At 69.2% G+C, this 46,394-nt stretch carries 37 protein-coding genes and 4 pseudogenes; 19 read left to right on the top strand and 22 right to left on the bottom strand.

All coding sequences use genetic code 11. The features are described 5' to 3' along the window. Nucleotides 1–135: 135 nt before the first annotated feature. The 6 genes and pseudogenes from AQJ64_RS52520 to AQJ64_RS41745 form a co-directional block, all read right to left on the bottom strand. A pseudogene (locus AQJ64_RS52520) lies at nt 136–429 on the bottom strand (transposase); the annotation flags it as partial. Between the two features lie 10 nt (nt 430–439). Next, a pseudogene (locus AQJ64_RS52515) lies at nt 440–556 on the bottom strand (IS701 family transposase); the annotation flags it as partial. Between the two features lie 298 nt (nt 557–854). After that, on the bottom strand, nt 855–1,643 hold the full coding sequence (locus tag AQJ64_RS41760; RefSeq protein WP_055635646.1) for an ATP-binding cassette domain-containing protein: 789 nt from the start codon (nt 1,641–1,643) through the stop codon (nt 855–857). Between the two features lie 28 nt (nt 1,644–1,671). Next, a complete protein-coding gene (locus tag AQJ64_RS41755; protein WP_055635645.1) occupies nt 1,672–2,577 on the bottom strand; it encodes a sugar ABC transporter substrate-binding protein in 906 nt (301 codons plus the stop codon). A gap of 113 nt (nt 2,578–2,690) precedes the next feature. Continuing rightward, nucleotides 2,691–3,692, bottom strand: coding sequence for an ABC transporter permease (locus AQJ64_RS41750; protein WP_244902726.1), 1,002 nt, complete (start codon nt 3,690–3,692; stop codon nt 2,691–2,693). A gap of 47 nt (nt 3,693–3,739) precedes the next feature. Beyond that, nucleotides 3,740–4,759, bottom strand: a complete 1,020-nt coding sequence (locus AQJ64_RS41745) for a Gfo/Idh/MocA family protein (protein ID WP_079062259.1) — start codon at nt 4,757–4,759, stop codon at nt 3,740–3,742. 304 nt (nt 4,760–5,063) lie between these two features. Between AQJ64_RS41745 and AQJ64_RS41740 the strand changes: the two genes are divergently transcribed. After that, nucleotides 5,064–6,305: an ROK family protein gene (locus AQJ64_RS41740; RefSeq protein WP_079062258.1), complete on the top strand. Its 1,242-nt coding sequence runs from the start codon at nt 5,064–5,066 to the stop codon at nt 6,303–6,305. A 276-nt stretch (nt 6,306–6,581) separates the two neighbouring features. Here the strand turns inward: AQJ64_RS41740 and AQJ64_RS41735 are convergent, their stop codons facing one another. After that, nucleotides 6,582–8,408: a serine hydrolase domain-containing protein gene (locus AQJ64_RS41735; protein ID WP_157881006.1), complete on the bottom strand. Its 1,827-nt coding sequence runs from the start codon at nt 8,406–8,408 to the stop codon at nt 6,582–6,584. A 207-nt stretch (nt 8,409–8,615) separates the two neighbouring features. After that, complete coding sequence (locus AQJ64_RS41730) at nt 8,616–9,500, bottom strand: LysR family transcriptional regulator (RefSeq protein WP_244902725.1); 885 nt, start codon at nt 9,498–9,500, stop codon at nt 8,616–8,618. Nucleotides 9,501–9,708: 208 nt separating this feature from the next. Here AQJ64_RS41730 and AQJ64_RS41725 point away from each other — a divergent pair, with 208 nt between their 5' ends. From AQJ64_RS41725 to AQJ64_RS41705, 5 genes are all read left to right on the top strand, one after another. After that, nucleotides 9,709–10,587, top strand: a complete 879-nt coding sequence (locus AQJ64_RS41725; RefSeq protein WP_055638694.1) for a carbon-nitrogen hydrolase family protein — start codon at nt 9,709–9,711, stop codon at nt 10,585–10,587. Next, nucleotides 10,584–11,954: an APC family permease gene (locus AQJ64_RS41720; RefSeq protein ID WP_055638695.1), complete on the top strand. Its 1,371-nt coding sequence runs from the start codon at nt 10,584–10,586 to the stop codon at nt 11,952–11,954. Before AQJ64_RS41725 ends, AQJ64_RS41720 begins: the two co-directional genes overlap by 4 nt. 536 nt (nt 11,955–12,490) lie before the next feature. Continuing rightward, entirely contained in the window at nt 12,491–12,898 is a 408-nt protein-coding gene (locus AQJ64_RS41715; RefSeq protein ID WP_055638696.1) for a hypothetical protein, read from the top strand. After that, a complete protein-coding gene (locus AQJ64_RS41710) occupies nt 12,895–14,646 on the top strand; it encodes a hypothetical protein (RefSeq protein ID WP_055638697.1) in 1,752 nt (583 codons plus the stop codon). Before AQJ64_RS41715 ends, AQJ64_RS41710 begins: the two co-directional genes overlap by 4 nt. Nucleotides 14,647–14,732: 86 nt before the next feature. Continuing rightward, complete coding sequence (locus AQJ64_RS41705; protein ID WP_059203485.1) at nt 14,733–16,676, top strand: type VII secretion system-associated protein; 1,944 nt, start codon at nt 14,733–14,735, stop codon at nt 16,674–16,676. A gap of 928 nt (nt 16,677–17,604) precedes the next feature. Here the strand turns inward: AQJ64_RS41705 and AQJ64_RS41700 are convergent. The 3 genes and pseudogenes from AQJ64_RS41700 to AQJ64_RS41690 all read right to left on the bottom strand — a co-directional run. Beyond that, nucleotides 17,605–17,889: pseudogene (locus AQJ64_RS41700) on the bottom strand (lamin tail domain-containing protein); the annotation flags it as partial. A gap of 225 nt (nt 17,890–18,114) precedes the next feature. Beyond that, on the bottom strand, nt 18,115–19,047 hold the full coding sequence (locus AQJ64_RS41695; protein ID WP_055631367.1) for an SMI1/KNR4 family protein: 933 nt from the start codon (nt 19,045–19,047) through the stop codon (nt 18,115–18,117). Between the two features lie 254 nt (nt 19,048–19,301). Beyond that, a complete protein-coding gene (locus tag AQJ64_RS41690; RefSeq protein ID WP_055631368.1) occupies nt 19,302–20,645 on the bottom strand; it encodes a tetratricopeptide repeat protein in 1,344 nt (447 codons plus the stop codon). An 868-nt stretch (nt 20,646–21,513) separates the two neighbouring features. Between AQJ64_RS41690 and AQJ64_RS49415 the strand changes: the two genes are divergently transcribed. The 3 genes from AQJ64_RS49415 (at nt 21,514) to AQJ64_RS41675 (ending at nt 23,728) form a co-directional block, all read left to right on the top strand. Then, nucleotides 21,514–21,696, top strand: a complete 183-nt coding sequence (locus AQJ64_RS49415) for a hypothetical protein (protein ID WP_157880792.1) — start codon at nt 21,514–21,516, stop codon at nt 21,694–21,696. Nucleotides 21,697–22,234: 538 nt separating this feature from the next. Then, nucleotides 22,235–22,444, top strand: coding sequence for a hypothetical protein (locus tag AQJ64_RS41680; RefSeq protein ID WP_055631365.1), 210 nt, complete (start codon nt 22,235–22,237; stop codon nt 22,442–22,444). A 756-nt stretch (nt 22,445–23,200) separates the two neighbouring features. Beyond that, on the top strand, nt 23,201–23,728 hold the full coding sequence (locus AQJ64_RS41675; protein WP_055631364.1) for a hypothetical protein: 528 nt from the start codon (nt 23,201–23,203) through the stop codon (nt 23,726–23,728). 15 nt (nt 23,729–23,743) lie between these two features. Here AQJ64_RS41675 and AQJ64_RS41670 read toward each other — a convergent pair whose 3' ends face one another. Continuing rightward, a complete protein-coding gene (locus tag AQJ64_RS41670; protein WP_055631363.1) occupies nt 23,744–24,085 on the bottom strand; it encodes a hypothetical protein in 342 nt (113 codons plus the stop codon). 557 nt (nt 24,086–24,642) lie between these two features. Between AQJ64_RS41670 and AQJ64_RS51495 the strand changes: the two genes are divergently transcribed. After that, nucleotides 24,643–25,107 (top strand): helix-turn-helix domain-containing protein, encoded by a 465-nt coding sequence (locus tag AQJ64_RS51495; RefSeq protein ID WP_063788631.1) that lies wholly within the window; start codon nt 24,643–24,645, stop codon nt 25,105–25,107. A gap of 187 nt (nt 25,108–25,294) precedes the next feature. Here the strand turns inward: AQJ64_RS51495 and AQJ64_RS51490 are convergent. Together AQJ64_RS51490 and AQJ64_RS51485 are read right to left on the bottom strand one after the other, a co-directional pair. Further along, nucleotides 25,295–25,789 (bottom strand): annotated as a pseudogene (locus AQJ64_RS51490) (helix-turn-helix domain-containing protein); the annotation flags it as partial. Then, a complete protein-coding gene (locus AQJ64_RS51485; protein ID WP_063788630.1) occupies nt 25,725–26,132 on the bottom strand; it encodes a helix-turn-helix domain-containing protein in 408 nt (135 codons plus the stop codon). The gene AQJ64_RS51485 and the pseudogene AQJ64_RS51490, both read right to left, overlap by 65 nt. A 230-nt stretch (nt 26,133–26,362) precedes the next feature. On the opposite strand from AQJ64_RS51485, the gene AQJ64_RS41660 reads away from it, so the two are divergent. The 3 genes from AQJ64_RS41660 (at nt 26,363) to AQJ64_RS41650 (ending at nt 29,975) form a co-directional block, all read left to right on the top strand. After that, on the top strand, nt 26,363–27,103 hold the full coding sequence (locus AQJ64_RS41660; protein WP_055631362.1) for a DJ-1/PfpI family protein: 741 nt from the start codon (nt 26,363–26,365) through the stop codon (nt 27,101–27,103). A gap of 53 nt (nt 27,104–27,156) precedes the next feature. Beyond that, nucleotides 27,157–28,131 carry a hypothetical protein gene (locus tag AQJ64_RS49410; RefSeq protein ID WP_157880791.1) on the top strand — a complete coding sequence of 325 codons (975 nt, stop codon included), beginning with the start codon at nt 27,157–27,159 and terminating at the stop codon, nt 28,129–28,131. Between the two features lie 1,220 nt (nt 28,132–29,351). Next, nucleotides 29,352–29,975 (top strand): hypothetical protein, encoded by a 624-nt coding sequence (locus AQJ64_RS41650; RefSeq protein WP_059203491.1) that lies wholly within the window; start codon nt 29,352–29,354, stop codon nt 29,973–29,975. 310 nt (nt 29,976–30,285) lie between these two features. Here AQJ64_RS41650 and AQJ64_RS41645 read toward each other — a convergent pair whose 3' ends face one another. Further along, the gene (locus AQJ64_RS41645; protein ID WP_240512817.1) at nt 30,286–30,765 is read right to left on the bottom strand and encodes a MarR family winged helix-turn-helix transcriptional regulator; all 480 of its coding nucleotides are present in this window, start codon (nt 30,763–30,765) and stop codon (nt 30,286–30,288) included. A gap of 11 nt (nt 30,766–30,776) precedes the next feature. After that, entirely contained in the window at nt 30,777–31,550 is a 774-nt protein-coding gene (locus tag AQJ64_RS41640) for an oxidoreductase (RefSeq protein ID WP_276206702.1), read from the bottom strand. Nucleotides 31,551–31,788: 238 nt separating this feature from the next. Here AQJ64_RS41640 and AQJ64_RS51920 point away from each other — a divergent pair, with 238 nt between their 5' ends. Genes AQJ64_RS51920 through AQJ64_RS41625 form a run of 3 tightly spaced genes read left to right on the top strand, consistent with a single transcriptional unit; the run spans nt 31,789 to nt 36,352 of the window. Continuing rightward, the gene (locus AQJ64_RS51920; protein ID WP_055636736.1) at nt 31,789–35,088 is read left to right on the top strand and encodes a CHAT domain-containing protein; all 3,300 of its coding nucleotides are present in this window, start codon (nt 31,789–31,791) and stop codon (nt 35,086–35,088) included. Between the two features lie 5 nt (nt 35,089–35,093). Continuing rightward, a complete protein-coding gene (locus AQJ64_RS49405) occupies nt 35,094–35,462 on the top strand; it encodes a hypothetical protein (RefSeq protein WP_157881075.1) in 369 nt (122 codons plus the stop codon). Continuing rightward, on the top strand, nt 35,459–36,352 hold the full coding sequence (locus AQJ64_RS41625; protein WP_055636738.1) for a hypothetical protein: 894 nt from the start codon (nt 35,459–35,461) through the stop codon (nt 36,350–36,352). Before AQJ64_RS49405 ends, AQJ64_RS41625 begins: the two co-directional genes overlap by 4 nt. A 121-nt stretch (nt 36,353–36,473) precedes the next feature. Here AQJ64_RS41625 and AQJ64_RS41620 read toward each other — a convergent pair whose 3' ends face one another. Both AQJ64_RS41620 and AQJ64_RS41615 read right to left on the bottom strand, forming a co-directional pair. After that, nucleotides 36,474–36,740, bottom strand: coding sequence for a hypothetical protein (locus AQJ64_RS41620; protein WP_157881076.1), 267 nt, complete (start codon nt 36,738–36,740; stop codon nt 36,474–36,476). Nucleotides 36,741–37,108: 368 nt separating this feature from the next. After that, nucleotides 37,109–37,564, bottom strand: a complete 456-nt coding sequence (locus AQJ64_RS41615; protein ID WP_157881077.1) for an RICIN domain-containing protein — start codon at nt 37,562–37,564, stop codon at nt 37,109–37,111. Here AQJ64_RS41615 and AQJ64_RS41610 point away from each other — a divergent pair, their 5' ends adjacent. Together AQJ64_RS41610 and AQJ64_RS41605 are read left to right on the top strand one after the other, a co-directional pair. Next, entirely contained in the window at nt 37,565–37,846 is a 282-nt protein-coding gene (locus AQJ64_RS41610; protein WP_240512818.1) for an RNA polymerase sigma factor, read from the top strand. Nucleotides 37,847–37,991: 145 nt separating this feature from the next. Further along, a complete protein-coding gene (locus AQJ64_RS41605) occupies nt 37,992–38,333 on the top strand; it encodes a YybH family protein (protein WP_055636741.1) in 342 nt (113 codons plus the stop codon). A gap of 14 nt (nt 38,334–38,347) precedes the next feature. Here the strand turns inward: AQJ64_RS41605 and istB are convergent, their stop codons facing one another. Further along, nucleotides 38,348–39,136, bottom strand: coding sequence for an IS21-like element helper ATPase IstB (istB, locus tag AQJ64_RS41600; protein ID WP_055636742.1), 789 nt, complete (start codon nt 39,134–39,136; stop codon nt 38,348–38,350). Continuing rightward, nucleotides 39,133–40,779, bottom strand: coding sequence for an IS21 family transposase (istA, locus tag AQJ64_RS41595; RefSeq protein WP_055636745.1), 1,647 nt, complete (start codon nt 40,777–40,779; stop codon nt 39,133–39,135). Before istA ends, istB begins: the two co-directional genes overlap by 4 nt. 487 nt (nt 40,780–41,266) lie before the next feature. On the opposite strand from istA, the gene AQJ64_RS41590 reads away from it, so the two are divergent. After that, nucleotides 41,267–41,782, top strand: a complete 516-nt coding sequence (locus tag AQJ64_RS41590) for a GNAT family N-acetyltransferase (protein WP_055636743.1) — start codon at nt 41,267–41,269, stop codon at nt 41,780–41,782. Between the two features lie 636 nt (nt 41,783–42,418). Here AQJ64_RS41590 and AQJ64_RS41585 read toward each other — a convergent pair. Further along, on the bottom strand, nt 42,419–45,205 hold the full coding sequence (locus AQJ64_RS41585) for a helix-turn-helix transcriptional regulator (protein ID WP_055636744.1): 2,787 nt from the start codon (nt 45,203–45,205) through the stop codon (nt 42,419–42,421). 922 nt (nt 45,206–46,127) lie between these two features. After that, a partial coding sequence (locus AQJ64_RS50335; protein WP_211286532.1) for a hypothetical protein occupies nt 46,128–46,394 on the bottom strand: 267 nt, incomplete at its 5' end.

Genomic DNA, 46,394 nt, shown 5'->3' with positions numbered 1-46,394 from the left:
CCGCGGCACTAGCGACCGTCTCTACCCCAGCGGCTCGGCTATCCGCCAGACCCGATCACCGACCCGCGCGCGCCGACGACCTTCCTGATCAGCGGGACTCGTCAATACCCGGGGTTTGCGCCGCTCAGCCATGCCATCGGGCGGCTCCGCAGCGGGCCGACCACGAGACGTGGGCAGATACAGCCGACGGTCGATCAGCGTGCGTCCGCGGCCCGTGGCGTAGGCGAGGAACACACCGATCTGGCAGTTCTCGGTACAGCCGGCGGTGCCGGAGTACTGCCTTTGCACCCCGGCCGACCGGACGCCCTTCTTCAGGAAGCCGGTGTCGTCGACAATCAGGACGGCATCGCGGTCACCGAGGTGTTCCACGACGTAGGCACGGACGTCGTCCAGGACCTCGTCGGCGTCCCACTCGATCCGGTTCAGCATCCAGCTCCCGCATATAGGCAAGAGCTGATTCACGCGGCTCCGACATGTTGAAACGCTGCACGAACCGCTCATGCAGAGCGGCCAGTTCACCCGCCCACACCCTGCCATCAGCAAGGTCCCCACCCATGACCACATCAACGACCGACCTGGCCAGTAGACGAGGGCATCGACGACTTCGGCATCGGCACCTTGCGGCGTCGGTCTCGGCCCGGCCCGCCCCACGACGGCTCGACCATGCTGAGGAGTCTCTTCTCACGCCTGCTCAGGGGGCGCGGGTTGCGTCGCCGACGGTCACGTAGTCAGAGTCAATGAGACGGGACAGTCGGCGCGCCTGACTGTCGCGCCCCTGACTGTGTTCTTCTGGTATTGCCCGTACTCGTGCGATGGCGGTCCGGCGTCGGCCGGGGAGCTTGGCTCCCCGGCTGTCATGCGCCGAGACCTACGCCAGTGGTGATGTAGTGAACCACTTCCTGGGTGTTTGTGTTCTCGGCCCGCAGATCGGCGATCATGTGCCCGCCTCGCAGCACCCACACGAAGTCCGACACCTGCATGACCTGCTCGATGTTGTGGCTGATCAACACGACCGCCAGACCGCGATCGGCGAGGGACCTGACAACTTCCAGCACGCGCCCGGTCTCCTTCACGCCCAGTGCGGCGGTGGGCTCGTCCATCAGCACGACCTCACTGCCCCAGCCGACTGCCCTGGCGATGGCGATGCCTTGGCGCTGGCCGCCCGACATGGCGCCCACCTTCGCCTTGATGTTGGGCATGCGGATCCCGTACTCGTCGATCAGTTCGGCCGCCTTGGCTTCCATGGGCTTCTTCCGCAGACGGAACAGTGAGCGGGGGCCGCCGGACAGTTCCCGGCCGAGGAAGAGGTTCGCCGCGACGTCCAGGTTGTCGGCCAGGGCCAGGTTCTGGTGCACCGTCTCGATGCCCGCAAGCCGTGCGTCGTTGGGGCCGGAGAAGGTCACCGGCGCCCCGTTCATGAACAGTCCCCCTTCGTCGGGTGAGTGCACACCGGACAGGCACCGGATCAAGGTGGACTTGCCTGCGCCGTTGTCTCCGACCAGGGCGGTCACCTCTCCCGCCCGGGCTGAGAAGGTCACGTTGTCCAGTGCCACCACGCCGCCGAAGCGCTTGGTGACGCCTTGTGCCAAGACCGCGGGCGCCGGCCCCGTCACGCCGCCAGGACGCTGTTCAAGTTCCTGCATGGCCGCTCTCCTTTGCGGTTGTCGTTCGTCACTTGGCGGCAGGACAGGACGTGATCGGGTATCCGGCGGTCTTCACCGCCGCCTTGATGTTGTCCGCGTTGACAGGCACGGCCGGGAAGAGGACCTCCTTCTGCACGGACTTGCCCGTGTGGATCTTGGCGGCGGTGTCCATGACGATCTCGGCCTCCTTGACGGGGAACGTCGCGAGGGACTGCGTGTAGGTGCCGTTGCACACGGCCTGGAGCCCGGCCTGCGTTCCGTCGATGCCGATCACGACCTTGGTCTTGGGGTCGATGCCGGCAGAGGTGAACGCGCGGATGGCGCCGAGGGCGATGTCGTCGTTGCCGCCGAAGACTGCGTCGACGTCATGGTGCACCTGCAGGACGTCGGTCATCTTCTGCTCGGCGTCCCGCTGGGTGAAGTCCGTCTGCGGGCTGGCGACGATCTCGATGCCGGGATACTTCTTCAGCTCGTTCGTGCAGCCGGTGGACCGCTCCTTCGCGGCGAGGATGTCCAGCGGTCCGGTCAGGTTGACGACCTTGCCCTTGCCGCCCAGGCGCTTGGCGACCTCGGAGCAGGCGGTGGCCCCGTCCTTGATGCTGTCGAGGTAGACCAGACTCCTGTAGTCGCCGCCCGCGGGTTTGCGGATCAGCATGACCACCGGGATTCCGGCGCTGTTCGCGCTCTTGATCCCGGGCACCACCGCGTTCGGGTCGATCGCGTCGATCACCAGAAGGTTGACCTTGCGGGAGATGAGGTTCTCGATGTCGGTGAGCTGGGTGGCCGGATTGTTCGACGCCTGGGTGGCGACGTAGCTGTAGCCGTTCTTCGCAGCCAGCGCCTTCTCCACCTTGCGCTCGTCGGCGAAGTACGGGCTGGAGAGGTCCTGGTAGCTGTGACCGATGACGAGTTGCCTGTCGGAGGTGTCCTTCACCGACGAGCCTCCCGGGCCCGTTGCGCTGCAGGCCACGACGGCCACGGACAACGAAGCGGTCAGTCCTGCGAAAGTCAGCCGCGTGGTACGGCGCTGGAACATCGAATTCATGGTCATGCCTCTTTCTTGCGCATTTTGGCCAGGACGTCCCCCGAGAGGAGAACGGCGAGCAGCACCGCGACGCCGGTGGCGAAGTTCTGCCAGAAGCCGGACACGCCCACGAGGGTGAGCCCGTTTTGGAGCATGGTCAGGACAAGCACGCCGAGCAGGGTGTCTCGCAGGTTGCCCTTGCCTCCGAAGAGGCTGCATCCGCCGACGATCACGGCGGCGATGACCTGCAGTTCCAGGCCGGTGCCGGTGAGCGGGCTGGCGGTGGCCAGCCTGCCGACGAAGAGCAGTGCCGCCAGCCCGGCGAGGGCTCCGCTGAGTGCGTAGACGGTAAGCGTCACCCGCCGGACCGGGATGCCGGCCAGACGTGCCGCCTCGGGATTGCCACCGATCGCGTAGACATGCCGGCCGAAGACGCTTTGAGACAGGACCCAGTGGCCGCACAGGAGAATCACTGCGAAGACCACCACCGGGACCGGCACCGGGCCGATGTAGCCGGACCCCAGCATGAGGACGGCGGAGTTGGTTACCGACAGGGGTCCGCCGTCGTTCCACAGCTGCGCGCCGGCGAGGTAGACCTGCATCAGGCTGAGCGTGGCGATGAAGGCCGGTACGTGGAGCCGTGAGACCAGGTAGCCGCTGAACAGTCCCGATACGGCGCCGAAGCCGAGTGCCACGGCGAGGGCGGCGATGATGCTGTCGATCCCGATCAGTGTCGAGGCGATCAGCATGCCCGTGAAGCTGACCAGGCTGCCGACCGAGAGGTCGATCCCGGCTATGAGGATCACGTAGGTCATACCGACCGCCATGATCCCGATGGTTGACGCCTGTCTGGCGATGTTGAGGAGGTTGTTGAGGGTCAGGAAGGCGGGGCTCTGCAGGGTCCAGAAGAGGACCTCGGTCGCGAAGACGGCCACGAGGGCGTAGTCGCGGTAACGGTTACCCTGCTTGGCCACGGCGCCGCGCAAGCTTGGGCGCTCTGCCACAGCAGTCATATTCGGTGTCATGTCAATCCTTGTTCTCGCAGCATGTCCCCTTGAGGACCGGCCGACGGTCAGCCGGCCGGCCTCCGGTTGATCGGTGTGACCTCGCCGGTGCGCAGGGACTCCAGGACGGCCAGGACAATGTCGGTGACCAGAACTCCCTGGTCGAGGCCGGGGCCGACGGGCTCACCGGCATTGAGCCTGGAGACGAAGGACTGCACCATCCAGGTGGGCGGCCCTTGCAGGCGTCCGTCGATCTCGCCGCCGAGCAGGCCGGGCCACTTGTATGCCTCGCCCGCATGGCGAATGCCGTGGTCCTGCAGATCCACGTCGACGGCGGACTTGGTGCCCACGGCCTTGTACTGGAAATCCACGACCGACGGCGACGAATCCGGCAGCACCCAGGTTGAGGTCAGATTGGCCGTGGTGCCGTCGTCGAAGGCCAGCAGCGCATGGACGACATCCCAGGTGTCCACGCCCAGCTCCGCCAGACGACCGCGCGAGCCGCTCGCGAACACCGATGTCACGCGCTTGTCCGCCACCCAGACCGCGGCATCGACGGTGTGGCTCATCAAGAACCATGCCGGCGAGGACTTCGCCGCCCACGGAATCATCGTGGTCGGCACATAGTAGGTGTTGCTGAGCAGGATGTTCTGCGTCAGCACATCTCCCAGCTCGCCGGAGGCCGACAAGTCGTGGATCCGGCGGATAGCCGGATTCCACCGGTTCTCGAATCCGACCATGCACTGCACCCCGGCCCGCTGCACCGCATCGCTGATCGCGGCGCAGTCCTCGGCGGTCGTGGCCAGTGGCTTCTCGATCAGCAGGTGCGCGCCACTGGCTGCCGCGTCCACGGCGGCTTCGCGGTGGGCGAAATCGGGTGTCGCCACGATCACCGCGTCGAGTTCGGTCTGCTCGAGCATCGTGCGGTGATCGGTGAAGGGTGCGAGGCCGAACTCGTCTGCCACCTTCTGCGCGGCCTGATGGTTCAGGTCGCAGACGGCACGGACACGCACGTCCGGGAAGCCGTCCAGCGACTGCGCGTACATGTGCCCGCGAATCCCCCCGCCAACAATGCCGACGTTCAACATGAAGACCTCCTGTGCAACAGCTGGGGTTGAGGACTGCGGCGGGGGTTCAGCTGCGAGATGTGACCTGCGTCATCCCTACCGAGGTTTGTACGTTCTCAATGCGAACCTGAGGTTGTCAAGAGTCGACCTCGCCGATCACTGGAGTGTGCTTAGCCTGATAAAGGCTGATTATTCGGCGCCAACCCGGGGTGCTCTGAGTTGAGCTGGCCACCTCTGGGCACCCACGCGGGACAAGAGGTTTGTATGCGATCTATACTGGCATTGCCAGAAACGGCCCTACCGGAATCGAACCGATGGAGCAGCCTTGACGTCCGTCCACGATCGCCAGGACTCACGCGCTCGCGCGGTGTCACCACGGCGCGAGCGCGCGGCCACCCCGCTGATCTCCCCGAGCCTGGCCCACCAGGTCAACCGCTCCCGGGTGCTGCAGTCCCTCTACGACATCGGCCCGCTGTCCCGCTCGGATCTGGCCCGGCTCACCAGCACCACCCGGGCCGCAATCGGCACGATCGTCCAGCCGATGATCGACAGCGGCATCCTCGTCGAGGGGGACCCACGGTCCAGCGGTGCGACCGGCGGCAAGCCCGCCCGACCCCTGTGGTTCTCCCCATCCGGCCCTCCCATCGCAGCCGTCCACCTCATGCCCGGACAGGTCGATGCCGCCCTGGTCAGCACGGCGGGAGACGTACTGTCGACGTCGACCGGCACGTTCCTTCCGGACACCCGCGACGCCGACACGGTCATCGACTGCGTCGTGGACTGCCTGAACCGCGTGCTACCGGCAGAGGGCGCACCGCCTCTAGGCGTGGGCGTCGCGGTCGGCGGCATGGTCAACACCGACACCGGCACGATCATCAAAGCCAACCTTGCCCCCGTGCTCAGTGGACTGCCCCTGGGACCGTTGGTGTCCGAAAGAGTCGGCCTGCCGGTCTATCTCGATCACCACCCCCGCGCTCAGGCACTGGGCGACCGCTGGTTCGGGCAGGCCCGTGGCGTCCACTCGTTCGCCTCGCTCTACCTCGCCGACGTGCTGGGCGTGGGACTCGTGATCGACGACACCGTGCAGCGCGGCCAAGCCGGAGCCGGCGGCGAGATCGGGCACACCGTCGTCCAACTGGATGGCCGCAACTGCCCCTGCGGCCAGCGAGGATGCTGGGAGACCATCGCCACCGACGAATGGCTGCGCGACGAAGCCGCAACCCTGGGCCTGCCCGCCGCCCAGACCATGACCACCGGATCACTCGCCCGCCTGGCCGCCCGCCAGCACCCCGGCGCCGACGAGCTGCTCGACCGATTCGCCCACAACATCTCGCTGGGAATCGTCAACCTCCAGCAGATCCTGGCGCCTGGCCTGTTCATCCTGCATGGCCACGCCATCGCCGGAGGCGACACCTTCCGCCGCAAGATCGAAGACCACGTGCAATCACGAGTCCTGCAACACGCGGCCGGTCCCCCCCGGATCGTCCTCGCCGAGGCCAACGATCACGCCACGGTGCTCGGCGCCGCCGGACTCGTCATCTCTCACAACCTCAAGCTCATCGCGTGACCCGAACGAGACCAAGCAGTCTCAGTAGAGCCTGTGCGTCATCGCTTGATCACGATCCCGCCCCGGTGACGCACTCAGGCACGCTCCTGCCCGTCGGTTGCAGTACCCGACGGGCAGGAGCGTGACCACACGAAGGAGCCTGAACTGTCCACCCCTCAGCGACTGTCGGCTGGCCGGAGTCTCCTATCGAACCTGGAAGGGTTCGGGTGGGACACCCCGGCAACGGCCATAGTCAGGCGAAGCATCCCAGGCCGACAAGGGTGCGTCTTATGGGGTCTACCTCGCAGTAACTGCCGCGCCGGGCATGGGCGCTAGCTTGTCGGCTTCGGCGACGGCGGCGTTCCAGCTGAACTCGTTGTTGTCGCTGAAGTAGTAGTAGGTGGCGCCGTTCGGCATCATCGCGACGGTGATGCCGCCGTATCCCGACATAAATGGTACGTAGAAAGGGCTGGTGTAGGCGGGGTTGTCGGCGGAAGTGAACTCGGCGCCCCAAAAGCCGTTCTGGTACTTCATGGGCTTGGTGCCGGTGGTGGTCATGCCCCGGTCCTGCGGTGTGCGTTGCATGGTGGCCGCGAGCAGTGTCGGGTCGAGTATCTGCGTTCCGTTGACGGCGCCGTGGTCGTTGTTGAGGAATTTCGCGAACCGGGCGACGGAGTCCTGCGTCCAGAACATGCCGTAGCCGCCGAAGGGTGCCCCGCCGGGGCTGTTGTCGGTACGGGAGGAGACGAGGGACTCGGGCCCGACGCCGATGGGTTCGAGCACGTCGTCACGGAGCATGTCGAAGATGTCGGCGTCCGAACCGGCCTTGTCCTGCAGGTAGTTGTTCATCGCGCGGCTGGCGAGGAAGGTGTCCGAGGTGTGGTAGACCCACTTGCTGCCGGGGCTGGCCTTTCGCGGGAAGGACAGGGCGAGTCGCATCTTGTCGGCGTAGGGCTCGGCCGCGAAGAAGTCCGCCATGCGGCCCGATTCGTCGGTCTCGTAGCCGGGCGAGGTGTAGTTCCCGGTGGCCATGTCGAGGGTGCGGTCGAGGGTGACGTCGCTCCAGGCAGTGTTGTCGGCGGTCTCGGGGATTCGGTCGGAGAGCTTCTCCTGGGCCACGGCCGGGCCGTATCGCTGCGCCAGACGCAGCATGGCGGTTCCCGCGAACGCCGACTTCGCGGTCGAGTACGAAGGCAGCAGCATCTGGCCGCAGAACGGGTACTCCCCATGCCGGGTCCGGCAGTTGCCCACGTAGTGGACTCCGCCGAAGTAGAAGCCGAAGGTGCTCAGCGCGGACGGCGTGATGCCGGAGCCGAACTTCGCCACGTCCACCCCACGGTCCGGGTAGTCGGTGGCCAGCGCCGAGATGGGCTTGGTCGGGAGCCGGTCCCCGACCTCGGAGGCGTACGCGTCGCGCAGGTTCTCGGCGCCGTCGACGGGGCCGGGCCGGTAGTCGGCCGGTACCTGGCCCCACATGTCGAACTGGAAGTACTCGCAGGTCTCCGCGGTGATCTGGTAGCGGACTTCGGAGATCGATGTGTGGTCGAAGAGGAACGTCAGGGCGCCGTTGTGCACGCAATTGGCGTTGCGCTCGACGAGCGCGAACGGCAGGGAGGCGCGGGTGCGTTGGCCGTCGCCGTCCTCGTTCCACGCGCGGCCGGGTCCCACCGCCAGATTCCACGCCTGGTTCCCCGTGTACTGCAGCCCGCGCTTCGCAGGGACGAGATGGCTGCCGTTCTGCACGAGCGCGATGTCGACCGGCGGTAGGTGCCGGGTGGCTGCTGCGTCTCCGTATCCGTTCGGGTCCCTCAGTGCGCGGAATCCGCCGGCGGTGGAGAGGCTGTCGAGGGTGAGGGTGCCTTCGAAACTGTGGGTGGGTGGCGCTGCTTGCGCCGGCAGGGCGAAGGCACTGTCGGGCACGGTGTCGTCGGCAGTACCCCGGGCGAGTTGGCCGGCGGTGAGTTCGGTCCGGTTCACCGCACCGCTTCCGGTGAGCGGATCACCCGGTACGGGTGCGGTTGCGGCAGGCGCCGCCATCGTCGGCAGCGGGACGGCGAACAGCCCCGCGAGCACGGCGGCAGCGGCGGCACGGCGTAGCCGTCGGGCATGGAACGGTCTCGGCATGGTCCGAGGTCCTCTCGGGCTGGCAGCTGATGCGGGATATCGCCGCATGGTGGGGCGCGCCGGGGCCGCCGTCCAATGCCTGCCCGATCTGGTCAGGCTGCCTGCCGGGCATACCTCCAGCTCTCCTTGGACTGTCGGCCGTCGGGTCGGCGTGCGGTCACGCCTCGTGTCGTGGTGAGGGCCGTGGTATGTAGTCGTCGCTGCAGTTCACAGGCGGGCGGCGACCTGTGGCCCGTACCGCTCGACACAAAAACGTGACAACCCGGCCGCGAATGCCTCGATGCTGCGCAGCGCATAGTGGTCGGCGCCCCACGCCGCGTGCAGGTGGATCTGCAGCGGTTCGCCCGTGCTGTCGAGGATCAGCAGCGGGTGCAGGTCGAAGCGGGGATCGTCGGAGACCACCGCGACACCATGGCCCGAAGCCGCCATGGCCTGTGCGACGTGCGGGGTGTCGCATTCGAGCACGATGTCGTACGAGGCGTCCGCATCCTGCACGGCATGGTCCAGGATGCGGCGGGTGCCGTGCGCCGGGGTGAGGACGATGAGGGGCTCCGCGGCAAGTTCCCTGATGGTGACGCGGTCCCGGTCCGCCCAGGCATGGTCGGCACGGACGTAGGCCCACAGCGGCAGGCGGGCCACCGGGAGCCCGGCGAAACGGCTCCTCGGAGGTGCCGAGGAGATGGCTACATCGGCGCCCCTCGCAAGGGCCTGGTACGCATGTGCCGGACTCTCCGCCTGCACGGTGACGAGCGGATCCTCCGGCCCCCAGGTGGCCAGGAACGGCGCGATCACGTCGGTGATGGTGGTGGGCGGCGCCGCCACGGTGATCCGCATGGCACGACCGGCAGCCAGCGCACCGACTGCGGCCTCGGCGGCGTCCGCGCGGGCGACCAGGTCGCGGGCCAGGGGAAGGAAGCGCCGGCCAGCCGCCGTCAGGACCATCTGCTTGCCGCCGCGGTCGAAGAGTGTCATCCCCAAGGTCGCTTCCAGACCGCGCAGTTGGCGCGACAGCGAGGGCTGGGCGACGCGGACCACCTCGGCAGCCTTGGTGACGGAACCGGTCTCCACGATGGTCAGGAAGTAGCGCAGCACTCGGATTTCCATGGCGGTGGTCCCTCGGGAGACGGAGGATGCATGACGCCTTCATGCCTCAAAGGCATGATAATCAATCCTCTCAAGTATTTGAGGCTATGGCTGACTGGCCGCATTCTTATTTCACCGAAATTTCTGGTTACCGGTGCCCGAATCTCCGTCGACTTCTCCTCGTAGAACCCTCCCTTCGATTGGCTGGTGTTCCCGCATGGCCCGCCCCCTGCCCCTGATCCTCGCCCAGGCGCCCGACCGCCCGGCCGACGACCTCGCAGGCTTTGCCGCCGACGTGGAGCGGCGCGTGAAACTGCGCGCACCCGGCGCCCTCGTCGTCTACCCCGAACTGCACCTCGGCGAGAGCGCCCCCGGCGTCCCCGCCGCCCCGAAGGAGGCCGCCGAGCCGCTCGACGGCAAACGCGATGCGGCCTTCGCCGCGCTCGCGGGGGATCTGGGCATCTGGCTGGTACCCGGCAGCGTCTACGAGCGAGGCACCGACGACCGCGTCCACAACACGACACCGGTCTATTCACCACAGGGTGAGCGCCTCGCCGCGTACCGCAAGATCTGCCCGTGGCGTCCGTACGAGACGACCACACCCGGCAACCGGTTCGAGGTCGTCGACCTCGCCGGGGTCGGCCGCATCGGACTGTCCATCTGCTACGACACCTGGTTCCCGGAGATCTCCCGCCATCTGGCCTGGATGGGCGCAGAGTTGATCGTCAACGTGGTCCGCACGCCGACGAGCGACCGCGCGCAGGAAGTCGTCCTCAGCCGCGCCAACGCCATCACCAATCAGGTCTTCGTCGCCAGCGTCAACTCCGCGGCCCCATCCGGGATCGGCCGCAGCCTCGTCATCGATCCACAGGGCACGGTGCGCGCCGAAACCGTCGATGCCGGCGACTCCACCCTCACCGACGTGATCGACCTCGACGAGGTCAGCAACGTCCGCCGCTACGGCACCGCCGGTCTCAACCGGATCTGGGACCAATTCCGCCCCGGCGACCCGGCCCTCGCCCTCCCGCTGTACGGCGGCCGCATCGACCCCGCCACCTGGAACCCCGCCAACACCACCGAGGAACCACCACGATGAACAGCGAGACCACAGAGAACAGCATGAGACTGAGGGGCGACCTGAGCCTCCTCTCCGTCGTCCTGTTCGGCCTGGCCTACATCTCCCCCGGCATCGTCGTCACGATGTTCGGAGTGGTCGCCGCCACCAGCGACGGCGTGGCCCCGACCGCGTTCGCCGTCGCCACCCTCGCGATGCTGCTCACCGGGCTGAGTTACGCGAAGATGGCGCGCGCCGTGCCCGGCGCGGGGTCGGTCTACACCTACGCCCGCAGGATGCTCGACAGCCGCATCGGTTTCCTGTCCGGCTGGGCGATGCTGCTCGACTACTTCTTCATCCCGATGGTCGGCTGGCTGATCACGGCGATCTACTTCAACGCCCAGTTCCCTGACATACCCAAGTGGGTCTGGCTGATCGTCTCGGTGGGCATCACCACCGCCATCAACGTCTTCGGCATGAAGCTCGCGGACCGCGTCAACAAGGTCCTGATGTTCATCGCTCTGGGCTCGCTGGTCCTCTTCGCCACCCTGTGTGTCGTCTTCCTCGGAAAGCACGGCTCCTCCGCCCCCGCCACGGACGCCCTGTGGAACTCCGGCACTTCGATCGGCGCGGTCACCGCGGCCGCCGCCATCGCCGCATACTCCTTCCTCGGCTTCGACGCCGTCTCCACGCTGGGCGAGGAGGCCAGGGGCGGGGCGAGGACGATCGGCCGCGGCATCATCGGCTGCGTCATCGCCGCCGGAGCGATCTTCATCGTGCTGTCCTTCGTGATGCAACTGGTCCACCCCGGCGCGAAGTTCGCCGACGTCGACGCGGCCGCCTATCACCTGAAGGTCCAGGTCGGCGGCGAGACGTACGCCGAGATCATCAACTTCGTCACCATCGCCGGATCCATCGCCTCCTGTATCGCCCTGCAAGCCTCCGCCGCCCGCCTCATGTACGTCATGGGACGCGACGGCGCACTGCCCAAGGCCGTCTTCGGCAACCTGTCACAGAAGACCGGCACGCCCGTCTTGAACCTGCTGCTGACCGCGGCCGCCGGCGTCATCGCCATGAAACTCGACCTGACCACAGCCACGTCATTCATCAACTTCGGCGCCTTCCTCGGCTTCACCCTGGTGAACGTCTGCGTGATCGCCCACCTGGTCCGAGAGCGCAGACACGGCCGCACCCCCAATCTCTTCTCGTACCTGGTTATGCCGGCCATCGGCGCCGGCGTTTCCCTCTACCTGCTCACGAAGCTCGGTGACGTCGCACTCCAGATCGGCGGCGTCTGGCTGGCGATCGGCGTCGTCTACCTGGCCGTCCTGACCAAGGGCTTCCGCCGGCCCGCACCGGAGATGACCTTCGACGACGACACCGAGGCCACGGACAGAGTCACCGCATAGCTCCAGCGTGGACCCGTCGTCCTGGTGGAGCGGGGGGCAAGGCGGTTTGTGTGCCATGGACGACCACGCGGCCAGCTCCCTGGCTGCCGCGATCATTGGCACCACGAGGACTTTCGCCATGGGCGGCGAGGCTCCGCGTCGGCGGGCCGACTGAGTCGTACCGAGGCCGCCATCGGCTTTCAAAATCAGGAAATGGGGCGGCCTGGCCAGCGCGCGTATTGATGGTGCAGAGGATGGCGGCCGCCTTGGGCGGTGGAAGCGTACGCCCTTCGGATCGTGCATGTGGTGGTCGCCGAACAGGGACTCGCTTTCAGCCATCGCGGGACCCTCGTGCCGGACCGCTCGCCGGTCTCTGTCATGCCGCCTCCCTACGTGCAATTTGCGGTCGTCGTCGTCCGCGGCGGGGCAGGGACTCTCACGCTCTCCGGCCGCAGTGGCGCGGTGGAGGGTGCCGTCTTTCGCCGCTACCGTGGAACCACGAGGGCCACGCGCGCCCACTCGAGGTCGCGCCAGCCGAGTGGAGCGGGTGATCGCTCATGGATGCCAGTCTGACCGCAGCGGAGATCACGCCCTACATCGTCACAGCGATCAGTGCCTACGGAACCGCCGTGCTCACCCGCGTCAGAGATCAGGCAACGGACGCCACCGTGTCGCTCGGTCGGGAAATCCTGCAGAGGTTCACACGGCGCAACAGGCACCGGCAGGAGCTCGAATCCGCCGTCCGCGACGTGGCGGACGACCCTGAGGACCCCGACTTTCAGGCAGCTCTGCGTGGCCAGTTGCGCCGCATCCTCGAAGGCGACGCCGAGCTGGCCGCCGAGCTCGCCGCGTTGCTCGCCCAGTCGGGCGCCCGTGTCACGACGCTCGGCGAGCGTGCCGTGAATGTCCATCACATGACCGGCGGCGCCGTCGTCACCGGCGACAACAACCGGATAGACGGGTGAGCTCCGAGTCCACGCCCGTCGGCGGCCGCTGGGTCGCCGCCGAGCACATCATCGACTCCGTCGTGGTAACCGGGGACGGAAACGTCGTCATCTACTACGCCGACGGCGGCCACGTCGAACCCCCCGCGCCCGCCTCCCGCACCGACGCCGAACGCCTGCTGTTCGGCCCTGAGCCGGTCGCCCCGACGTCCCGGCCGTGGACCTGGCTCACCCCCGAAGCCGGACTGCACCCCTTGGTCAGTCGGCCCGAGGAGGCGGACTTGGTCGGGTGGGCACGCGACGGCCCGGGCACCGCATTGCGGCTCGTCTGCGCCCCCTCCGGACAGGGCAAGACCACCCTCGCCCGGCAGGTCTGCGCCCGGCTCAGAGCCCAGGGCTGGACGGCCGGTGTACTCGACCTCGAACGCTCCTTTGCGCCGCACACCGGCGGCGCGGAGGCGATGGCCAGCTCGCTCGCCCGGTCGGCCCGCCGCTGGGACCGGCAACTCGCCGCCGTCGCCGCGCTGCCGCGGCTGTCCGGACGGGCCCTCCTCGTGGTCGACTCCGCCGAAGTACACCGGTCGCGGGTCGAGGAACTGCTCCGCACCGTCACCGAACTCCCCACCCTGCACGACGTACCCGTCGTCAAGCTGCTCCTGCTCGCCCGAGACACCGGAGAATGGTGGGAGGAACTGTCCGTCGGCAGCCACCGACATCACTGGATCGAACGGCGGGTGACACGACTGCCGCCGGTCACGGAAGGGATGGGTGCCGCCGAGCTGGACGCGGTGTGGCGGGACGCGACCGGCGGGTTCCTGCGAGCCGCGGAGCAGGCGGGCATGAGCCTGGCTGCCGGATCGGCGCACTGGATCAGCGGGGACCTCCCCAGCGTCGTCCACAGCACGCTGCATCTGTACGCCGCGGCACTGCTGCGTGTCCTCGACACCGTGGAAGGCCGTACCGCCTCGCTGGATCACCGGGACCATCCGATCACCGGGCTGATCGAACACGAACAGCGTTACATGGCAGGCGCGTTCACTGCCGCCGGTGTTCCCATCGGCCATGAGCGCGCACGTCTGCTCCTCTCACTGGTCTGCCTGCACGACCCGCCTGACGAAGCGGCCGCACTGCGGACCCTGCGGCGCGTCGAGACAGGGGCGGCGGACAGCGATCTCGCCACGAAGGCGAGACAACTGCAGGTCCTCTACCCCGGCGATGACGGCTCGCTGTGGTGGGCCCCCGGGCCGGACCGCCTGGCCGACTCGGTGCTGCACACTTTGGCGGCCGACAGCCGCTCGGACGGCGAAGCCGAGCATCTGTTCCGCACCCTGTGCGAGACGGACGACTGGTTCGAGGGCAGGCACTGCGCCCGCGTCCTCATCAGAGCACTGGCGACGGCGGACGAGGAACCGACGGCCTTGGCGACGGCCTCGCGGCGCCTCGGAGGCGCCGCGAGCACTCTGATCCTCGAACACACCCGGGGCTTTGTGGCCGCCGCACTGGATATGGCCCCGGACCGGTTCGAGCAACAGATCCTGGCAGCGGTCACCGAACGTGACACGACCGCTGCCGCGCCCCGGCTGGCTGTCTCGGAACTAGAGGCGCTCAATCTCCTCCTCGGCTCTGCGCCGGCAGTGACAGCCGGGCCAGGATCGCCGTCGCGATCTCTGGCACGCTCCTCCGCACGGAGCAGGACGCCGAGCTGGGCACCGGGCCCTGGCAGACCAGTGGCCGGCTGGCGAGACTCGCCCAGTACGCCCGCGACCTGAGGCGGACCGAAGACCTCCAGGGTGCCTCCCGCGCAGCGGACGAAGCGGTGTCACTGTCAGGCCATATGCGCGAGTCAGGTGAAGCGATGGCCAATGGACGCATCGCCCAACGACTGTCCCGGGCAAGCAGCGATCTGGCCACAGCCGGCAGGGACGACGCCGCACTCGAAGTCAGCACCGCAGCGGTGGAGAGCACATGGTCGACGCTGTCCTCTCCGGATCCTCTGGACATCGCAGAGCGTGCGGCCATCCTGAACCGGCACTCCCTGCGGCTGTTCGCCATCGGGCAGGCCCGCTCCGCCGCCAGTTGCTCCGGGGAGGCGCTGCAGCTGTACCACGAGGCCGCGCTGCAGAACCCCGGCCGCTACGAACTTGAGCTGACCGCCGCAATGACCGACTACGGCAGGATGCTGCGGGAGGCAGGCCGTCCGCAGCAGGCGGCTCCTCATCTCGCCGAGGCGCTCGCCGCCTACCGGCGGCACCTCGCGAGCGACGACCGGCCGGGCACCCGGTACGGCTTGGTACAGGTACTCCGCGCCTACGGAGCGGTACTGCACGATCTCGGGCAGACGGACCAGGCGATTCGCCACTCGGAGGAGGCGGTGGAAGTGCAGCGCGGCCTGGCCGCGCACGACCCCGACGCCGTCTTGGACCTCGCGGCCGCGCTCGGCCAACTGGGGGCGGCTCTCGCCGAGGCCGGCTCCGCGGAAGCGGCCTGCCACCACTTGGAGGAGGCCGTCGCCACGCTGCGCGGCTTGGGCGGCGAACCTCGCGCGACGGGGGAGCTGGCGAGCGTGCTCGCCACTCTCGGGACGGCATATAGCGAGTTCAGCGATGCAGCGCGGGCGGTGAGCCTTCTCGAAGAGGCGCTGGCCCTCAAGGAGGCCCAGGGGCCGCGTCCCGAAGGGGCGATCGACGACGTCAAGGCCACCGCGCACAGCCTGTCACTGGCCCTGCGCACGATGGGAGACGACGCACGGGCACGGGAAGTCCGCGCCCGGTACCTGGACCCTACTGAGGAAGAGCCGTGCCTGCCCGCCGTACGGACGGCCGCGGAGGTCAGGGCCGAAATCCCACCAGTGACCGAGGAAATGAGGGCTGCTGCGCGGCGCACGCCCGGAGGGTATCTGTACGCCATCGATCCCGCTTTCGACCCGCAGGGCGAGGTGCCGGGGCACGGCGTCCAGGGCGCGTTCCACATCGACACAGACGGCGAGATCTCCGGGTACACCGCCAACGATAACTATCGTCCCTCGCCCGTCGCGCTGCGGTTCCCGCCGGCCACGGATCCCGTGGACGAGGCCGCCCAGCTGGCCCTGACCGGCTATGGGCCCGAAACCGCGGTGGTGCGGGCGCTCGAGTCGGCCACCGTCGCGGTGGCCGGTCCTGCCCTTTCCGCAACAGCGCCCCACACCACACCCCGCGAGACGGCGGTCTTCACCTCACCAAGCCACGTGCCCGACGGCCTCACGACCACCCGGATGTCTGGCGCGGAACTGCTGGCGGCGCTCCCGCCACAGGCCGTGATCCACATCAACCCCACCGACCCGGTCACCTACCGGCTCGACAAAGTCGACAGGGCCGACACTGCCACAGCATCCCCTGCCCCGCCGCCCCCACCCACCCCTGCCCCGCCGCCCCCACCCATGTCCACATCCCCTGCCCTGCCCTCCGTCATCGCGGAAGACGAGATCGCCCGGCTGTGCGCCCGATACGCTGCTGGCGAGCCGGTCCTCGATCAGCTCATAGCAGCCCTGTGCAGGAGCCGTGTCTGGTACATCACTGCAGATGGCGATGGCCGTCACCCCGCTCTCGCGAAGGTGTACGACGGGCGCCACGCCGTCCATGTCTACAGCTCACGCGCGTACGCCTCGACCGGGGTGCTGGACTTCGCCGAAGGGGCTGAGTTGTCCGAGGCGATGATGACCGACCTCCTAGACGGCCTCCCCCCTTCGACCTATGTGGTAATCAACAACGAAGGGCCCCATCCGGTGCAGATCTCCGCGTCAGCGCTGCTGGCCTACGGCTAGTGCCGCGGCAGGCAACGTTTGCCCGTCAAGGAGCGGCGTCCGGTGCGTGCTCTCGGCGTGCCGGCCGGAAGTCCTCGTACTGGACGTACTTGGGCTTTCGGCCGGTGCGGCGAGAGTGCGTGCCGGGCGTCGCGACGGGGCGAACGTTGCCTGCCGCGGCACTAGAACCTTCAAGGTCGGCCGAGCCCTCACGGTCACCTTCGCCGCCGCGGTCCTGGCCGCGGGCGGCGTCTTCTACAGCCTGGTCGTCCTGCTGGACATCCAGGGCATCGACCGCACCACCGAGCTCGACGCGAAGACACTGTTCGACCTGGTGAAACTCTCCTTCGGAGTGGTCGCCGGGGCAGGCGCGCTCGTCGCCCTGGTCGTCGCCTACCGCCGCCAGCGCGTCGACGAGGCCGGCGCCCACCGCGACGCCACCCGACTGCACACCGAACGCTTCTCCCAGGCCGTCGACAAACTCGGCTCCGACTCCCCCGCCGTCCGGCTCGGCGGCGTCCACGCCCTGGTCGGCCTCGCCGACGACGCCCCCGACGACAGCCTCCGCCAGACCTGCATCGACGTCCTGTGCGCCTACCTCCAACTCCCCCACACCCCCGACCCCGGCCCCGCCCGGATCGACACCACCCTCGACCTCACCGGCGCAGTATTCCCCAGCGGCACAGTCCTTCGACGGCGCGACGTCCACCAGCGGCACAGTCACCTTCACCCGCGCGACGTTCTCCGGCAGCACGGTGAACCTCGGCAGCACGGCGTTCACCGGGAGTGGTCCAGCTCCCAATGGGCTGCTCGCTGCCGCGTACGGCGCAGGCCTGCCCTGCCCGGGCGGGCCTGCGAACAGAGGGCGCGGCGCCTCTCCCCGGAGCGGAGAGATCCGCGCCGCCGGTGCCCTCCCCCGGCGGTCAGCCGCGGCCCGGTGGGCGGGGCAGTGGTGGCCGCCGTGGCGGCGGGGTCCCCAGGACTCTTCGTCGATGACGCGGCCACGGGCGTTGCTGAGGGTGGCGGTGTCGCGGTCGTTGTTCCACACGTAGGCACGGCGGCCCTGGTAGAGGTCGGTGCGCGTGTCGTAGCCCTGGCCGGTGTGGATGCGGACCGTGGCCCGGCCTGCCAGGCGGTAGCCGTCGAAGGTGTAGGCGTGGCCGGAGGCGTCCTCGAGGGTCCAGCCGTCGAGGTTGACCGCCTGGCGGGTGGTGTTGGTCAGCTCCACCCACTCCCCGGCGCCACCGCCGAGACCAGCGCCCCGGCCGCGAGCGCGGCGGCGGCCAGACGGCGGGCGGAGAGCGGAGCAGAAACGGACAAGGAAAATCCCCCTTGACGCTGCCGGCGCCCTCCCGGCCGGCCGCGACCCTGGGGGCCGCCGCAAGCGGGGGGTGCGGTGTGCGGATTGCGGCCGACCGGCCGCACACACAGCTTCACCACCGCAGACCTGGGCAGGGCGTCACGTCAGGTTGAGTGCTCTCTGAATGGAGTCGCGCACCGAGTCGTCCGTCTCGTTCACCAGGTGCTGGCTGAGGGCCTCGCGTCGCTGGGCGGGTAGCCGCCAGCCTTCCGGAGCGCGCGTCGTCATCAGGATGGCCGCGAGGGAACGGATGCCGGGGACCGGATCGGTGAGTGCCGTGGCGAGTAGATCTCTGCCGTGTTCCCCCTGGGCAGCCAGGGCGCGGAGGATCGCTTCTCGGACGGCTGGGTGAGTCTCGGTGGTCAGTGCCCGCAGCAGTGTGCCGGGCAGGTCGATGCTCGGGTCCGGGTGGGTGATGAACGTGCAGGCGGCGGCTCGCCGCCTTGTCGGGAGTTCGTCATCCAGGAGCGTGGCCACAAGCTGGGCCTCGTTGCCGGACATCTGGTCGGCGAACCGGGTGAGGTCCCGGTGTCCGGTCAGGACGAAGTCGAGCCACCGCTCGTACCAGGACAGGAAGTCGGAGTCGGTGTGAAAGCGGGGAGCGAAGAATCCCTCGCCGTTGACCTCGACCAAGCGCCCGCGACCGGGGCCTGTGACGACAAGCAACGTGAAGTCGCTGCAGCCCCGGTGGACGACCGTGATGGTGCCGGGGAAAGGGCCTGTGAACTCGCCTTGGTCAGCGGGGCCTTGGGGGATATCCAGGTCGGGGACGACCGGGAACGACTCGGCGAGCTGCCCCGTGCCGGTCTGCCGGCTGACCCACTGCTCCATGGGCAGCAGCCCATAGGTGGGGCCGTATCCGCCGTGGCCGATCCGGGTGAGGAACTGGCGGAACTCCTCAGGCAGTCGGACGCCGTGGCTGTCCTCAAAATCCGAGAGCTGTCTCTCGGTGAGCGGGGGGCCGAGAACGGCCTTTTCCGTTGCCGGCAGTACGGCGAGTTTGGTGTGGATCCGGGTGATCCTGGCGTTCACCGGTACGTCTTCTCATGTCGGATGAAAGTTCGATGCGACCATAGTGCATGCCCTCAGGCGCCTCCTACCACCACTGCGTCTACGCCGCGACCTGGGCGTCCGTCTGACCGTCACGCTGTTCCCCGGCTCTTCCGACCGGACCGCCTTGCTCGAAGCCCGTCACGTCGGCCGCCACAGTCCGCTCAGGGGCTGGGCCCTTGTGACGCGGCAGACTCGGAAGGCCGATCGGCCCTCGGGTTGTGCCAGGCAGACCTTCAGAACGGGGGTTCGTCGCTCCAAGCGGTGGCCGAGGGCTGTGGCGGACGAGGCCTGTCCTGGTGAAGGACGGCCACGGCCTCTTCGATGCGGCCGAGGTCAATGAGGTACCCGGCCAGGTCGTGTCTGTTTGCGGGGGCGTGGGGGCGCAGGACGGCGACGGCTTCCTCGGTGCGTCCGGCGCCGACGAGGAGCTCGGCGAGGTGCAGTGCCGCGTACCAGGTGGCGCTCTCGGGGTGGCAGCGGGCCTGTGCGATCGCTTCGTCGACGCCGTCGCGGGCGGCGATCAGCGGCAGCCGTATCCAGTACAGGTCCCAGTACTCCTCGCCCCCGCGGGCAGCGGCGAGGGCATCGAGGTGCGCCAGGCCGTCCTCCGGGCGGCCCTGGCCGAGGTAAAGCTCGGACAGAGCATGCAGGATCCAGTCGTCCCCGTTGCGGATGTCAGCCTGGAGGCGCATCACGTCGATCGCTTCGTTCCCCCGTCCATGCCGGGCCAGGAACTGCGCGACCTCGAAAGCCGAGTTGGGGTCATGGGCCACGAGTCCGTCGGCCTGCCGGTATGCCGCGATCGCCCCTTCCACGTCGCTGCGCTCCTCCAGCAACCGCGCGAGCTGTTGTACGGCGTACCTCGAGTCATCGGTCGCCGCAGTTGCCCGAAGCTCGTCGAGCCGGCCGTGCCGCGCCAACAACGCGGCCAGTTGCTCCCGGTTGTTGAGCAGCATGGTGCTGGTGCGTAGCAGGGCGATCGCCTCGTCGATGCGGCCCTGGCGCTCGCGGATCTTGGCGAGGACCCCGATCGCCGTGTCGCGGTCGAGGCCTCGGCAGCACCACGGGAAGTCGGAGCACCGGTGTTCGGTCCGGGCGGAGACCAGCGCGGCGGCTTCCTCGTCGCGGCCGGCGGCGGCCGCGACGTCGACCAGTGTGCCGAGGGACAGCTCGCCGATGTGCGGGAGCAGCAGGGTGAACGCCTCGTCGGCGCGGCCGTGCCTGGCGAGCAGGCGCGTGTAGGACTCCAGCGCCATCGGGTGTCCGGCCTCCATGCGGACCCGGGTGATCTCGATCGCCTCGTCGACGCGGCCCCAGCCCTCCAGCAGCTCGGCCACGGCTACGACGGCCGTCCACCATCCAGTCGCCAGGTACGGGGCGAGCACCTCCAACGCGTCGGCCTGCCGGTCCTGCTCACCCAGCAAGCGCGCCCACGCCAGCGCGCAGAACCACTCCCCGCGTCCCGCGTGCAGCTCCACCACGTCGATGTGACCGTGTTCGAGCAGCCTCGAGACCAGCTCCGGCGGTATGCAGCCGGACCGTGTCCGGGCCCGGTAGTCAAGATCAGTAGCGTCCACGGCCACGCACCATAGTGCTCGCCCCTGCCACCTTGCCGCCACCACCAGCGGTTTCGAATACAGCGCAGTTGGAATGACGCCCCCTGCCAGCTGGCGCCCCCGCCTGGCGGCGAAGGAACGCGAGTTCCATGCCGATGACCTCGACGACTCCCGCGCCCTGATCGCGGGGTCCGCGGCCTCGAACCGCTCGAAGGCCGACCAGGACCCGTCCACGTGGCTACCTCCCTACGCCGGCTACCGCCTCACCATCGACCCCCAGAGCAGACCGCCCTCGCCCAGCTCCTCGCCGCATGCCGCGACCAGCCCATCACCGTCACCCTCGCCCGCTGAAACGAGATCTCGGAGCGATGCGGCTACGCGAGGCCGGGCCGGCGGATCAACAGGACTCCGAGACGTTCCCGAACAGCCGGACTCGCGCTTCCTGAGCCTCACCGCCCAGGGATGGCCCGGCCGACGCAGCACCGCGGGTGGCACCAGGTAGGCAACAGGTGATGCCCGGCGCGGAGACGATACCGGGCATCGTGGCCTCGCGGACGGCCGTCCCGGCTTCGGCCGCTACGGCTTCTTGAGCTCCTCCTGGATGATGCAGACGAGCTCCGTGGCGACGATGAACAACGTGCAGCCGGAGCCGATCACGGCGAGCGGCGAGCGGCGAGCCGCCACGGCGGTCAACCACGAGGTAGGCGACGATCGTGACGGCCCGGGTGGCCGGGGCGGCCTTCAGACACCGGATGATCGTGGCCGCCCGGTCCAGCGCCTGGGTCTCAAAATTGGTCCGCCGTCGAGTTCACGATCATGGACTCCTCACCCCCTTGGCTCATGACCGGTCCCAAGGCCGGGCCTGGAGAACGAGCAAGAGGGGGATCCGATGGACACAGCCACGGCCATCATCGTCTCGACCATCACCGCCAAAGTCTTCACGCTGCTGGCGCTCTGGCTGCGCCTCCGGTGGCGAGCGCGGCGGGAGCAGCAGCGGCAGCGCTACCTTCTCCAGGTCACCGAGACGGTGGCCCCGGACGGTCAAGGTGGTACTCGACGACCGGGACGGTGACAGCCACCGCCTGCACGTGAAGATTACCCGTACTCCGGTTCCAGGGGAGGAGTAGGCAGCGTGAGCAACCACGACCCGGCGGACGGCACCGACCAGCCGGCGGCCGCACCCGCGCCACCGGACCCGCCCGGCCCATTCGACCGCGCCCGGCAGCTGCCGTGTGTCCGGAAGATGCAGCGCTGCCGTTTTCTTCCGGTGTGCAACGCGTTCGAGGGACCAGGTGGGGTGCTGCTGGATCCATCGGGCAGCAATGGCCTGCTCATCAGCGCGATCGTAGTCGTCGAGGACCACCGCGGCCCCGGGGGCGAGAGCGCCGGCGAGCGGGGGAACGGCCGGGTACCGGGCGAGCGGCGCGGGCCGTCCGGGCGGGCCGTCCACGAACAGCAGGCCGCAGCCCGCGACGTCGTGCCAAGCCGATTCGGCGTAGCAGGAGAAGGTCTCGCCCTGGACGAGCCACGCCTTCACCACCCTCGGAGACACCCGCCGCGCCCGGGAGAGCCGGCGGCACGCCCTGGAGCTGTCCGCCCCGACCAGCACCATGACCCGCACCCTGCTGAACATCGACGCCGCCGCCCGCTCCCACCACGACGGCGCGTGCCGCCGTGCGGTCGCCGCCCTGGCCGGACTCCCCGGCGGCTTCCGCACCGGACTGGTCCGCCGCCGCACCCTGGACCTGTACGAAGCGATCCCCGCACAGCACCACGGCGAGCGCGCCGTACGGGGACTACGGGACGTTCTCGCGGCCTGAGGCGGAACGGTGGAGCGGCGGCCCACTACTCTCTACGGGGCGGCCGACGGTCCACAGGTCGCCGTGAACGCGGACGAACGCGCCGTGAGGCGGACATGTCCCACTTCGACTGTGGGCAGAGTGGAATCCTGCGGGACCGCACACTGCTTTCCGGCGCCGAGGGGGTCGGTGTGCGTCGCGCCGTCCGGGGAGGTGGTCGTGATCGTGCCCTTGGACGGGTCGACGGTCTCCTTCGTGCCGTCCGGGTAGCTCGTCGTCAGCGTGCCGTCCGGGTTCAGCTTCGTGACGGCGCCGCTGGGCGTGGTGACCGTGCCCGGGGACGGATCGAGCTGCGAGGAGTGGACCGTCCCGTCGGGGTCGGTGGTGGTGACCGTGCCGTCGGGTTCGATCGTCTGGACCGACCCGTCCGGGTACTTCGTGGTCAGCGAACCCGTCCGGGTTCAGCACGGTGGTGCTGCCGTCGGGGTTGGTGACCGGCTTGCCCTGGCCGACGGGGGTCGTGGTGCTCTTTCCGTCGGGGGAGGTCGTGGTCATCGTCCCGGTGGACGGGTTCAGCACCGTGACCGTGCCGTCGGGGTAGGTGGTGGTCAGGGTCCCGTCGGAGGAGCGCGTGGTGGTGCTGCCGTCCGGGTTGGTGATGGTGCTGGGGGTACTCGTGTCAGATGTGCCGGAGCCAGGGTCGAGCGGAAGGCCGTTCAGCGGTGAGGTGACCGACGGGCCGGAGCCGCCCGGGGTATCCCCGTTGCCGCCGAGAGCTTGGTTCAGGCTCTCGCCGATCCCTTCGCCGAAGTCCTTCAGGTTCTTGTTCAGGCCGCCGACACTCTCGCCGATGCCCTCGCCGACACCGTCCAGGCTCCGGTCCAGGCCCTTGGTGACGTCCTTGCCGAACTCGTCCAGGCCCTTGTTGAGTTGTTCGCCGACGCCCCCCAGGCCCTTGCCCACGTCCTTGCTGAAGTCGCTCAGGCCCTCGTTCAACTTCTTGCCGAAGTTGTCGAGAGACTTGCTGAGGTTTTCTCCCTCCTTCTTGGCCTCCTCCTTCGCTCGCCGCGCCTCCTCCTTATCGAGCCGCGCCTCCTCCTTCGCGGCCCGCGTCTCCTCCTTCTGGTACGCCTCGGTCAGGGTGGTGGTGTCCCTCGTGCGCAGCGGGGCGGCGACCTGCTGCGCGACGTCGAGCCACTGGTTGCTCAGACGCGACAGGGCCTCCCGGGTCTGCTTCTCGACGTAGTGGTCCTGCCACTCCCACCACCTCGTGACAGCCAGCTCGCCCAGCTGGTCGGTGCGTGAGGGGGCGGAGGGCGGTCAGGCGCCGGTGAGCTGCTGGAAGGCGAAATCCGCCGCGGTGCGGGCTCGGATGACGGCCTCGCCGGCGGCGTTCTGGGTCTGCTGGTGCTGTTTCAGGCTCAGTTCGAGCGCGTCGACCATGTCCTGGAGGTTCTTCTGGATGACGCCGCACTGCTCGTCCCACATCCTCAGCAGTTGACCGAACTGCCCTCCGTCACTGCCCTGGTACGCCGTGGAGAGGTTGCCGCGGGTGGCGTCCACGTCCTGCCGGCATCGTGTGACGCCGTTGTGGGCGGCCTCCAGTGCCTGAATGCCGTTACGGGTCGACTGTGCGCTCGACTGCTGTCCGCCGCCTGCCATGAGTCTGCTCCTGGGGTGATGAGTCACGGGGAAGGAACCGGCATGAGATTAAGGCCCAACTCATAAGTAACTAAGGGCTGTTGAGCAAGTTCTGAGCTTTCGCCCATTAAATGATCCGGCCTTTTTTCCGGAACCCGTGAACCGCATGTCCAAAGGGGAAAATCACCTTTCCTCTTCGTCCCTCCCCCACCTTCGGCGGATCACAACAGCTACGGGAAAGCCGTAATGTGACGGGCGGTCACCCGATCTCCCGAGCACCGAGGCGGCCACCGTCGGCCGGTCGCCTCAGGACACGCCCCCCGTCCCGGGGAGACCGCCGGCTACCTGCCTGGCCGCCCGGGCCGAGCACGCTCGCCCCTACGCGTTCGAGCCGGTCCGGCGGCAGGCCCGGACGGCGGGGGAGCTCGCTGCCGGGCCCGGCTGCCTCTTGCAGCCGCCGAAAGCGCAACGTCGCGCATCGGCAAGGAAGTCGAACCCACTCTCAAGCCGTTCCTCCCCCCGGTGGCGCCATCCGGACCACCGTGGGAAAGGCCCGCACCGCACGGAAGCACCGAGGCATGGACCGACCGTTGTTCAGCTCAGCCAACTCCCTGTCCGCACGCCGGCACCTGGGTATGTCGCCGCACGATGTGGCCAGGGAGATGACGGTGCTCGGCGCCCCCGTCGATCCCGAACTGGTCGACGCCTGGGAGAGCGGCGCGTACCGCCCCACCGAGAATGAGCTGTTCGCCCTCGCGGACGTTCTCTGGTGCCGGACCACCGAACTGATGGGCATCGAAGAACCCCGCACCCTGGCCGAGCACCGACTCGCCCGGCAGTTCAGCGTTCCGAGGCTGACCCGGACCGTCAAAATGGACACCACCGAATACCTGAAGGCCGAGGCGGAGAACCAGTGGCCGGGGAATTTCCGCCAGACACTCTCCCTTCTGCACGCGCTGAACATCTCCCTGCGGCAATTGGAGGCCGCCGCCGGTCCCTGCGACGCGATGTACGGCACGTCCTTCTCCGAGGTGAACCAGTAGAGAAGGGCTCATGTCCGGCCGGCCGGACGTGAAAGGGAACGGGCAGTTGCATGCAGCAGGCCTTTACGCATGCCCTTACGCCCTCAGACGCTTTCCGCCAGAGCCCGGCGCTGCGTCGCAGCGTCAGCCGGTAGACGGACGGTGAGATGGCGCAGTGGTCCCGGAAGGCCTGGCGCAGTGTCCCGGTGGAGCCGAACCCGCACCGGCGAGCGAGCGACGCCGGCGCCAGGGTGGTGCCTTGGAGGAGGCGGGCCGCGGCCCCGGTGCGGGCCGCGCGGACGAAGCGGGCCGGTGAGCGGCCCAGTTGATCGAGGAAGAGGCGGGAGAGGTGCCGTTCACTGAGTCCGGCCCGCACTGCCGGCGCCGCGGTGGTCAGGGGATGCGCGGTGACGTACCGGACTACCTCGCGCAGCACCCGGTGGTCCGGCGCGGGATCCTTCACGTACATGGACACCTGCGACCGGTTTCCCGGGCGCTGCAGATAGGTGACCGGGAAACGGGCCACGGACCGGGCCGGGTCGAGCGCCCCGGTCATGCCGGCCGAGGTGCACACCGGGCCGTCGACGATGAACAACCGACCCGGATCGACGGTGACCGCGCGGTACTCGTCGGCGAGATCACGGGCGGTCGCCCGGTGCGTGGCCGCCCGTCGCCCGTCCAGCAGTCCCGCCTCGGTGTGCACCGACGCGCCGGTGCACACCGAGGCCACTCGGCCACTGATGCGCCAAGCGGCGGACGTGGCGCACGGGCTCGGTGTTCCCGGCGGCGTCCAGGTGCCCGGTCCCGCCCGCGACCACCAGGGTGGCGATGGGGTCCCGCACCCGCTCGACAGGGGTGCCGCCCAGCAGGGAGAGCCCGCTGGTCCCTCGTACGGGCCGGCCGCGCAGGGAGGCGAGCCGGACGTCGAAACGGGGGTCGGCCCCCTGCTGGCTGGCCACATCGAGGGTGTCGCTGACACAGGCGATGCCGAGCAGAGCCGCCTGCTCGAATCCGATGATCACCACGTGGTGCGCCGCCCTGGTCACGGCCCCGAGCGTACGGCAGCCCGTCCGGCTGCCAGGGATCACAGGATTGCGGACATGGCCCGGGCGGGGCCGGCTGCCGCTTCCCGGAGCGCCCGGAGAGCGTGTGCCTGCCGGACGCGCGCTGCGCGGGCGGACCGACCGGGTGGCCGCTCCCCGGCCGGCCCCACCGCCGCCCCGAGCGGCCCCGAACCCACTGCCGCCCCGAGCGGCCTCGTACCTGGGAGCACGACATGTCCGTCACCGACACTGCCCAGCCGACGCAGCGGACACAGCCGTCGCAGCCGACGCGGACCGTCGCTTTCGTCGCCTACCCGGGGCTCACGCTCCTGGACCTGGTCGGACCGTTGCAGGTGTTCTCGGCGCTGCAGAGCGTCCGCGACGGCTTCCGGGTCGTGGTCATGGGCCGGCGACTGCGGGTGATGGAGACCGACACCCCGCTCGCCGTGGTGCCCGACAGCACCTTCGACTACACCATGGACCCGTACGCGGTGGTGGTGCCCGGCGGCCTGGTCCCCACGCTGGCGGCCATGGCGGACCGGAGCCTGCTCGACGGCATTCGCCGGGCGGCGGCGCACGCGGAGGTCATCGGCTCCGTCTGCACCGGCTCCCTGCTGCTGGGCGCCGCGGGGCTGCTGGACGGCCGCCGCGCCACCACCCACTGGATGTTCCGGGACCTGCTCACCTCCTTCGGGGCGACCCCGGTCGCCGAACGCTGGGTGGAGGACGGCCCGTACCTCACGGCCGCCGGCGTCTCGGCCGGCATCGACATGGCGCTCCACCTCGTGAGCCGCATGACCGACGAGCAGACCGCCCGGGAGGTACAGCTCCTGATCGAGTACGACCCCCAGCCGCCCTTCGGCGGCATCGACTGGGGCACCGTCGACATCGAAAGCCATGCGCCCCTCGCGCAGCAGTTCCTCACCGAGGTCCTCACCGGCCACCCCGATCTCCTCGCGCTGCTCCGCAGGTGAGGATCAGTGACTCGTGGTCGGGCGACGTACGTCAGAGGGCAGCAGGGAAACCAGTGAGAGCAGTCCGTGTGGCCGTCCATGCCGCAGATCCGCTCACCGACGCCGGTCTGCGGACCTGGCTGGAGGAGCACCCCCGGATCATGCTGACGGCCCTGGGGGAGGCCGAGGTCGCGGTGGTCCCGGTCACCACGGTCGAGACCTCGGTCCTGCACCTGCTGCGCGGTCTGCCCACCCCGGCGGGCAGCCGCCTGGTACTGATCGTGAGCGGCGGCGGCCAGGCCGACCTGGTCGCCGCGGAGCCCCGGATCCGGGCGGTGCTGTGGCGCCCCGAGGTGGATGCCGCGGCGTTGGCGCGGACGGTGCGCGACGTGGCGGCGGGGCGGGCGTGCCTGCCCTCGGCCGTCCAGGGCCGGGTACTGGACCAGCTGGAACGCATCCAGCAGCCTGCCCTGCAGGACCGGCGGCAGGTGCCCCCGGCCGAGACCACCAGCCCGGTGCGTGCCCACGAGTACGACGCGGCGACGGTCCGCGGGATGCGCGCCGAGGATCCGGGGCCGTATGCCTCACCGGCAGAGAGGACCCTGCCCACGTCGAGCCGGGCGGCGGGGCGGCGGTTCCTCGAGCCGGGCGGCCTGCCCGGTCCCGGGCCGGACGGCTGCGGCGCGCCGGCCGGAGAGCCGGTCTTCGCGGGCAGGTTCCTCAACCCTGTGCGGACGCGGGCGGGCGTCGGTTTGCTCTCCCCGGCCCGGCCTCCCCCAGGGCCTTGCCAGGCCGGTCGCCAGCAGGCATGCCAGCCGGAGCTGGACAGGGACGGCGATCACGCGCCAGGCCACCGGCCGGCCGCCTCCGAGCTGCGAAGCCGGGGCCCGGCCCAGCCGAGGGTCCGCTTGCACGGGCAACACAGCAGCGCACCGCACACCTCGAACAAGGTGCCACCCCACACCGTCAGGCACACATACAGCTCCGACCGGAAGCAGGAACGCAAATCCAACGGCGGATCCGACGATCACGGCAGAGACATCAAGTGACGCACACCGCAGCGGAGTTGCAGACTACGGAGCCTGCCGACAGTGCCCGGCCCGGACAGCCTGCGCCTGTGTCCGACGAGCAACTGGTCGCCATCCAGCACGGATCCCGTCCGCCGCACGCCGGGACATCCACCGCCCTGCCCACCGGGAAGGAACAAGGGTCCGGGTGAAACCAAAATGGTGATCCCGAGGCGGCGGCCATGGAGGCTGTCCACGAGAGCCGCACAAGCGTGGGGACCGTCAGCCGAAGGGCACGCGGAGCACCGAGACACGATGCCGACCCATGCCCTGCCTGTCTGCCCGGAGTCACCGGCCGACCCGTACAGGGCCGAGGCGGTCATCGAGTGGCGCGATGTCCGCAGGCCGCAGCCGAACTCGGGGACATGACCGGTCAAACCCGACCGGGACCGCCCGCGCCGGGACCGGACGCCGCTGAAGCAGATCGGGCCGCCGGCGTTCGGGAAGAACCCGCAGCAGACGGCAGCCGTACCTCGACGAGGAGGCGGTTCGACCAGGCCGGGGTGGGCGGCACTACTGGCACATCCAGCTGATCGGCAGGACGGTCTCCGGCACCGACGCGACTCTGATCCAGCACGCAGACAAGGACGAGAGCGGCCTGGTCATCGGCTGCGGCGGACACCTGGGACCGGCCGGGCCCGACATGCACGTACCGGCCACCACAACCGGCGACACCGTGGTCAGCGAGGCCCGGTTCTGCACCAAGGACCGGGAGGACCACAGCTGACCACCGGTCACGGCCCGATCCGCAACCGCGTGAACACCACGACCGAACCGTGATCCCATGACGAACCCCGCTCCACGACGGCCTCACCCCCCGAACCGCCCGCCAGGCCCCCCAGAATCCAACCCGCCCGGCAAGCCGGCACTCCCGGTCAAGGACCGCACCACACCGGGACCGAAGAGCCGCCGCCCCTGCCCTGCACCCCACCAAACTGCAGACCCAACCGTCTGCAGAAAACCTCATCGCCGACCGGCTCTTCGTCCCGCAGACACATCCGCCCCTGCCCGCTGCAACGCCGCACCCGTCAAACCTCAGTCCTACCACAGAGAACAACGCGGCCCTCTTGCGTACTATCGCAACGACACAGACGTACGCCAGTACCCGCGACAGCAACCGCGCCAGCTGGAACCAGGCGACTCCGAGTACGCCACGGACTCGCCACTCACCGGCTGCGCCACCCAGGAAGGATGTGAGCATCATGTCCGCAACCACCACCCCCACCACCGAGCTGACCTCCCAGTACAGCGCCCAGGTGACAGGCGACCTGGAACGCAACCTCAAGGAACAGCAACGCCTCAACAGCGAGATCGAAGCACTCCAGGAACAGCTCACCGCCGTACGGCACGACCACACCGTCCTGGTGAGTCTCCAGCAAGCCCTCGGCGTCCCGGCGGCACCCGGAGCGCCTGCGGCCAAGCCGACCACGGCAGTGCCCGCTCCCCGCAAGAAGGCTGCAGCAGCATCCACTGCGGCCAGGCAGGCGAAGAACACAAAGCCCGCCCCGACCAAGAAACGAACCAGCAAAAAAACCACCGCCGCCGCAGCGCCGGCCCCGCAGCCGCCCACGCCCAAGCTGGTCGACCTCGTACGGGAACACCTGACCCGCCAGGACGGACCCCACTCAGCCGCCGAGATCACCACCGCACTGGGACAGCAGCACCCCGAACGCACCGTCAAGACCACCGTGGTACGCACCACACTGGAAGGCCTCGTCGCCAAGAGCCAGGCCCAGCGCACCAAACAAGGCACCTCCGTCTACTACACCACCCCCGACACCACCCCACCCACAACCGACGCACACACACCACACCACCCCGCCTGACACCCCAACCCCCCAACCCCGACCCCACCAAGCACTGCTGCCGCGGCTGAGTGTCACATGGGCCGGACCCCTCCCGCCGACCCGTGGCCGCGTCCGCCAAAGCGCGCCCGGGCGGGTCAGGCCGCGCGGGCAGGATCCGCAGTGCGCCTCGCCGCCGGAACGTGCCGCGTCCGAAGGCAGCCGGAACGGGGCGGGCGGCATGGCCGACCTGGAGGTGGCCGCGCCGCCTGCGCCCCGGTGTGCACCCCCGTCCGCGTGCCCCTTTCACGTGTGCCGTGGCGTACGCGGGCCTGGGGTGCACACCGGGGACTCACGCGGACTCTTCGCCCGGCAGCGCGCGGCTGTTGATCGCCTCGGTGATGGCGTAGGCGGTCTCCACGAGGGACTGCGCCTGCCGCTCCGACAGATTCCGGGCGGAGGTCTCCTCCAGGGCCTGCCACAGGGCCGCGATGGGCTCGCGCATCGCCCGGCCCCGGGCGGTGAGGTGGACCACCATGACGCGCCGGTCATGTGCGGCCGGCTCGCGGACGACGAGGCCGGCGTCCTGCATGCGGCGTAGCGCCTTGGAGAGGGTGGAGTGGTCCACGCCGAGGCATTCGAGCAGCTCGGACTGGGACTGGCCGTCCCGGTCGAGAAGGTGCATCAGCAGCACTTCCTGTCCGGGATGCAGGTCCATCCCGCGCAGCAGAGCGGCGGCGTAGGCGCGGTGGGCGCGGGCGAGCTGGAAGATCGCGTAGCTCATCGGTCCTGCGCCGGCCGTCGTGGGGATGCGGGGTTCGGGAGCGGGCACGGTGCGGATCCTCAGCCGGTGTGGGTGGGGTAGTCGGTGTAGCCGACCGCACCGCCGCCGTAGAACGTCGCCGGGTCGGGGGTGTTCAGCGGCGCGCCGTCGCGGAGCCGTTCGACCAGATCGGGGTTGGCGAGCGCGAGGGCACCGACGCAGACGAGGTCGGCCGTGCCGTTGTCGATGTCCTTGACGCGGACCGGCAGGCCGGTGCCGCCCCGGTTGAGGACCAGCGTGGTCGGCCACAGCCCGCGCACAGTGCCCAGTAGCTCCTCCTCGCCCGCGGGCATCACGTGGAGGTAGGCCAGGCCGAGCGGGCCGAGCGCACGCAGAAGCGCCGGATACAGCTCGGCAGTGTCGGACTCGGCGATGTCGTTGCAGGGATTGCCGGGCGAGATACGCAGACCGGTGCGCTCGGCGCCGATCTCGTCAGCCACCGCAGCGGCGACCTCCACGGCAAAGCGGATACGGCTCTCGAACGAGCCGCCATAGCCGTCGGTGCGCCGGTTGGTGCTGTCGGCAAGGAACTGGTGCACCAGACAGCCGCTGGCGCCGTGGATCTCCACACCGCCGGCGCCGGCCACGACAGCAGCCGCCGCGCCACGGCGGAAGTCCTCCACGGTCACTGCAACCTCCCGCGTCGACAGAACACGAGGAGCCGGCATGTCCTGGAGCCCGCACACGGTGAACACCACGCCCCGCAGCCGGACCACGGAAGGAGCAACCGCCCGGCGGCCGTGGAAGGTGTTGACGGGGCGAGCGATACGTCCAGCATGCACCAGCTGAACCACGATCCGGCCGTCGGGGGGAGTGTAAATCTAACTGACACACCCTACCGGCCCTGACGTACGAAGTTTCGTACGAGTACGAGGACTTCTTCGCTCGGCAGGGTGAAACACATTGATTCATGGGCAAGTTGCGGTATCGGTGTGATGGGCTGCCGCGCGCAGGCGGTTCGGGGGAGCAGGGGCCACGATGGCGGCAGTGAGGGGGGTTCGCAGGAAGCTGCGGTCACGGTGGAACCGATACGTGCGCACCGGGGATCCAAGCCACGTTCAGGGGGACCAGGTTCACCTGCTGATATGCCGACTGCTCGTCGCCGACACGGACGATGCCGACAGCCGGTTGATCACCTCACTGCTTGCGGCACGCGGCCTCCATGTAAAAACCCCCGAGGAGCGGCTCCTGCACGGGCTGCAGCAGTCCGAGATCACGCTGCTGCGGCTGGGAGTCCCGCCCGAAGAGGTGGCCGCACAGATGATGGAGTCGATCATCGAGTTCCACGAGGCGCTGCTCAGGGCGCAGGAAGAGGGCACGCAACCGCAGGAGGCACTGCCCGCGAAAGATCCGCCACTCCCTCCACGCTCCGGGGAGTACGACCGTTTCCTGGACGATCTCACCGTCACGGCCGCCGAGAACCTCGTGGCCGACATGCCTGTCGGACACCCAGATCGGCCGGCCCGGCTGCAGCAGCACAGCACGGCGCTGCGCAGGCGCTTCGAGGCTCACGGAACTCGGGAGGACCTGGATCGCGCCATCGACGTCGCCCGGGAGGGAGCGGCCGGTACCTCGACTGCCAGCCCGCAGCGGGCACGCTCGCTGTCAGCGCTGGCAGAGGCACTGCGCGTGCGCTTCCAGATCGCCAGTGATCCGCGCGACCTCGACGAGGCCGTGCTCCATGCCCGGGAAGCCTCCGAGATGGCCGAGCCTGGGTCACCCGAGGCCATCTCGGCCTACTCACAGCTTGACATCGCCTTGCTGCTACGCCACGAGCGCACCGGGGACTCGACCGATCTCGACGACGCCGAGCGATTCGCCCGCGGGGCCCTGGACCTGGCGGGCGACGACCACCCCGAGCGTTCGATCCTCCTGTCCACCTTGGCCGCCGTCCTCAAGGCCCGCTACCACCGCGTCAACGACCAGGCGGACCTGGACGAGACCCTCGGCCTAGCCAAGGAAGCCGTGCAACGCTGCCCAAGAGTCCCGCCGATCTGGTCACGGCGCCTGTCCGCACTGGCCTGGGTGCTGACCACACGGTACGAGGTGACCGGTGACATCGCCGACCTGCAGGAGGCGATCAGGACCAGCCGTGCCGCGGTGCACGACTGCCCGCGCGAGCACCCCGAGTTTCCCCCGCACCTGTTCAATCTCGGGACGGCCCTGTACATGAGGTACCGCCGCAACGGCGCCGCGGCCGATCTCGACGAGGCAGTCCGCTCCTGCCGGGAAGCGGTCGACGGCACGCCGCAAGGCCACATGTACCGCAGCGGTTTCCAGGCGCATCTGGCTATCATCCTGCGGGCCCGGTACCAGGAGACCGAGGCCGAGGAGGACCTCACCGCCGCTATCACCGCCGCCGAGGATGCCGTCCAGGGCATTGCGGAGTCGGACACTCGATGGGCATGGACCGTGTCGCTGCTCAGCCTTCTGCGGGGCGGCCAGTACCGGCGCACCCAGGACCCTGCCGACTTCGCGGAGGCGGTGCGCCTGGGCCAGGCGGCGGTGGCGGCCACGCCTGTGGAAGAGCGCTACCGCGTCACCGTCGTCAACAACCTCGTGACCGTCCTCAACCTCGGCCCCGAGGACGACCAGCTCACCGCCCTGGCCATCGAATTGGCACGGGAGTCGGCCCGGTACGACGCACTGGCCGACGAAACCCGGCAGAATCTCGCCGTCGCCCTGCTCCGGCATGCGCAGCGGACCGGCGACACCGCGCTTCGGGACGAGGCGAGCGCGTCGTTCCGGGCCGCGTCCGAGGTCGCGACCGCTCCGGCGGACCTCCGGCTGACCGCGGCGCTGGGCTGGGCGTCGCTGGAAATCGAGCGGCGGGACTGGGCTGCGGCAACCACCGCTGCTACAGCAGCCGTACGGCTGCTGCCACTGCTCGCCTGGCGCGGTCTGCCCCGGCGTGACCAAGAACGCCGGTTGATCGAAATCCCCGACGTCGCACGAGTTGCCGCAGCATGCGCTGTGTCCGCCGGGCAGCCCGAGACCGCCGTCAACGTGCTGGAACAGGGCCGCGGCCTGCTGCTCGCCCAAACCCTGGAGACCCGCACGGACACCACCGAACTCGCCGCCGCGCACCCGGAGCTAGCGCAGCGGCTGGAGGATGTGCGGCGGGCCCTGGACGCCCTCCCGACGGAGACTGCACCGGGACTGCCCGACGGCGCGCCGACAGCACCCAGCGACCGTTCCAAGGACGCCGACCTCCGCCAGCGCCTCGCCACCGAATGGGACGAGCTCATCGCGCGGATCCGCGCTCTGGACGGCTTCCAGGACTTCCTGCGGCCGCTGGACCTCCCACGGATGCGGCGCGCCGCCTCGGCTGGCCCCCTCGTCTACCTCAACGTCAGCGAGCTGCGCAGCGACGCGCTGATCATCACCGAGGCCGGAGTACGGGCCGTGCCCCTGCCGGAAATCACGCCGGACGCGCTGTACGACAATGTGGCCGACTTCCTGAGCGTCACGGCACTGGGCGACCCCTCATCGACCAGCGCGCGCACCTTGCTGCGGGAGGTCCTGGCGTGGCTGTGGGAGGCGGTCGCGCGGCCGGTACTCGACGCCCTCGGCCAGGGCTCCTCCGCCCAGCCGCTGCCGCGCGTGTGGTGGCTGCCCACGGGGCTGCTGTCGTTCCTGCCCCTGCATGCAGCCGGAGCCGACGGCGATAGTGTGCTGGACCGTGTCGTATCGTCGTACGCCCCCACGATCCGCGCCCTCGAACACGCCCGATCGCAGCCACGGGCCGACGCACCGCTCCCGCCCATCGTCGTCGCGCTGCCAGAGCAGGGGCTGCCCAACGCACGGCGAGAAGTACTGGCCATCGGCAGGCGCTTCCCGGACGCGCGGCAATTCGTCGACCCAGACGCCACGCGCACGGCAGTGCTGGAGGCGCTGCAGGGCTGCTTCGCAGTCCATTTCGCATGCCACGGCGCACAGGGCATCGGCAGTCCCTCTACTGCGGCGCTGCAGCTGCACGACGGGCAACTCAGCATGACTGACCTCTCCCGGATCCGCCTGGACCAGGCCGAGTTCGCGTTCCTGTCCGCCTGCCACACCGCCCGCCCTGGGCTGGTGCTTCAGGAGGAGGCTGTGCACCTGGCGGGCGCGTTGCAGATGGCGGGGTTCCGGCACGTCATCGGCACGCTGTGGGCGGTCCGCGACCCGATCGCGGCAACGGTCTCCGAGCAGGTCTACGACCGACTCGCCGCGTCAGGGCGGCTGTCCACGCACCGCACCGCGCACGCGCTGCACGAGGCCGTCCGCCGGATCCGCGAGGCGGCTCCCGACCAGCCGCAGCTGTGGGCCTCCCACATCCACCTGGGACCGTGACCTCCATGACCGAACCGCTCACCGTGGAAGCAATCTGCCGAGACTGGCACGGGCTCAGGCGGCTCGCCCTGCGCCGCCGGGCGGGCCCCGACTTCGATCGGCTGATCGCGCTTGCCCGCTCTGGGGAGCCGGTCGCCCACCGCGTGGCCGAGCTGCTGGACCTGCCGACCGGCGACGATGCCGCCCCCGGCTCGTCGCGGGACGGGTACGCGGGGCTGCCCGGGATATATGGGCATGTGGCGGACGGCGTCTACGTCTGCCCGGCGGGAACCTGCCCGCGCGAGGTGCACCCCGTCCCGGACGACGCCCTCCCCTACTGCGGCATCCACGCCCGCGACATGCTCTTCTTCCCAACACCCGGCCCCGGCGGATGAACACCGTCCTCGCCGAACTCGGCAAGCGGCTCGCCGAGCGATGGGTGACCCTGCTGGTCCTGCCGGGCCTACTGTACGTCCTGGCGCTGTCGGCCGCCGTGGTCCTCGGACATCAATCCCCGCACGGCGTCGAGTCGCTGACCGACCGGGTGGAGAGCGCGGCGGCCTACCTGGATGGGCGGCCCGCCACCACGGTGCTGGTGCTGCTCGGCGCCCTGCTCGCCGCGGCCGCCGCCGGTCTGCTGGCCCAGGCCGTCGCCGGGCTCGTGGAGCGGAGCTGGACCGAGCCGTGGGCGCGGCGCCCCCTGAGATGGCTGGGTGACGCCCTCGCTCAGCGGCGCGCGGACGCTTGGGACCGGGCCCAGACGGATTTCCTCCGCGCCCGGGACGCGGCGGGGTCGGCGCACCCGCCGGGTGAGATGGACGACTTGGCCGAGCGGCGAAACCGAATCGCGCTCGCGCGGCCCGTGATGCCTACCCGCATCGGCGATCGCATGCGCGCCGTACAGAACCGAGTCTGGCGCCAGTACGGCCTGGACTTGGCCAGCGCCTGGCCGCGGCTGTGGCTCGTCGTGGACGACGGGACCCGCCAGACCGTGAGCGCCGCGCGCCGTGGCTTCGACGCCGCGACCCTTCTCACCGCGTGGGGTGCGCTCTATGCCGCGCTTGCGAGCCTGTGCTGGCCGGCCGCCGGGATCGGGGCCGTCATCGCCGTCATGGGAGTGCGCCGGGGGCGGCGTGCCGCCGCCGTGCTCGCCGACACCGTCGAAGCCGTCGTCGACCTTCACCACCGCGATCTCGCACGCACTCTCGGCGTCCTGCCCGACGACGAGCCGTACACGTCGATGGTGGGACGGCGTATCACGGAACAGCTGCGCAAGGGGACCTGAAGCAGGGCGTCCCAGTTCGGACAGGTGTCTGCTGACGGGTTAGGCCCTCCTTGCGGCGGGCCATTGAGCAGGTTGTCGGTGTCCACCTCTTCGTCCCGTGGATGGACCGGAATCCGGGATCTCACCTCCAACTCCAACACGAAAGGGTGAAGTTGCCCCACGCGGCCGCCAGCGCGCCCGGGTCGGCACCCGCGCTCCACCGCGGGACGATCGTTCCGGCCCTGGCCGGCTCCACGGCCGACGTCACCGTGGCGTTGTCGGCCGGCGGCGCCGCGGCATCCGGCACAGCCTGCCGCTCGACCTCGGCATCGTGCTGTCCGGCCAGGACCCGGCCCACCCGCTGCTGGGCGATGACCAACTCCTGCCAGTCCGCCTCGGCCTCGTTCAACTCGGTCCAGCAGACGGTCGGCCTGCTCGCGCAGCGCCTCCACCCGCTGCCGGGCAACGTGCTCCTCGGCCTCCAGCAACCCCATCACCGACGGCATCAGCAGCCCCCTCCACGACGGCGACGACACGACGCATCATCCCTGCCGCACCATCACGGAGTTCATACCTGGCCTGCGGAAATCAACCGATCACGCTCGAAAGAACGACAGCCAGTGAGCTCTTTCCGGCTCCGTCGGGAGAAGGTTCCGCCTGCCGCCTCGTCCAGTTGGGAGCGGGTGACTTTGGGTGAGGCGCCGGGTCATCATGGTGATGAGTGCCCAGTAACGACCCACCGCACCCAAAGTCACCCGCTCACGACGGTCTCCCGGGCTACTCGCCGCCGGAGAACTCCCAACGGTTGTTCGTGCCCCCAGTGCTGGCGACGATCCAGTCGGAGCCGGGCTGTTGAGCGAGATCCCTACCGGTTTGCGCGTTCTGCACGCGATTACCCGACAGGTATCTCCAGTTCTGGTAGTTGCCGCCGTTGCACTCGATCCAGTAGACGTCTCCGTTCGCGTTGCTGTCGAGGCACTGGTTTGTGTACGCCTTGACGATGGTGGCTCCACGCCGATCCCACAGCTGTGACCGGTCGCCGAACGTGCAGCCGTTCCCGCGGGGCGAACTCGACCAGTTGACGGCGGTGAGGCAGTTATTGGTGTCCAGGTTCCTGATCCAGGTGTTCTCCGCGGCGCTGGCGCTCTGTGCGAAGAATCCCGCGTTGACGACAGTAGCGACCGCCGTCGCGAGGCCCACTGGGGCTTCCACCAGCGGCGCCGTACTGACCACATGCGCTACGCCTACCTCCAGCTCGGCTCGGACGCCGACACGGAGGAGGCCGTCGACCTGACTTTCGACGCGGTCATGGACTGCTGGCCGCGCATGCTTGGCATGGAGAACCTGGAGGGCTACGCCTGGACCATCCTCAAGCGCCGCATCATCGACATGCACCGCAAACGCCGGCGCCGGCCCGAACTGATGGAGGCCGCCGCCTTCGAGGTGGCTAGGGCGACGCCTTTTGGCTCCACCCGGGGCGACTCCAACTGGCCCCAGTTCGGGGATGATTCGTGAAGATCGGGCGTTGTGCGGTGGCTCCGGGGGCGGCTTGATTTGGGACCACTGAAGCAGCGAGGGGAGAGTGACGGCCCCGCGAGAGCGTCGGCATGATGGCCGTATGACGGATCGGACATCTCTGGAATCTGAGCTCGCTGCGTTCATGGGCGAGTACGAACGGGCCAACAACAGCCACGACATCTCACGTGTCGTGCCGTTCATCGCCGAGGACGCCGTGTACTGGTTCTCGGACGGTTCGCATCGGGGCATCGAGGAGATCCGATCCGCGATCGAGAAGACCTTCGCGAGGATCCTCGACGAGGTGTATGAGGTGCGTGAACTGGAGTGGCCCGTGCTCACCGCTGATGTCGCGGTGTGTCGCTATCGGTTCACCTGGACCGGCGTCGTGAATGGCGAACTCCGCTCTGGCCAGGGCCGGGGCACTAACGTGATCGTGCGGAGGGACGGCGAGTTGAAGATGCTGCATGAGCATCTCAGTTCCTGATCCTTGGCCGGCGCTCACCTCAGGCCGTTGGTCTTGTTCGCCTTGGTGCGGGCCAGTCGGTAGGACTCCGTGCCGGTCTCGATGAGGGTGGCGTTGAAGGTGAGCCGGTCGACGATGGCCGCGCAGAGCCGCGGGTCGGTAAAGGTCTTTGACCAGCCCGTGAACGCCTCGTTGGAGGCGATCGCGATGCTGTTCTTCTCCTCCCTCTCCGTCAGAACCTGGAAGAGCATCTCTGCCCCGCGGCGGTCGAGTTCGAGGTAGCCGAGTTCGTCGATTTCGAGAAGGTCGACGCGTCCGTAGCGGGCGATGGTCTTGCCGAGCTGCTTGTCGTCGGCGGCTTCGACGAGCTCGTTCACCAGGGAGGCGGCGGTGGTGTAGCGGACGCGGTAGCCGGCCATGGCCGCTGCGGTGCCCAGGCCGATCAGCAGGTGAGACTTGCCGGTGCCGGAGTCCCCGATCAGACACAGCGGATAGCCCTTGGTGATCCAGTCGCAGGTGGCAAGGCTGTGGATGACAGCCGGATCGACGTTGGGGTTGGAGGTGTAATCGAACTCGCGCAGGGACTTCTCGCGCGGGAAGTGGGCGGCCCGGATGCGGCGTTCGGCCCGGCGGCGGTCGCGGTCCTCGCACTCGGCGAGCAGGAGCTCGGCGAGGAATCCCGCGTAGGAGAGCCCCTCGCGCTCAGCGCGGGCGATGGTGTCGGCGGCCTGGGCCCGCATGGTGGGCAGCCGCAGCATCCGGCAGGCGGTGTCGATCGCGGCGTCCGACGCCTGGGCGGTGAGCGCGTGCTGGGCGGCAGTCATGACGAATCCTTCCGTCGCAGGTTCAGCAGTTCGTCCCACTGCTCCAGACGGGGCAGCGGGCGGGCATCCTCGGGCAGTGACCGGGCCAGACGACGCGGGGTGAGGTGGCTGACCTGCGGCAACTGCGGATCCGGCAGTTCCGTCGGGTCCGCCGCTGGCGGTGTCGGTGTGGCGGTGACGGTGGGAGCCCGGCCGGCAGCCTGGGCGGCCTTGCGGGCCTCGAGAGCGACCAGGTCGTCGCTGCAGGTGCCCAGGTCGACGGCGGCCCGCAGGCCCGCCAGCACGTCCGCGTGCTGCTGATGGCGGTGCAGGAGCAGAACCCTGACCAGGGCCTTCGTTCCCTCGATCTCACCGAGCTGACGCTGGGCCATGGCCCAGAACGCCTCGTGCTCGGCGGTGAACGTGCCCTCGGCGCGGGCCTGGTGCAGTGCCTCGGAGCGGTCCAGGGCGCCGGGCTTGCGCAGCAGCACCTCCAGATAGTGGTCCAGGACCAGGTGCTCCAGGCCGCGGCCGGCGAGCCGGGCATGGCGGGCGATCTCACGGCGGCCCGCGAAGACGACCAGCAGGTCGCCGGTGAGGTGGACGGTGACCTTGTGGTCGATGAAGCGGACCGGGACGGAGTAGGAGCACATCTTCACCGTGATCCGGCTGTAGCGGTCGACTCGCGGCTGGAAGGTCATCGCCGTCTCGAACGCGTCCGCCGGCAGAGGCAGCAGGTGCGGCGCCTCCCGCGCGAAGTCCTGACCGATCGTGCGGATCCGCGAGCCGATCCGCCGCTGAAGCTCCCGCTCCTCGAAGACGGCGATCTGTCCGTTGAGGTCCTCCAGTGTCTGAACGCGTGGGACAGGGGTGAGGTAGTTGCGCCGGAAGTAGCCGACCTGTCCCTCCACCCCGCCCTTCTCATGGGCGCCGCGCAGTCCCGGCTCGCAGTAGAAGGGGGTGAAGCCGTAGAACGTGTGCAGCGCGGTCCACTTCGGGTTCTCCTCCCGCAGCCGGCTGCGGAAGACGACCTTGCGGACGGCCGGGGTGAGGTTGTCGTAGCGCACCTGACCTGCGGGAACACCGCCCAGCACGGACAGAGCGTGCACGTGTCCTTCGAAGAACGCCTGCTGCCCGCAGGAGCGGGAGATCCGGTGCACCGCCCGGCCCGAATAGGCCAGGCGGAAGGCGAACAAGTAGCACTTCACCCGCTGCCCGGCCAGATCGACCCAGACTTCCCCGAAGTCCACCTCGGCATCCGCGCCCGGGGCGTTGTGCCGGACCAGGAAGCCCTCGGCCGGCAGCCCGCCCTCCGCGGCGATCGCCCGGCGGCGGGCGGTGACGAAGTCACGCACCGTGGTGTAGGGAAGCGCGACGCCGAACTCCTCCTGAAGCCGCGCACCGATCCGCTTCGCGGTGTGCCGCTGCTTGCGCGGCGCCTCCAGGTCCGCCCGCAGCCACTCGTCGACCGTCTTCTTGTACGGCTCCATCCGCGGCGAGGTCCGCGCCGGCCGCTTGCGCGGCTTGGGCACCGGCGAGGCCAGCGCCTCCCGTACCAGACGCCGGTGGACGCCGTACTTCTTCGACAAAGCCCGGATCGACAGCTGCTGTTGCCAGTTGTCGCGGCGGATCCGGTCGAACAGTTCTTGCTTGGACAAGGACATCCACAGCACCCACCCTCGGCGGACCACATCCACCGTCCCACCGCAAGACCCAGGGTGGGGCCACTTCACCCCGCCACTACCCCCAAGTACCTCCGAACGCCCCTTTCAGTGGGGCCAGTTGGAGTCGCCCCGGGTGGAGCCAAATGGCGCCGCCCTAGCCACTTCGAGGCCGCCGTCGCCGACCACATCGAAGACCCCTACGACGCATTGACCGTCGCCATCGCCCTGTACGCCGCCGTCGCCTCGCTCGGCGAGCGCCAGTTCGATGCGATCCTGCTCCACTACCGCATGGGCTTCACTGGGCCTCCGCCAACTTGAAGTCGCAGCTCAAAGGGGTGGTGTGACCGGTTCTCGGCATGCTCACGCTGGCCGTAGGCAGGTGTCCGCAGAGGAGATCGTTCGTCAGGAGCCGTTCTCGTGAGAGGAGGCGCCGACAGCGGGGTAAAAGCAGTTCGTTCTGCGGTACCTGTGCTACTACGGTGTCGCGATGGTGCACGTGCAGGAGATGGATGAGGCCGACATCGAGGCCGTTTCGACGATCCGAGTCCGAGGATGGCAGGCGGCGTACGCCGGCATTGTTCCCCAGACGTATTTGGATGCCATGACGGTGGAAGGTGATGCCGGTCAACGGCGGCAGTGGTTTTCTCAACCCGGACGAAAGTCTCGAGACCTTGTGGCGCTCGGTGACCGTGGCCCGGTGGGGTGGATCTGCTTCGGGCCGTATCGAGGTGAGATGCCCGGTCCGGAACGGGTCGGTGAGGTCTACGCCCTGTACATCTCGCCGGATCTGATCGGCCAGGGCATCGGCCAGACTCTCCTGGGTGAGGCTCATGTTCAGATGAAGGGCCAGGGCTTCGAGACGTCAGCTTTATGGGTGTTGTGTGACAACCAACGAGCCCGGCGCTTCTACGAGCGGGCCGGCTACCAGGCTGACGGTGCGGCTCAGGACGATGTCTACGACGGGATCACGCTCACTGAGCTCCGCTACCAGCGCGTGCTTTGACAGGGCCGATCTGTCGGTTCCCGCTCACCGCGACCGGGCGGCCTTCCGCCATCCGGTCCATACTGGATCCCGAGCTGCTGGAACGGATCACCGCGCGTCGTGCGGAACTGGACGAACTCGAAGAAATGCGGCCAAACAGCTGGCGGAAAGTGCGTGCCGAGCGGGACGAACTTGCCGTCGCCGGACGCGTCCTCGAACGGATGACCGGGCAGCTCGCTGAGGAACGCGCCTCGGCCGCGCCCATGCCCGGGCAGGTAGCACGTCAACTATGTCCTGAGCCCTCACATCACAGACGGATACCACGACCGAGTTCCGGTCTGACAGATTTATGGAGTGCAAAAGGGTCCAAGCCCTGGCCCACCTTTCACGCCCCCACCCCAGAGACTGTCTCAGGTATGGTCAAGGGGTGGCTGTCCGTCCGACAGGACTGTCGTATAACGCCTGTGCAACGCACCGATGCGGTGCTGTCGGCCGGGTCCGCCCGGTTCGGGGCAGACGGCCATCGTCACCGAGAACGTGCTGGCCCTGCGCCGCACATCTTGAAAGCCACTCAGGACGGCCGGGGGCGAAGGCGCCCGCCTTGGGACAGTCCTCGACCTGCGGGCCGGCACTGTTGCAGCGGCGGACGCTGCCGTCTCAGATCTGCGTACTCGCGCCTGACAGGGTGCCTTCGATCACATCCCGGAGCTGTGACCGGGCGGTGATGCCCAGTTTGGGGAACACCCGGTAGAGGTGGGAGCCGACGGTGCGGGGCGAGAGGAAGAGTTTCTCTCCGATCTCGCGGTTCGTCAGGCCGCGGGCGGCGAGCTGGACGATCTGCTGCTGCTGAGGGCTGAGTTCGGTGAAGACGCTGGGGACCACGCTGCTGGCGGCTTCGATGCCGGCGGCTCGCAGTTCCGCCTTCGCCCGCTCGATCCAGGGCCGCGCGCCGAGCCGCTGGAAGGTGTCGAGTGCCGCGGTCAGCAGCGGGCGGGCCTCGGCGATGCGACGCTGCCTCCTGAGCCACTCGCCGTAGTCCAGCCGTGTCTGTGCCCGCTCGAACGGCCACTGCTCGCCCGTGTCGTCCGCCAGTGCGGCTTGGAAGTACGGTTCCGCGTGGTCCGGTTCAGCGAGCAGGGCGCGACCCCGGTTGAACAGGGCGGTGATCCGTGCCGACACGCCCGTACCCAGGCGCCGTGCCGATCGCTCCAGCAGTTCGGCGGCGTCCTGCTGTCGGCCTCGGCGGACGGCCGCGGCGGCGAGTTCGGCCAGGACGGTGCAGGAGACGTGGTAGTGAACCGGATCGCCGTCGTCGGTGAAGGCGGAGCGGAACTGGGTGTACGCGGTGTCGTAGTCGCCCTCGGCCACGGCCGCCAGGCCCAGGGCCCGACGTGCGGACACCGCGACGGAGCGGCTCTCCAGCGGGTCGACAAGAACCAGCGCCCGCTCGGCACCCCGTCGCGCGTCGGCCGGTTCGCCGAGCAGCGCGAGCACCGTCGCGTCGAGCGCGTGCGCACACGCCTCGGCGTGGTCCAGCCCGGCCGCTGACGCCACCGCCGCGATCTCGGCGGCCACCGAGCGGGCATCGGCCCACCGGCCCTGCTCCAGATAGGCCCAGCCGACGGCGCATCCCAGGCCGTCCGGCAGCGAGCCACGGGCCTGCCACCGGTCGAACGCCTCGTCGAAGGTCCTGGCCGCGAGGGCGGTCTGGTCCAGGAGCCAGGCCACGATGGCGAGCGCGGTCAGGCCGCCGGCGTCGTCCTTGGCTGCGGCGATCAGTCCGGGCAGTGCCGGGGCGAGGGAGGCACCCGCGCCGTTGGGGTCGGAGACGGCCAGCACCCAGGCGCGCAGGGCGCCCCCGGCGGTGGAGTCCGGCATGGCGCAGAGCAAGTCCTCGATCTTCTGTTGATGGGACTCCTCGCCTGAGTAATAGCGGACTACGGCGGCTGCGGCGAGCGCGTCCAGCACGCGGGGAGAGTGGGCGGCTGCCGCCTCGGCCGCGATGCGGGTCAGCAGGGCGAAGGCCGCAGCATGGTGCCGGCGCAGGGTCATGAGCTGCCCGGTGGCCAGCGAGGCCCTGCTGATCAGTGCCGGGTCTTCACTGCGCCCCCGGACCTCGGCGGCCAGGTGTTCCACCCAGCCGAGCTGACCGGTGAAGACGGCCATGACGGCGGCCTCGGTCAGCAGCCGCGCCTGGTCCGCGCGGCGCGGGCTCAGCTCCGCAGCGCGCTCCAGGGCGGCGGCAGCAGCCGCATATCCGCCCCGGCGCCGGGCCCGGTCGGCCGTCCGCTGCAGCGCGGCCGACACGTCCTCGTCGGGACGCATGGTCGCGGCGGCGAGGTGCCAGGCGCGGCGGTCGGGCTCCTCAATCAGCAGCTCCGCGAGAGCGAGATGTGCCTGCCTGCGTTCCTCGAAGGACGCGGCATGGTAGACGGCCGAGCGGATGAGCGGGTGACGGAAGGAGATCCACGGACCGTCCTGGCGTACGAGACCGGCCCGCTCCGCCGGCACCCAGGCCTTGTCGTCGGCCTCGGGGAGCCCACGAGAAGCCATCAGTGCGTCCGTCGCATCAGCGGCCGCGAGCAGTAGCAGCGGGCGGCGGGTTGCCTCCGGCAGAAACTCCGCTTGCTCCGCGAAGATCCGCTCCAATCGGTCGGTGACGGGCAGCGGACCCTCCATACCGCTGCCACCGAGCCGCCGCTTCGCGCTGGCTCGGGCGAGTTCGACCAGGGCCAGAGGATTGCCCGCTGCCTCCTGCAGGATCCGCACCCGGGTTCGGCCGGTGGGTGGCGTCGGCTGGCGGTCGAGCAACCGGGCCGCCGCCTCACCGCTCAGCGGACCGATCTCAAGGCGCTCGTACCCCTTGCCGAGTCCGGGCAGCACAGCCGCGGCACGCACACCCACCAGCAGCGTGACGGGTTCGCTGTCCATGCGCCGGGCCACGAAGGAGAGAACGTCCAGCGACGCGCGGTCGATCCACTGGGCGTCATCGACCACCACGAGCAGCGGAGCCGATTCGGCCAGGTCCGAGACCAAGGTGAGAACCGCCAGACCCACGAGCATGCCATCAGGAGCCTCCGGGCATTCGCCCAGACCCAGGACGGCCCGCAGCGCGGTGCGCTGCCGCGCCGGCAGCCTGTCCAGTTCGCCGAGTACGGGGCGGAGCAGCTGATGAAGGCCCGCGAATCCGAGGTGCGCCTCGGACTCGCTGCCGACCGCTCGCAGCACCCGGCCGCCCTCGCGCCGCGCGCGGTCGGCCGCGAGGTCGAGCAGCACGCTCTTGCCGGCACCGGGTTCGCCCGTGAGGATCAACACCTCGCTGCGGGACCGGTCGGAGGCGACCCGCCGCATGATTTCCGCCGTCTCGGTTTCCCGGCCCACTACGGGCAGAGCGGGATCGCGTGTCGAGCGCTGATTCCCTTGAGCCCTTCCACCATTTGCCACGGATGCTCCAGGAACTGAGATTGCATAGACAATAGCGTGGGAGTACTTCGGTCCCGCCTATGGGGGGGCAGGGTGCCGCTCGTGAACTGTGTGTTTTTGAACCGGCCGTCAACACATGCGCCGCCTGGAATATTCCGGCCGTCGGCTGTCCGTTCGCCATCGTGCCCGACTCGTTCCCGTGTCAGATGGTCGGCCGGCGGCCCAGCCGATTCCGGAGACGGCAGCGAGGACATCCGCACAGCGGCATCGGGGGGCGACAGGCGGCGCACGCGTCCTGCGGTTGTGGGCCACATGACGACGCAGTCACGTGACGCATACCGGCGCCGCGCGGCCAGAGCCAGAATCGGGCTGGGAAGCCGTACATGTCCACCTCGAAGGGGCAATCATGGTCGCCGAAGGCTCATGGCTCGTAGGACTTGGGTTCCATACTTCACGCGGTCGGCTCGTACGCCATTTCTATGTCATCGACGGCGTAGCCGGTCCGGAGCGCCCGGGAGTTGGCTCTTGAGAAGAGCGCCGCCCCCGTTGAACGCGCGGCCCGGGACGATCTCCAGCTCGTCGACGGGTGCGTCGAGATACGGCGGGTGATACGCGACCCGCTGGGCGTCCGTCGGCTGTCCGCCCCGAGTCCGTGCCCGGCGTGAACCCCCGGCAGCCGTGCCGCCACCGTCCACCAGCCCTGAGACGTCAGGCAGTGCCGATGCCGGACGGTCCCACCTGTGGTTGGGCCGGCTGTTTTCCAGGCTTGCTCCAAGCGACCGACGTCGACAACACGAGCTGAAACGGGAGCCCTGCCCTGGCCGGTTCCGGGCGTCTCCGACTCGGGCCGATTCACCCCGCCACGTCGACGCCGGGGCAGGACGTGCTCTGCAACCCCGAGGGGGGTCTATTCGCGTGACCATTCAAGTGACCGGTCGTCGGATCATTCCGTGATTGCCGTATCACGGTCCGGTTCATTAACCCACGAGCACCAGCAGGTGGCCGACTCCGCCGGGATTTCTACGGATTCCCTCTCGGTCAAGTTACTGATACCGGTCGGCGCTTGGAACGCGCAGGATGGTGGGTGTCCGGCCGTGACGATCAAGAAGCGGCCCATCGCGGTCCTGTCCTTGCCTGATCGCAGGCTTTGCAGGCCGGGATGAGTGATTCCATCGGAGCGCAAAAGTGGACAGCACAAATTCTGCACGTT

The organism is Streptomyces griseoruber (assembly GCF_001514205.1).
Taxonomy (GTDB): domain Bacteria; phylum Actinomycetota; class Actinomycetes; order Streptomycetales; family Streptomycetaceae; genus Streptomyces; species Streptomyces griseoruber.
This window is presented reverse-complemented; position numbering and strand designations above follow the sequence as displayed.

Excerpts from the sequence above, each read along its gene's own strand:
- AQJ64_RS41760 (WP_055635646.1), bottom strand. The coding sequence starts at position 1,643 with ATGCAGGAACTTGAACAGCGTCCTGGCGGCGTGACGGGGCCGGCGCCC.
- AQJ64_RS41750 (WP_244902726.1), bottom strand. The coding sequence starts at position 3,692 with ATGACACCGAATATGACTGCTGTGGCAGAGCGCCCAAGCTTGCGCGGC.
- AQJ64_RS41745 (WP_079062259.1), bottom strand. The coding sequence starts at position 4,759 with ATGTTGAACGTCGGCATTGTTGGCGGGGGGATTCGCGGGCACATGTAC.
- AQJ64_RS41735 (WP_157881006.1), bottom strand. The coding sequence starts at position 8,408 with ATGCCGAGACCGTTCCATGCCCGACGGCTACGCCGTGCCGCCGCTGCC.
- AQJ64_RS41725 (WP_055638694.1), top strand. The coding sequence starts at position 9,709 with ATGGCCCGCCCCCTGCCCCTGATCCTCGCCCAGGCGCCCGACCGCCCG.
- AQJ64_RS41720 (WP_055638695.1), top strand. The coding sequence starts at position 10,584 with ATGAACAGCGAGACCACAGAGAACAGCATGAGACTGAGGGGCGACCTG.
- AQJ64_RS41715 (WP_055638696.1), top strand. The coding sequence starts at position 12,491 with ATGGATGCCAGTCTGACCGCAGCGGAGATCACGCCCTACATCGTCACA.
- AQJ64_RS41705 (WP_059203485.1), top strand. The coding sequence starts at position 14,733 with ATGGCCAATGGACGCATCGCCCAACGACTGTCCCGGGCAAGCAGCGAT.
- AQJ64_RS49415 (WP_157880792.1), top strand. The coding sequence starts at position 21,514 with ATGGACACAGCCACGGCCATCATCGTCTCGACCATCACCGCCAAAGTC.
- AQJ64_RS41680 (WP_055631365.1), top strand. The coding sequence starts at position 22,235 with ATGACCCGCACCCTGCTGAACATCGACGCCGCCGCCCGCTCCCACCAC.
- AQJ64_RS41670 (WP_055631363.1), bottom strand. The coding sequence starts at position 24,085 with ATGGCAGGCGGCGGACAGCAGTCGAGCGCACAGTCGACCCGTAACGGC.
- AQJ64_RS51495 (WP_063788631.1), top strand. The coding sequence starts at position 24,643 with ATGGACCGACCGTTGTTCAGCTCAGCCAACTCCCTGTCCGCACGCCGG.
- AQJ64_RS41660 (WP_055631362.1), top strand. The coding sequence starts at position 26,363 with ATGTCCGTCACCGACACTGCCCAGCCGACGCAGCGGACACAGCCGTCG.
- AQJ64_RS41650 (WP_059203491.1), top strand. The coding sequence starts at position 29,352 with ATGTCCGCAACCACCACCCCCACCACCGAGCTGACCTCCCAGTACAGC.
- AQJ64_RS49405 (WP_157881075.1), top strand. The coding sequence starts at position 35,094 with ATGACCGAACCGCTCACCGTGGAAGCAATCTGCCGAGACTGGCACGGG.
- AQJ64_RS41625 (WP_055636738.1), top strand. The coding sequence starts at position 35,459 with ATGAACACCGTCCTCGCCGAACTCGGCAAGCGGCTCGCCGAGCGATGG.
- AQJ64_RS41610 (WP_240512818.1), top strand. The coding sequence starts at position 37,565 with ATGCGCTACGCCTACCTCCAGCTCGGCTCGGACGCCGACACGGAGGAG.
- AQJ64_RS41605 (WP_055636741.1), top strand. The coding sequence starts at position 37,992 with ATGGGCGAGTACGAACGGGCCAACAACAGCCACGACATCTCACGTGTC.
- istB (WP_055636742.1), bottom strand. The coding sequence starts at position 39,136 with ATGACTGCCGCCCAGCACGCGCTCACCGCCCAGGCGTCGGACGCCGCG.
- istA (WP_055636745.1), bottom strand. The coding sequence starts at position 40,779 with ATGTCCTTGTCCAAGCAAGAACTGTTCGACCGGATCCGCCGCGACAAC.
- AQJ64_RS41590 (WP_055636743.1), top strand. The coding sequence starts at position 41,267 with ATGGTGCACGTGCAGGAGATGGATGAGGCCGACATCGAGGCCGTTTCG.